This is a genomic window from Tamlana sp. I1 (genome assembly GCF_015355625.1).
Lineage (GTDB): Bacteria > Bacteroidota > Bacteroidia > Flavobacteriales > Flavobacteriaceae > Pseudotamlana.
Genome location: NZ_JACLAF010000008.1, coordinates 173,014 through 223,324, shown reverse-complemented (window position 1 = coordinate 223,324; position 50,311 = coordinate 173,014). Strand labels below are relative to the sequence as shown.

49 protein-coding genes and 1 tRNA gene are annotated in these 50,311 nt (G+C 34.2%); 21 read left to right on the top strand and 29 right to left on the bottom strand.

Annotation, left to right across the window (positions count from 1 at the left end):
- Positions 1-138 (top strand): transposase (locus tag H6X70_RS09275; protein ID WP_194767396.1); only part of this gene is annotated, 138 nt, incomplete at its 5' end.
- On the opposite strand, the gene H6X70_RS09270 is transcribed toward H6X70_RS09275, so the two are convergent.
- The 8 genes from H6X70_RS09270 to H6X70_RS09235 form a co-directional block, all read right to left on the bottom strand.
- A complete protein-coding gene (locus H6X70_RS09270; protein ID WP_194767395.1) occupies positions 125-373 on the bottom strand; it encodes a hypothetical protein in 249 nt (82 codons plus the stop codon). The two genes, H6X70_RS09275 and H6X70_RS09270, sit on opposite strands and share 14 nt — an antisense overlap.
- A 109-nt stretch (positions 374-482) precedes the next feature.
- A tRNA-Val gene (locus tag H6X70_RS09265) sits at positions 483-557 on the bottom strand.
- Between the two features lie 65 nt (positions 558-622).
- Positions 623-1,840: a bifunctional folylpolyglutamate synthase/dihydrofolate synthase gene (locus H6X70_RS09260; protein WP_194767394.1), complete on the bottom strand. Its 1,218-nt coding sequence runs from the start codon at positions 1,838-1,840 to the stop codon at positions 623-625.
- A gap of 1 nt (position 1,841) precedes the next feature.
- A complete protein-coding gene (locus H6X70_RS09255) occupies positions 1,842-2,726 on the bottom strand; it encodes an energy transducer TonB (RefSeq protein ID WP_194767393.1) in 885 nt (294 codons plus the stop codon).
- Positions 2,727-2,728: 2 nt separating this feature from the next.
- Positions 2,729-3,121 carry an ExbD/TolR family protein gene (locus tag H6X70_RS09250; protein WP_194767392.1) on the bottom strand — a complete coding sequence of 131 codons (393 nt, stop codon included), beginning with the start codon at positions 3,119-3,121 and terminating at the stop codon, positions 2,729-2,731.
- Position 3,122: 1 nt separating this feature from the next.
- Positions 3,123-3,824 (bottom strand): MotA/TolQ/ExbB proton channel family protein, encoded by a 702-nt coding sequence (locus H6X70_RS09245; protein ID WP_194767391.1) that lies wholly within the window; start codon positions 3,822-3,824, stop codon positions 3,123-3,125.
- Positions 3,825-3,927: 103 nt separating this feature from the next.
- Positions 3,928-5,322, bottom strand: a complete 1,395-nt coding sequence (gene nhaD / locus H6X70_RS09240; RefSeq protein ID WP_194767390.1) for a sodium:proton antiporter NhaD — start codon at positions 5,320-5,322, stop codon at positions 3,928-3,930.
- A gap of 410 nt (positions 5,323-5,732) precedes the next feature.
- Positions 5,733-6,797, bottom strand: coding sequence for an anhydro-N-acetylmuramic acid kinase (locus H6X70_RS09235; protein ID WP_194767389.1), 1,065 nt, complete (start codon positions 6,795-6,797; stop codon positions 5,733-5,735).
- Between the two features lie 95 nt (positions 6,798-6,892).
- Here H6X70_RS09235 and H6X70_RS09230 point away from each other — a divergent pair, with 95 nt between their 5' ends.
- From H6X70_RS09230 to H6X70_RS09200, 7 genes are all read left to right on the top strand, one after another.
- Positions 6,893-8,035, top strand: coding sequence for an acyl-CoA dehydrogenase (locus tag H6X70_RS09230; RefSeq protein WP_194767388.1), 1,143 nt, complete (start codon positions 6,893-6,895; stop codon positions 8,033-8,035).
- 128 nt (positions 8,036-8,163) lie between these two features.
- Complete coding sequence (locus tag H6X70_RS09225) at positions 8,164-8,499, top strand: arsenosugar biosynthesis-associated peroxidase-like protein (RefSeq protein ID WP_194767387.1); 336 nt, start codon at positions 8,164-8,166, stop codon at positions 8,497-8,499.
- A 42-nt stretch (positions 8,500-8,541) separates the two neighbouring features.
- Positions 8,542-9,597: an arsenosugar biosynthesis radical SAM (seleno)protein ArsS gene (gene arsS / locus H6X70_RS09220; protein WP_194767386.1), complete on the top strand. Its 1,056-nt coding sequence runs from the start codon at positions 8,542-8,544 to the stop codon at positions 9,595-9,597.
- Positions 9,598-9,627: 30 nt separating this feature from the next.
- Positions 9,628-10,122 carry a rhodanese-like domain-containing protein gene (locus H6X70_RS09215; protein ID WP_194767385.1) on the top strand — a complete coding sequence of 165 codons (495 nt, stop codon included), beginning with the start codon at positions 9,628-9,630 and terminating at the stop codon, positions 10,120-10,122.
- Positions 10,115-10,714 (top strand): TIGR04282 family arsenosugar biosynthesis glycosyltransferase, encoded by a 600-nt coding sequence (locus H6X70_RS09210; protein WP_194767384.1) that lies wholly within the window; start codon positions 10,115-10,117, stop codon positions 10,712-10,714. Before H6X70_RS09215 ends, H6X70_RS09210 begins: the two co-directional genes overlap by 8 nt.
- 161 nt (positions 10,715-10,875) lie before the next feature.
- Positions 10,876-13,803, top strand: coding sequence for a PEP/pyruvate-binding domain-containing protein (locus H6X70_RS09205; RefSeq protein WP_194767383.1), 2,928 nt, complete (start codon positions 10,876-10,878; stop codon positions 13,801-13,803).
- 4 nt (positions 13,804-13,807) lie between these two features.
- Positions 13,808-15,052 carry a serine hydrolase gene (locus H6X70_RS09200; protein WP_194767382.1) on the top strand — a complete coding sequence of 415 codons (1,245 nt, stop codon included), beginning with the start codon at positions 13,808-13,810 and terminating at the stop codon, positions 15,050-15,052.
- Here H6X70_RS09200 and H6X70_RS09195 read toward each other — a convergent pair.
- Together H6X70_RS09195 and H6X70_RS09190 are read right to left on the bottom strand one after the other, a co-directional pair.
- On the bottom strand, positions 15,036-17,858 hold the full coding sequence (locus H6X70_RS09195) for an Npt1/Npt2 family nucleotide transporter (protein ID WP_194767381.1): 2,823 nt from the start codon (positions 17,856-17,858) through the stop codon (positions 15,036-15,038). The two genes, H6X70_RS09200 and H6X70_RS09195, sit on opposite strands and share 17 nt — an antisense overlap.
- A 14-nt stretch (positions 17,859-17,872) precedes the next feature.
- Positions 17,873-18,742, bottom strand: coding sequence for a serine hydrolase (locus H6X70_RS09190; protein ID WP_194767380.1), 870 nt, complete (start codon positions 18,740-18,742; stop codon positions 17,873-17,875).
- Positions 18,743-18,975: 233 nt separating this feature from the next.
- Between H6X70_RS09190 and H6X70_RS09185 the strand changes: the two genes are divergently transcribed.
- The 6 genes from H6X70_RS09185 (at position 18,976) to H6X70_RS09160 (ending at position 25,091) form a co-directional block, all read left to right on the top strand.
- Positions 18,976-19,788: a purine-nucleoside phosphorylase gene (locus tag H6X70_RS09185; protein WP_194767379.1), complete on the top strand. Its 813-nt coding sequence runs from the start codon at positions 18,976-18,978 to the stop codon at positions 19,786-19,788.
- Between the two features lie 60 nt (positions 19,789-19,848).
- The gene (gene arsM / locus H6X70_RS09180; RefSeq protein WP_194767378.1) at positions 19,849-20,817 is read left to right on the top strand and encodes an arsenosugar biosynthesis arsenite methyltransferase ArsM; all 969 of its coding nucleotides are present in this window, start codon (positions 19,849-19,851) and stop codon (positions 20,815-20,817) included.
- Between the two features lie 304 nt (positions 20,818-21,121).
- Positions 21,122-22,033, top strand: a complete 912-nt coding sequence (locus tag H6X70_RS09175) for a sterol desaturase family protein (RefSeq protein WP_194767377.1) — start codon at positions 21,122-21,124, stop codon at positions 22,031-22,033.
- Entirely contained in the window at positions 22,033-22,764 is a 732-nt protein-coding gene (locus H6X70_RS09170; protein ID WP_194767376.1) for a DUF547 domain-containing protein, read from the top strand. The genes H6X70_RS09175 and H6X70_RS09170 overlap by 1 nt, the downstream gene beginning before the upstream one ends.
- 18 nt (positions 22,765-22,782) lie before the next feature.
- Entirely contained in the window at positions 22,783-23,502 is a 720-nt protein-coding gene (locus H6X70_RS09165; protein WP_194767375.1) for a TIGR04283 family arsenosugar biosynthesis glycosyltransferase, read from the top strand.
- 74 nt (positions 23,503-23,576) lie between these two features.
- Positions 23,577-25,091, top strand: a complete 1,515-nt coding sequence (locus H6X70_RS09160) for a carboxypeptidase-like regulatory domain-containing protein (RefSeq protein ID WP_194767374.1) — start codon at positions 23,577-23,579, stop codon at positions 25,089-25,091.
- 2 nt (positions 25,092-25,093) lie between these two features.
- Here the strand turns inward: H6X70_RS09160 and H6X70_RS09155 are convergent, their stop codons facing one another.
- A complete protein-coding gene (locus H6X70_RS09155) occupies positions 25,094-25,828 on the bottom strand; it encodes a metallophosphoesterase family protein (RefSeq protein WP_194767373.1) in 735 nt (244 codons plus the stop codon).
- A 430-nt stretch (positions 25,829-26,258) separates the two neighbouring features.
- Here H6X70_RS09155 and H6X70_RS09150 point away from each other — a divergent pair, with 430 nt between their 5' ends.
- From H6X70_RS09150 to H6X70_RS09130, 5 genes are all read left to right on the top strand, one after another.
- Complete coding sequence (locus H6X70_RS09150) at positions 26,259-27,566, top strand: NAD(P)/FAD-dependent oxidoreductase (protein WP_194767372.1); 1,308 nt, start codon at positions 26,259-26,261, stop codon at positions 27,564-27,566.
- 12 nt (positions 27,567-27,578) lie between these two features.
- The gene (locus H6X70_RS09145) at positions 27,579-29,180 is read left to right on the top strand and encodes a 4Fe-4S binding protein (protein WP_194767371.1); all 1,602 of its coding nucleotides are present in this window, start codon (positions 27,579-27,581) and stop codon (positions 29,178-29,180) included.
- 399 nt (positions 29,181-29,579) lie between these two features.
- Positions 29,580-30,272, top strand: a complete 693-nt coding sequence (locus H6X70_RS09140) for a glycosyltransferase family 2 protein (protein WP_194767370.1) — start codon at positions 29,580-29,582, stop codon at positions 30,270-30,272.
- Positions 30,269-31,762, top strand: a complete 1,494-nt coding sequence (locus H6X70_RS09135) for a cellulose synthase family protein (protein WP_194767369.1) — start codon at positions 30,269-30,271, stop codon at positions 31,760-31,762. The genes H6X70_RS09140 and H6X70_RS09135 overlap by 4 nt, the downstream gene beginning before the upstream one ends.
- Before the next feature lie 263 nt (positions 31,763-32,025).
- Positions 32,026-33,513 carry a mannosyltransferase gene (locus tag H6X70_RS09130; protein WP_194767368.1) on the top strand — a complete coding sequence of 496 codons (1,488 nt, stop codon included), beginning with the start codon at positions 32,026-32,028 and terminating at the stop codon, positions 33,511-33,513.
- A 23-nt stretch (positions 33,514-33,536) separates the two neighbouring features.
- Here the strand turns inward: H6X70_RS09130 and H6X70_RS09125 are convergent, their stop codons facing one another.
- Genes H6X70_RS09125 through H6X70_RS09095 form a run of 7 tightly spaced genes read right to left on the bottom strand, consistent with a single transcriptional unit; the run spans position 33,537 to position 39,758 of the window.
- The gene (locus H6X70_RS09125; protein WP_194767367.1) at positions 33,537-34,316 is read right to left on the bottom strand and encodes an RMD1 family protein; all 780 of its coding nucleotides are present in this window, start codon (positions 34,314-34,316) and stop codon (positions 33,537-33,539) included.
- Positions 34,317-34,335: 19 nt separating this feature from the next.
- Positions 34,336-34,557 (bottom strand): hypothetical protein, encoded by a 222-nt coding sequence (locus H6X70_RS09120; RefSeq protein ID WP_194767366.1) that lies wholly within the window; start codon positions 34,555-34,557, stop codon positions 34,336-34,338.
- A 14-nt stretch (positions 34,558-34,571) separates the two neighbouring features.
- Positions 34,572-34,895, bottom strand: coding sequence for a hypothetical protein (locus tag H6X70_RS09115; RefSeq protein WP_194767365.1), 324 nt, complete (start codon positions 34,893-34,895; stop codon positions 34,572-34,574).
- A gap of 44 nt (positions 34,896-34,939) precedes the next feature.
- Positions 34,940-36,466 carry a bifunctional GNAT family N-acetyltransferase/carbon-nitrogen hydrolase family protein gene (locus tag H6X70_RS09110; RefSeq protein ID WP_194767364.1) on the bottom strand — a complete coding sequence of 509 codons (1,527 nt, stop codon included), beginning with the start codon at positions 36,464-36,466 and terminating at the stop codon, positions 34,940-34,942.
- 2 nt (positions 36,467-36,468) lie between these two features.
- Positions 36,469-37,443, bottom strand: a complete 975-nt coding sequence (locus H6X70_RS09105; RefSeq protein WP_194767363.1) for a deoxyhypusine synthase family protein — start codon at positions 37,441-37,443, stop codon at positions 36,469-36,471.
- Positions 37,433-38,371, bottom strand: coding sequence for an agmatinase (gene speB, locus H6X70_RS09100; RefSeq protein ID WP_194767362.1), 939 nt, complete (start codon positions 38,369-38,371; stop codon positions 37,433-37,435). Before speB ends, H6X70_RS09105 begins: the two co-directional genes overlap by 11 nt.
- Positions 38,361-39,758 (bottom strand): arginine decarboxylase, encoded by a 1,398-nt coding sequence (locus H6X70_RS09095; protein ID WP_194767361.1) that lies wholly within the window; start codon positions 39,756-39,758, stop codon positions 38,361-38,363. The genes speB and H6X70_RS09095 overlap by 11 nt, the downstream gene beginning before the upstream one ends.
- A gap of 964 nt (positions 39,759-40,722) precedes the next feature.
- Between H6X70_RS09095 and H6X70_RS09090 the strand changes: the two genes are divergently transcribed.
- Positions 40,723-40,968: a DUF6364 family protein gene (locus H6X70_RS09090; protein WP_194767360.1), complete on the top strand. Its 246-nt coding sequence runs from the start codon at positions 40,723-40,725 to the stop codon at positions 40,966-40,968.
- The gene (locus tag H6X70_RS09085) at positions 40,965-41,378 is read left to right on the top strand and encodes a type II toxin-antitoxin system VapC family toxin (protein ID WP_194767359.1); all 414 of its coding nucleotides are present in this window, start codon (positions 40,965-40,967) and stop codon (positions 41,376-41,378) included. Before H6X70_RS09090 ends, H6X70_RS09085 begins: the two co-directional genes overlap by 4 nt.
- A 249-nt stretch (positions 41,379-41,627) precedes the next feature.
- Here the strand turns inward: H6X70_RS09085 and H6X70_RS09080 are convergent, their stop codons facing one another.
- The 11 genes from H6X70_RS09080 to H6X70_RS09035 all read right to left on the bottom strand — a co-directional run bounded on the left by H6X70_RS09080 (position 41,628) and on the right by H6X70_RS09035 (position 50,187).
- A complete protein-coding gene (locus tag H6X70_RS09080) occupies positions 41,628-42,290 on the bottom strand; it encodes a hypothetical protein (RefSeq protein ID WP_194767358.1) in 663 nt (220 codons plus the stop codon).
- Between the two features lie 280 nt (positions 42,291-42,570).
- Positions 42,571-43,230: a hypothetical protein gene (locus tag H6X70_RS09075; protein ID WP_194767357.1), complete on the bottom strand. Its 660-nt coding sequence runs from the start codon at positions 43,228-43,230 to the stop codon at positions 42,571-42,573.
- Positions 43,231-43,571: 341 nt separating this feature from the next.
- Positions 43,572-44,231, bottom strand: coding sequence for a DUF4304 domain-containing protein (locus H6X70_RS09070; RefSeq protein WP_194767356.1), 660 nt, complete (start codon positions 44,229-44,231; stop codon positions 43,572-43,574).
- 5 nt (positions 44,232-44,236) lie between these two features.
- Positions 44,237-44,368 carry a hypothetical protein gene (locus tag H6X70_RS16975; RefSeq protein WP_262893306.1) on the bottom strand — a complete coding sequence of 44 codons (132 nt, stop codon included), beginning with the start codon at positions 44,366-44,368 and terminating at the stop codon, positions 44,237-44,239.
- Positions 44,369-44,494: 126 nt separating this feature from the next.
- Positions 44,495-44,941, bottom strand: a complete 447-nt coding sequence (locus H6X70_RS09065) for a hypothetical protein (RefSeq protein ID WP_194767355.1) — start codon at positions 44,939-44,941, stop codon at positions 44,495-44,497.
- Entirely contained in the window at positions 44,942-45,313 is a 372-nt protein-coding gene (locus H6X70_RS09060; protein WP_194767354.1) for a hypothetical protein, read from the bottom strand.
- Positions 45,314-45,446: 133 nt separating this feature from the next.
- Complete coding sequence (locus H6X70_RS09055) at positions 45,447-45,605, bottom strand: hypothetical protein (protein WP_194767353.1); 159 nt, start codon at positions 45,603-45,605, stop codon at positions 45,447-45,449.
- 794 nt (positions 45,606-46,399) lie between these two features.
- The gene (locus tag H6X70_RS09050; protein WP_194767352.1) at positions 46,400-47,263 is read right to left on the bottom strand and encodes a pseudouridine synthase; all 864 of its coding nucleotides are present in this window, start codon (positions 47,261-47,263) and stop codon (positions 46,400-46,402) included.
- Between the two features lie 251 nt (positions 47,264-47,514).
- Positions 47,515-47,799 (bottom strand): hypothetical protein, encoded by a 285-nt coding sequence (locus H6X70_RS09045; protein ID WP_194767351.1) that lies wholly within the window; start codon positions 47,797-47,799, stop codon positions 47,515-47,517.
- A 500-nt stretch (positions 47,800-48,299) separates the two neighbouring features.
- On the bottom strand, positions 48,300-49,202 hold the full coding sequence (locus H6X70_RS09040; RefSeq protein WP_194767350.1) for a geranylgeranylglycerol-phosphate geranylgeranyltransferase: 903 nt from the start codon (positions 49,200-49,202) through the stop codon (positions 48,300-48,302).
- A gap of 55 nt (positions 49,203-49,257) precedes the next feature.
- Positions 49,258-50,187: a mevalonate kinase gene (locus tag H6X70_RS09035; protein WP_194767349.1), complete on the bottom strand. Its 930-nt coding sequence runs from the start codon at positions 50,185-50,187 to the stop codon at positions 49,258-49,260.
- Positions 50,188-50,311: the final 124 nt, after the last annotated feature.

The following is a 50,311-nucleotide window of genomic DNA, read 5'->3' as shown; positions in this document are numbered from 1 at the left end:
CTAAACTATTTTATTAATAGAAGTACAAATGCTTCTGCAGAATCCTTTAATGCCAAAATTAAAGCTTTTAGAACGCAGTTCAGAGGCGTGAGAAACGTAAAATTCTTCCTCTATAGATTAACTACTAATTTTGCTTAATTCTAAAATCCCACAACTTTTGCTCTTGATCCCTATCCAACCCCAAACAAACGTTAATATTTTTACTAACATATTCAAAAGTTAAATTTTGCGTATTGGTAATGCAGAAAAATGTAGAAGAATAAGGTAAGAATGCATCGAGCTCAATAATCTTCTCGATATGCTTCTCTAATGAAGGCTTATCGTAAGATTTAAAGATTTCTTTATATGTTTCCTGAATGCTACTGCTTATCATTTGTTGAGAGTTTTAAACAATGCTCTTGTAAACTACAATAAAAAAATGAAAAAGGAACATATTTAAAAGCAAAAAACCTGATGAATTATCATCAGGTTTTTAATTTCTGTGGGCGCGAAGGGATTCGAACCCCTGACCCCTTGGGTGTAAACCAAGTGCTCTGAACCAACTGAGCTACGCGCCCTTCTTGTAAGGAGCTGCAAATATAAACTAGTTTTTCACATTGCAAAAGCTTTTTTTAAAAAAATTTTAAATTATTTCTGCTACAACAAAAGTACTTCCGCCTATATAGATAAAATCAGTCGCGGTAGCATGATTTAAGGCCGATTTATATGCTTCATTTACAGAATTATAAGCCTCTCCTTTCAAACCAAACGCATTTAATGTCTGTTTTAAAATAATTTCATCCATGCCACGAGGAATATCTGGTTTGCAAAAATAATATTTTGCTTTTTTAGGTAATAAATGAACAATAGCCCCCAAATCTTTATCATTAACCACTCCGAAAACTAGATGTAGGTCGTCAAAACTTTCTTTAGCCAATTGCTTCATCACATCGGTTAATCCAGCTTCATTGTGTCCTGTGTCGCAAACTACCTTTGGATTATGTCCTAAAACTTGCCATCTACCTAATAACCCAGTATTTTTAACAACATGCGCTAAACCTGTTTTTAAATCTGTTTCAGAAATTACAAAGCCTTTTTCTCGAAGTTCATTCACAGCTTGAGTGACCGTTTTTATATTTTTTGATTGATAGCTGCCAATTAAATCAGAAGTATAAACTTCTTTGACTTGTTGATCGGCAAAAACAATTTTTGAATGATTCTTCTTGGCTAATTCGATAAAAACTGGCGTAGTTTCAGCCTGTGTTTCACCTATAACTACAGGTACATGAGGTTTTATAATACCACCTTTTTCAAAAGCAATAGCATCTAGAGTATTTCCTAAAAACTGTGTATGATCGAGACCTATGTTGGTAATAACCGAAACTTCGGGCGTAATAATATTTGTAGAATCTAATCTACCTCCCATGCCGACTTCAACAACGGCGATATCAACTTTTTGTTCTGAAAAATACTCAAAAGCCATACCAACAGTCATTTCAAAAAAAGACAAGGTATTAGCTTCAAAAAACGGTTTATTTTTAGCTATAAAATCAATTACAAAGGCTTTAGAAACTTCCTTCCCGTTAATTTTAATACGCTCTCTAAAATCCTTTAAATGCGGCGATGTATATAAGCCCACTTTATAGCCAGCTTCTTGTAAAATAGAAGCTAACATATGACTTGTAGAACCTTTTCCGTTTGTTCCTGCTACATGAATGGATTTAAAGTGATTTTCGGGAGAATTTAAATGCTTTGCTAATTTAACGGTGTTCGATAAATCTTTTTTGAAAGCTGTTGCACCTTGCTTTTGATACATAGGAAGTTGAGAAAACATCCAGTCTAGCGTATCGTTATAAGTCATTTTATTCACTTATTTGAAAATTGACACTCACAAAGCCTATTTGACGTGTAGGCGCTTTTGGATCTGCCTTCCATTTATGAGACATTGCAATTTTTTTTGCAGGTTCTAATAAACAGGGTGCTGTATTTGTGGTGCCTTTGTAACCTGGAGTAGCTTCAATAACATTTCCGTTTTGGTTCACAACAATCTGAACTACAACCATTCCAGACTCGTTGCAATCTTGTTTTACCATTTTAAAAGAAGCTTTGCCTCGCCCATTCAAGCCATAGCCTACACCGCCACTTCCAGAACCTTGTCCGCCAAAATAACTAGAAGCATAAGGATTACCATCTAACTGGCCTTTATCCCCTGCTTTGTTATCATTGCCTTCTCCTCCAGTTTCAGAACCTTCAGATTTTTTAACGCCACCAATTAAGGCATCCAGTTTTTTCTTCTTTTCGTCTTGCTCACGCTTTTCTTTAGCTTTTTTTTCGGCTTCAGCCTTAGCTTTAGCATCGGCAATAGCTTTCTCTTTGGCTTTAGCATCTGCTTCAGCCTTCGCCTTCGCTTCAGCTTCTTTTTGCTTTTTTATGGCAATGGCTTCCGAATTATCTTCAGTAAGCACCTCTTCTTTATTTTCTGATGGTTTTGCAGGAGCTGGCTCAGCTTCCGAGACATCGGGCTGCGGTGGTTCTTCAATTTCTTTCGGCTCTGATTTTATAGGTTTTAAAGGTTGAACATCACCTTTCCCTACATTAGAATCACCAAAATTTACAGCCACGCCATACTCTTCTGGTGGATCCATATACTTTGTACCAACCACAAATAAAAGCAGCAATATAATAACGGAAATTAATGCCGTTAGTTTTGCTGAATTCCGTTCGTGACTAGTTTCTAAGTATTTCATTTTTAATTAGGCTTAACCGCTAAAATAACCTTGAATTTATTTCTATTGGCAATATCCATGACCTTAACCACATTTTCTACGGGCACAGATTTTTCGGCACGTAAAACAATGGTTGGTTTTTCTTCGGTGGATAAAAGCGCTAATAATTCGTTTTCTAAAACGCTCTCTCCAACACGTTTTTGATCAATATAATACGTTAAGTCTTTTTTTATGCTAACTGCTATAGACTTCTTGTTTTCAGTTTTCCCACTGGCTTTTGGCAATAAAATATCGATGGCGTTTGTGGTTACTAAAGTAGAAGCAATCATAAAAAATATAAGAAGCAAGAAAACAATATCCGTCATAGACGACATATTGAATTCGGGTGTTACTTTATTTCTTCCTCTAAAGTTCATACTAAGTAGGTTCGTTTAAGTGATCTAAAAACTCTAAAGAGTGTGCTTCCATTTGATACACTACTTTATCGGTTTTTACTACCAAATGGTTGTAGGTTATGTAAGCCACAATACCTACTATTAAACCCGCTACAGTAGTTGTCATGGCCGTATATAAACCGCTCGCTAAAACATCCATTTGAATGCTTCCACCTGCGTTTGCTAATTCGAAAATAGCAAGAATCATCCCTACTACCGTTCCTAAGAAACCAATCATTGGCGCAGCTCCAGAAATAGTTGCCAACACACTTACATTTTTCTCTAATCCGTAGATTTCTAAACGCCCAGCGTTTTCAATCGCTGTATTTATATCGGCCAAAGGTTTTCCTATTCTAGAAACCCCTTTACCAATTAAACGAGACACAGGGGTATTAACTTGAGAACACAACAATTGCGCAGCTTCAATTTTACCTTGGCTCACATAATCTTTAATCTGATTCATAAAATTAGCATCGATTGTTGATGCTGCTTTTATAGCAAAAATGCGTTCAAAATAAATATAAATAGCACCTACTAAAAGTAAAAAAAGGACTAGAATAATAATTTGCCCTGCAGCGCCTCCGCTTGTAATTAATTCAATAATTGAAAGTGTCTTTTCAACCGATTCTCCTTCAGTAAGCACATCAACACCTTCTTGTGCATTTTGTATTAATAAATTCAACATATAGTATTGGGTTTATTGCAACTTAATAACGTTACTTTTTTTGTTAAAGTATGTTCTTACTCGCGAAAACCGTTTTTCGCGAGTAAGAACATTATTTTTTTAATTAAAACAAAGTTCTGGTTACCATAAAGGCAGCCGATCCTACTAAAAATCCAATGGCAGCTAACCAAGAAATCTTTTTTATGTACCAAAAGAAATCAATTTTCTCCATGCCCATCGCTACAACACCTGCTGCAGAACCAATAATTAACATACTTCCTCCTGTTCCTGCAGAAAAGGCTATAAAGTGCCAAAGTTCATTATCTAAAGGCTCATGAAACATTCCTAAACTGGCTGCTACTAACGGCACATTATCAATAATGGCAGAACTCACACCTAATAATAAAACCACCAAATCGGACACCCCTTCACCTGCGTGAATTTCAGTTCCTAACATAGGCATAACCTCTTGTAAAGTTCCTGCGAAACCAAATAAAATACCTAATGACTCTAATGCTGCTACAGCCATTAAAATCCCTAAAAAGAATAAAATACTTGGTAATTCAATTCTAGAAAGCGAATGATGTACTGGACTATGGTGGGCATGTGCATCACTTTCTGATTTATCTACTTTAGTCATGCTAAATCTGGCACTACTATAAATTTCAGCAAATATAGCTACAACGCCTAAAGACAACATCATACCCATATAAGGCGGTAAGTGCGTTACCATTTTAAAAACAGGCACAAAAACAATCGCTCCAAGGCCTAAATACAGCATCACAGTACTGTATTTAGATGTCGCTTTTTCTTCCTCTTCCTCTACGTCTAATTCACCTTTAAATACAGGCATAAAAGACGCTATTAAAGTAGGCACAGCCATACAAAGGAATGAAGGAAGAAATAAATAACCGAACAAATGTCCACTGGTTACTTTTTTCCCGATCCAAAGCATAGTGGTAGTTACATCACCAATTGGAGACCAAGCCCCACCAGCATTTGCTGCTATAATAATTAAACCTGCATAATAAAGACGAACATCGCGGTCTTTTACAATTTTTTGAAGAATTGAAATTAAAACAATTGTCGCTGTAAGGTTATCAATAATTGCAGATAAAATAAAGGCTAAGATGGCAAAAATCCATAATATTCTAACTTTACTTCTGGTTTTAATGAAGTCTTTAATGGTTGAAAACCCGTCGAAATAATCAATAATTTCAACAATGGTCATTGCACCGATAAGGAATACTAAAATTTCGGCTGTTTTACCTAAGTGGTGCAACAGGGTTTCCTCCATCATATGTTTCTTTTCTTCTAAAGAAAAACTTCCAAATGTATCGATTAAAGTGTGCGTAGAAGACTCGAACCAATTTGGAAACATATCTAGCCCTAAAGCTAAAAGTGCCCAACAACTAGCCATCATGACTAGGGCTGGTATTAATTTATCAATCTTTATACTGTGTTCTAATGTAATGGCTAAATAACCACTTACAAATATTAAAATAATCGCTGCTTCCATAAAATATGTTAGTTACTACTAGGTTTGTTTGTTTTAAGGCTGTTTAAAATACGGCAGCACTTATTTCCGTAATTCATGTTTTGGGCTTCAGTGGTTCAAACTATGTTTAAAATAAACTTTGAATAAAGATTGTATGCCAAATTCAACAATCTGACAAATATCCAACCTCAAATAAACTGAACAATAGTTTTTAATACTTCACATTAAAAACCAAGTCTGCTTTATCTATTTTAAACATGATTAATAATCGCTTTAAATCCCACCCTACAAACCAGCTCATAATTAGATTATTACACATCATTAAGACATTTTTTAACCTAAACAAAAGCTAATTCTTCTTTGATTTTAAGAAATTATCAACCGAACAAATATAAAAAACAAAACTCTTTATGCTTAATTTTTTAAGCTTTTTAGGGAAGAAAAATTTTACCTGAACTATGGTTTTTTGAAGCGCCCGTGACACTTTGTAAGCAATTCACTTCATTTCTTAATTTTAATACGCCTAAAAAACCAAAAATAAGGGCTTCTTTAAATTCCAAAACATGACTTGAAGGAATTACAATACTATGTTTTGAGTGCACTTTAAGGCGATTAATTAAATAGCTATTATAGGCGCCACCACCAGTGATTAAAACAGATGCGTGATTTTTAATTTTGAATTCTGAAGCAATTTGAATTGCAATATGCTCTACAAAAGTTCTAAGAATATCTGGCACTTGTAACTGATAGGCATCAATTAACGGAAAAACACATTCCCGAACCCACTCTAAACCAAGAGATTTTGGAAACGCGGCTTTATAAAAATCAAGATGATTCAAATCATTAAGAAGACTTTCGTTTAATTCGCCCTTCGAAGCTATTTGTCCGCCATCATCATAATCAAAACCAAATTTTTCAACATAATGATTCATAACAATATTTACAGGACAAATGTCGTAAGCAATTCGTTTGCCATCTATATCCATCGATATGTTTGCAAAACCACCAAGATTTAGGCAAAAATCGTATTCCGAAAATAACAATTGATCGCCAATAGGCACTAAAGGCGCACCCTGCCCTCCAAGTTCCACATCCTGAACTCGAAAATCGCAAACCACTTTTTGATTAATTAATGCTGCAATTTTTGGCAAATTCCCAATTTGAAGCGTTAATTTTTCGTCTGGCTGATGCAATGCTGTATGCCCATGCGAACAAACAGCATCAATGTGTTGTATTGCATTTTTTTCAATGAAGTTTTTAATCACTTCAGCAAGGTAATCGGTATAATCATCATCAATAGTTTTTAATTCGTCTATTGAACAAGACACTAAATGGCTCAGCTTTTTTTTCCAAGATTCTGGATACGTTACGGTTTCAGCTTTTAGAATTTCGAATTGCCAAACACCATCAAATCGAAAATGGGCTTGAATTAAATCGATTCCATCTAGGGATGTTCCAGACATCACTCCTATTACATTGTATTTTTCTTGCGCCATAACGCTGTAAAAATAGCAAACCGTATTAAATAATTTACATTAAAAAGCTATATTTGTTAGTAATTTTCATAGAAAAAACTAAATAATTACGAATTATGGATTTTAATCTTTCAGAAGAACACATCATGATTCGCGATGCAGCTCGCGATTTTGCTCAAACCGAATTACTTCCTGGCGTTATCGAACGTGATAATAATCAGCATTTTCCAGATACGTTAGTCAAAAAAATGGGCGAACTCGGATTTTTAGGTGTTATGGTAGATCCCAAATATGGTGGTAGCGGTATGGATGCGATTTCCTATGTACTTATAATGGAAGAGCTTTCTAAAATTGACGCTTCGGCATCGGTAATTGTTTCAGTGAATAATTCTTTGGTTTGCTACGGCCTTGAAACCTATGGTACTGAAGAACAAAAAGAAAACTATTTAACAAAATTAGCTACTGGCGAATTTCTTGGTGCCTTTTGTTTAAGCGAACCCGAAGCTGGCAGCGACGCAACATCGCAAAAAACAACTGCCATAGACAAGGGCGATTACTATTTACTAAACGGTACAAAAAACTGGATTACAAATGGCGGTCGTGCCGATGTGTATATCGTTATTGCACAAACAGACCGCGATAAAGGATCGCACGGCATTAATGCTTTTATTGTTGAAAAAGGCACCGAAGGTTTTCATATTGGCCCTAAAGAAGACAAATTGGGTATCCGCGGAAGCGACACCCACACCCTTCAATTTAACGATGTGAAAGTTCCGAAAAAAAACAGAATTGGCGTTAATGGTTCTGGATTTCGATTTGCTATGAAAACCCTTTCTGGCGGCCGAATTGGTATTGCCGCACAAGCTTTAGGCATTGCTTCAGGCGCTTACGAATTGGCATTAAAATATTCCAAACAACGTAAAACTTTTGGAACCGAAATTTGCAACCACCAAGCCATTGCTTTTAAATTGGCCGATATGGCCACCGATATTGAGGCTGCTAGACATTTGGTTATGAAAGCGGCCTGGGAAAAAGACCAAGGCGAAAACTACGATTTCTCTAGTGCGATGGCTAAATTATTTGCTTCAAAAGTCGCGATGGAACACACCGTTGAAGCAGTACAAATACACGGCGGAAACGGTTTTGTAAAAGAATATCATGTTGAACGATTAATGCGCGATGCCAAAATAACACAGATTTATGAAGGTACTTCCGAGATTCAAAAAATAATCATTTCCAGAAGTATTATTAGGGATTAACCTTTTTATACATCCTAAAAAACTAAACTACGGTTTCTATTTCCAACAAATAAAACCGTAGATTTTGTTATGTTGCTTTAGGGTTTCCGACTTAAAATTTTAGTTTTACATCTTGACAAAAACAGATTATGCAAAAAACATATTACGATCCAGCCGATTTAAAGAAATTTGGAAATATTAGCGAATGGAATAAAGAATTAGGCGATAAATTTTTTGAATACTACAGTAAAGTTTTCGAGGAAGGCGCTCTTACCGCTCGTGAAAAAGCCTTAATCGCTTTGGCTGTTTCTCACACTGAACAATGCCCGTATTGCATAGACGCTTACACCAAGGACACACTACAAAGAGGTGTTACTAAAGAAGAAATGATGGAAGCCATACATGTTGGTGCTGCCATTAAAAGTGGAGCTACTTTAGTTCATGGTGTACAAATGATGAATAAAGTGAATAAACTTGAGATGTAAATTACCAAGCACTTTTTCAACCCTTAAAACCTTCAAAAATTAATGGCTACAAAGTCCTTAAATAAACGCGAAAGCGAATTAGCAAAAAGCGAAAAACAACTTGAAATTTTAGCGAACGGCATTTTTAAAAATGGCGAATTACCAACTTTTAAAGCTAAAATTTCCGAAACGCATCAATTTCCGCTTAAAGCGAAAAAACTAGAGATTCTTCAAATTAATTTGGGCTATATGTGCAACCAAGTTTGCGAACATTGCCATGTAGATGCAGGTCCAGATCGCAAAGAAATTATGACCACCGAAACCATGCAGCAATGTTTGGAGGTTATAAAAAATACAGGCGCGCATACTTTAGATTTAACCGGAGGGGCTCCAGAAATGAACCCGAATTTCAGATGGTTTGTTGAAGAAGCATCAAAAGCTGGCATCAAAGATTTTATTGTACGCTCGAATTTAACCATTTTAAAGGCGAATAAAAAGTATAATGATTTGCCTGAATTTTTCAAAAAACACAAAGTTCATGTGGTGAGTTCCATGCCGCATTGGACTCGTGGAAAAACAGACAAACAACGCGGTGATGGTGTTTTCGATAAATCTATTGAAGCTTTAAAAGACCTCAACGCTATTGGCTATGGCATGCCAGAAAGCGACTTAAAACTCGATTTGGTTTACAATCCTTCGGGCGCTTTTTTACCTGGCGACCAAGCTTCTATGGAAAAAGACTTTAAAAAGGCATTAAAAGAGGATTTCAACATCAATTTTCATCATTTATTTGCGATTACGAATTTGCCGATTTCGCGTTTTTTAGACTATTTAATAGCTTCAGAAAACTACGAAGATTATATGTATGCTTTGGTTGAAGCTTACAACCCCAATGCGGTAAAAAATGTGATGTGCACCAATACGATTTCAGTAAGTTGGGACGGTTATTTATTCGATTGCGATTTTAATCAAATGCTAAAACTTCCTGTAAATAGCAAGGTTAAGCACATTTCAGAATACAACGAAGCGCTTTTGGAAGGTCGAAATATTTCAATTTCTCAGCATTGTTACGGCTGTACCGCGGGCGCTGGCAGCAGTTGTCAAGGTGTTGTTGCATAACATTCCTGCGAAGACAGGAATCTAAATACTATGAAAAACCTAATTTTAGCCATTCTATTTTTATTTTCAGGAGTAGTGTTTACACAAAATTCGATTGACAAACTTTTAATAAAACACAACAAAGAAAGCGTTCCTTATATTTCGACAGATTCATTATCGGCGATTCAAAACCATACCATTATTTTAGATGCACGCGAACAAAATGAATACAACATCAGTCATTTAAAAAATGTCATTTATGTAGGCTATAATTATTTCAATTTAGAAACTATTACCCCACTAATTCCTAAAAAAACTTCTGAAATTGTAGTTTACTGTTCATTAGGCATACGTTCTGAAGACGTCGCTGAAAATCTAAAAAAAGCAGGCTACCTAAATGTAAAAAATTTATACGGTGGCATTTTTGAGTGGAAAAACAACAATTTGCCCATTTATAATTTAAAAAACACAGAAACAGACAGCATTCATGCGTATTCAAAACCATGGAGCAAATGGCTAAAAAACGGCATAAAAATCTATGAATAAAGACCTCGTTATTGTATTTGTAAAAAACATAAAACCCGGACATGTAAAAACGCGGCTTGCAAAAACTATTGGAAACGATGCTGCAATTACCATTTATAAAGCCCTTTTAAACATTACCGAAACTGTTACCAAAAAACTTGAAAGCGATTTACTCATAGCATTTTCAGAACATATTGATGACAACATCTGGGCACACTCAAACAAAACTGTTCAACAGGGTGGGGATTTGGGCGAACGCATGAAGAATGCCTTTCAAAATGGGTTTAACAAGGGTTATGAACGCATTATTTTAATCGGTTCCGATTTGCCCAATTTAACGGCTAATCACATTAATTCCGGTTTAGAAAAACTTAAAAAAAACACCGCAGTTTTCGGTCCTGCAGAAGATGGCGGCTATTATCTAATTGGACTAAGCCAGATGCAACCTTATATTTTTGAAAACAAACCTTGGAGCGAAACCCATTTGCTTGAGCTTACCCTTACCGAACTGAACAAAAAACAAGTCCCTTTTGCAACGCTAGACACTTTAAACGACATTGACACGATTGAAGATTTAATACAATTTCCAGAACTATTTAAGCTTATTTCTTAATAATAACCCTGCTTTATTTCGTTAACTTTTCACCGTAAAAAAAATCTGTTAATGAAATCCTAAAAAATACTTACTTTTACAATAGATTAAAATTAATATATTTATTAAATTTTAGTCTATCATGCGTTATTGCTTAACCCTCTAAAATCCCCTAATTGGATATGAAATTACGAACCATTAAAAAATTAATCCAACAAACCCTCTTTCTAGGTTGCTTAATTGCTAGTCAACACGGTATTTCTCAAGAAACGGACTTACCTGTTGAAAAAATTAAATCACAAATTGAAGCCTACAAACAAGACGTTAGAGGTCCTTACCACAGAATTAAATGGTATTGCGACGATGGCACAATCCGCGAACCGAAAGATCCGTGTCCAAATTCCATTGGAGGTATACAACATGCCAGTCTTAAAACTGAAGTAGAACAGCTAGGAAAAGACCACCACATTTATTTTAGCAACATTTTGGCTCAAAATGAAAATGAAGCGTTCTGGGATCGCGAATGCAACCACAGCCGATTAAAACAATACCAACTTGTAAAATATTTACAAAGTATTGATAACGGTTGGATTTACAGACGTGGCCAGTTTTACCGCGGTGCCATGCAATCTGAAGACGAACAAAATTGGGGTATCAAATTCTACCAGTGGCTATTAAAAAACGATATTTTTATAAAGGGTCAATTCTTTTTACTGAAACAATCGTTAAATGATATTCCGCATTCTGGAGACACCAATTTAGCGCAGAAAATGCGAAGTGAATCGAAAGTTTTAGCTGATGAAATTTCATCATTTATGAAACTTAGAATTAAAATTCACGGCAATCCTGAAAGAAGAGATATCGCTTCTGTAAAAGATTATATTTCTAAACATAATTCAGGCTTAAGTGCTTCACAAAAGAAAGAATTTGAAACCTTATTAAACACCATGCAAGAGTACTACAAACCTCTTGACATTAAAGACATTAAAGGTTTAATAAGCAAAATTTCAAACCCGCATAAAACGAAATTAACAGAGTTACTAAACGCTTATAATGACGATTTATCTTCAAAAGATAAAATTGAAGCTTTAGCTCCTGTACTTATGTATATTAGAGAACATTTTGATGGGTTTAGCACAGCAAACGACAAATTATACAGCCTAGATATTTCGAATAAAATTGATAAAACGATATTCCAAAACTCTCAGGAATGGACTCCAAACACCCTAGACCAATTGCTAGAAAAAATTGATGTTCTTAGCAATGTCGCTGCTTCAACTGGTTTTATAGAACTTTGGGAATACGAAAGAGTAAAACCTGTTTTAACGCAATACAAAAACAAAAAGCAATTAACTATTGCCGAATTAAACGACATATTAACCACTTCTAGAAGTGTTGTAGAGTGGAGCTCGGGGATGGTAAAAGCCAATTATGGAGAAACAGTTGAAACGTACTCGCAATTCGCACCGCTTTCTTATGGTTTTATTGATGATAAAATTCGTTCGTCTGTAGCTTTAGATTTAGGAAACAGTGTAGCGCTTTTAGGGAAATATATTTCTGAAAAATCTTCAATTGAAAATGAAGTGGTAGGCGTTTCTAAACAAGCTACCATTCGCGGTTTAAATCCTGGATATGCTTTTGGTGAACTAGTTGTAGTTGAAGGTTCTATTGAAAATATAGACTTTTCAAAAGATAAAATTTACGTTTTCAACAGACCACCTTCTGGATTAAAGCCAGTAGCTGGAATTATGACAGTTTCTGAAGGAAATTTAGTATCGCACGTACAATTATTGGCGCGTAATTTAGGGGTTCCTAACGCAGCGCTTTCACAAGAAAACCTTGACGATTTAACCAAATACAACGGTAAAAAAGTATTTTACGCGGTGTCTTCTAAGGGTAATGTGATTTTGAAAACGGAGGACAAAATGACTTCAACAGAAAAAGCGCTTTTCAGCAAAAAAGAACGTAGCACCAATAAAATTACAGTTCCTGTTGATAAAATAAAGTTAGACCAAACCGACATTTTAAACATGCGTGAGGTGGATGCTTCCGATTCGGGAAAACTTTGTGGACCAAAAGCAGCTAACTTATCACAATTAAAACACATGTTTCCTGACCACGTTGTTGAAGGATTTGTAATTCCATTTGGAATTTTCAGAAAGCATCTTGACAACCCTATGAAGGGACAAAATATGACCTACTGGGAATATTTAAAACAAACCTATCAAGAATGTGAAAACATGAAAAAGGCTAATAAAACTGAAAATGAAGTAGAAGCCTATCAGTTTAGTCGTTTAAGTGTTTTAAGAACGGCCATCATTAACATGGATTTAAACCCTGATTTTATTGCCCAGTTACGTGAGCATTTCAAAAAAGCATTTAACAAACCTATTGGTGAAACCCCAGTGTTTTTAAGAAGTGATACCAATATGGAAGATTTAAAAGAGTTTACAGGAGCAGGCTTAAACTTAACCTTATTTAACGTGTTAACCGAAAAGAACATAATAAATGGTATTAAGGAAGTTTGGGCATCTCCATACATGGAAAGAAGTTTAAAATGGAGACAAAAATATTTACTAAACCCTGAATATGTTTTCCCATCAATATTAGTAATTCCTGGAGTTAACGTAAACTATTCTGGTGTGGTTGTAACTACAGGAATTAATGCAGGTGGCGAGGACGATTTAACCATTGCTTTTAGTAAAGGTGCTGGTGGCGCTGTTGATGGCCAATCGGCTGAAACAAGAATGGTATCTTCAAATGCCGACCTATTATTATCGCCATCAAGAGAGCCTAGCTATTTAAGTTTACCAAATACAGGAGGCACAAAGGTAGAATACACCACATTTGAAAAGCCTATTTTATCAGAAAAAAACTTGCAATCTATACGTGATATGGTAAAGCAGGTTCGTAAAAAAATGCCTGAACAAAGTGGCTCGGATTACAGAGGACCTTACGATATGGAAATGGGCTTTAAAAACGACAAACTTTGGTTGTTTCAAATACGTCCTTTTGTTCAAAACCAAAAAGCTTCCAGCTCGGAATACTTAAAATCGATTACACCTAAAATTAATTACAAACAGCACATTGATCTAAATTCAAAAATTTAAAACTATGCAAAAATTATTATTCCTTGGTATAGGACTCTCCCTTGGTATTTTAAGCCTATACCCTATAGACGGTTATAAAACCACAAAAATTGCCCGTTTACTTTATGTTGAAAAGGCAGTAAATAGCGATAAACCTTATAAACGAATTCCGGAAGGTGCGCTTTTAAGCATTAATGACATTAAACTAAACTTAGTGTCTTGTAATGGCGAAACTCCAGAAGCCCTTTTAAAAGAAGACCCTGAGTTTAATGACCAAATTAGAAAAGTAATTCCTCATGGAAACTATTCGTTAACAGCTTTAGACATCACAGACCCTAGCCACTTAAAGTATGCTGCTTACAACGAAGACAAAGGCTATCAGCCTGGAAGTGTTGGGAAATTAGTGGTATTAAATGCTTTTTTCTCTGAGTTAAAAAAACTTTATCCAGACTCATGGGATAAAAGAACCGACCTATTACGAAACAAAAGAGTGGCCTCTGGTATTTTTGGAACAGGCGACCACCATACCATTCCTGTTTATAATATTGAAACGGGCAAACAAGTAAAACGCAAAGTGGTTGCTAATGATGTTTTTTCTTTATATGAATGGCTAGACCACATGGTTTCTGTTAGTAATAATGGGGCTGCAACTGTAGTTTACCGCGAAGTAATGCTTATGAATCATTTTGGTAAAGATTACCCAAAACTTACTGATGAAGAAGCATTAAACTATTTTAAAGAAAATCGTCATGACACCCTAACTAACCGTGCTCACCGTGTTATTAATCAACCATTAAGAGATATTGGGATTAGTGAAGACGAATGGAAATTAGGTGGTATGTTTACGCATGCATCTGCAAAATACGTAGGTAGAAAAGGTGGCAGTAGTGCCACTCCAAAAGGACTAATGAAATTTTTAGTACTTCTAGAGCAAGGTAACATTCATGATAAGGAAAGCAGCTTAGAAATGAAACGTCTTATCTACCTTACCGACAGACGTATTCGTTATGCACAATCACCAAAACTAAATGATGCCGCCGTTTACTTTAAATCTGGAAGTTATTACAAATGCGACCGTAATAAAAACCCAAATTGTGGCGACTACCAAGGCAATGTTTTTAATTACATGAATTCTGTAATTATCGTAGAACACCCGAATGGTAAAAAATACATGGTTTGTTTAATGACTAATGTATTAAACAAAAACTCGGCTTGGGAGCATCTTGACCTTGCCAATAAAATTGACGATATTATTAATGTGAAAGCTTAATAGTTTCAATTATTTGATGAGCCTTATTACAAATAGCCGAATCTTTATGATGGGTTAATTGTTTTAAGGCTTTTAAATAAGCTTCCTTTTCTTCTAATAAAGAAACCACGTTTAAAGTTTCCTTCTTTATTTCAACATTTCCGTCTTTAAGCAACGTTATTAAGCACTTCGTAGAATTGTTTAAATCAATATCCGCATCGACTAAATCGTTTAGATCGCGTTCTTGAACAAAATGATTTTCAATTAAAGGCATTAAATCCGACTTTAGGCGAACGCTTAATATGTTGTCTAGAAATTCAATAGAATTCACCTTAACAGACTCCGATTCATCTTTCAATCCAAAATAAGCAATCTCCATATCATCTTCATTTAATACCAAAGACAGTACTTCAAAAATCACATTCATACTACAATCCAATTCTTGCTGTAGTAGATTAATTAACTGCTCTTTAGCAATATCTAAGGCTGTATTTTCTTTACCAGAATTTAAATCGGCTTGCACCAAGGTTTTCTTGAAAATTAAACGCTGAATATAAAATTCACATTCTTTAAGCACAGATTCAAATATTCTATCCTTATCCAGTTTAATACCTGCTTCATTAAAATGTAAATGCACCATGGCTTTTGCGGTTTCCAATCTAACAAAAGGGTCGCTAGATATTGCTAAACGCGTCAATACTTTTAAAGAATCTTTGGTACGCAAAGTAACCATAACCATGGGGAAATATTTTCTAACTTTAATATCAAAAGGGTCGTAAATATCATGTTCTAAGATGTATTTTGGCACAGCATTTCCAAAATCTTTTAAAGCTTCCAAAACATAGCCTCTTAATTCTTCGTGCTGTAAAAGATTTAGTAAGGTCCCTATAAATGGCGTATGTTTAGAAAACCCTGCAGCTTTGATAGCATATTTTAAAATAAAGGTATTATCACCCGATAAATAGCTTTCAATAAATTCAAAATACTTCGGATTTCTCGTATAACCTAAAGTCACTAAAAACTCGGCGATTTCTTCTTTTGGATGTTCAATAGCAGGTTTTTTAATTTCAGTAATACGTTTTTCAATACGGTTATAAAGCTCGTATTTCTTAGCTAAGTATTTGTTATCTACAGCCAATTCTGCAAGACATAACAAAGCGGAATCTGCGATATATTGCTTATGATGGTCTAAATATTTTTTGAAGAATTGTTTATCGTCTATACTTGTATGCAATAACATGTATTCCATGGCTTCGTAAACGATTTCTGGATCTGTATTTGTTTCGATAAGACGGCTTATCTTATCGGCTGCCGTACCATGTTTAAAGAAATAGATTTCTTTAATTGCAGCTGCTTTTACTTCATTTGAGGGATGGTCTAGAAGTTTAATAATATGTGGCTTATGCGCATCTATAATAGAATCACCTATGCTATCAAGTAGTGCTACAATTTCTTGCTCGGTACCTGTATTAAGAATTTTTATTACAGAAGCCTGTATTGCTTTTTTACTGCTTTTTAAACCATCAACTTCATGGCTACCAATGGCATTTAAAATATTAGATTTAAAAGTATCGAAATAAGCGCTTTTTAACTGATAAATTAAGATAATCCAAACAAACAAAAAGAACAAAATAATAACCGTGATGTAATGCGAATGCAAATCCAATTGCTTAACAACAAAAATTAGCATAAACCCTGCAATACCTGTGGCAATACTATCTACAACCACATCGATAAACGACTTGGCTTGTTTTTTATCTTCATAAGAAATAGGCATAATAGAAAGCTCAACCGATGCTTTATTTATAGATTGTTTAAAACTTCCATCGACACCTTTAAGTAAAATAAGCACCCATAATTCTGGAAAAACTAAAAATAAAAGACAACCTAAAGCAATACCTAAAGGAAGCAACAACAAGCTAGAAGTTACCCCTAGCCATGCCAAAAGGCGGTTGGTTAAAAACAACTGAATAACTAACGACACCACATTAAAGGTTGAAAACCAAAACCCGAAAAAAGAAGCTAACTCGTCAGGATCGGAGATTTTTATTTGAGCAAAATCGCTAAACTGATAATCGACAAGCTTAGCCATAATAACCGAAACCCCTACAGTTAAAGCGAGATAAGTTAAATGCTTCGATTTAAAAATTAGTTTTACAGCAGATATGTGTTTTTTGGGCTCTAGTTTTAAATCGCTGCCCGTAGCTAGATCTTTAGTATTGTGTAGCCTGTGATTCCATACCCAAATAATAATTGGGATACAGAACAAGATTAATGCTGCTGCCAAAAGAATTACATATATATTACCTAAAGTTTGCGAAATTAAGGTGGTTAAATACCCTCCTAGAATACCTCCAAAAATAGCACCAGAACCAATAAAACCAAATAATCGCTTGGCTTCTCTAGCATTGTAAACCATGTTGGCGATAATCCAAAATTGCGATGCGACCAGCACTCCGAAAATAGAAACGCTTAAATAATAAGCATAGAGTACAAAATCGCTAGTTAACTCATTTTTTAGAATATAAGCGAGCAAGACAAAACACAAGCTAAAAAACATAAGCGTTGCAATAGCTATCGTTTTAATACTAAAAAAACGCAAGGAACGGTCGTAAAAAAAGGAAGTTAAAACCGCTGTAATTGCGACAAGTAAATATGCATTGGGTAACTCATCTGCACCTAAATCCGATAAAAAAAGTGCATTTATGGTAGGTTTTACTAATAGCAAAACAGTAATTACAATGCAAATATACAACTGCATAAGAAAGGTGATTCTAAACTCACCATCTCGCATGTTAAAGGTTTTCTGAATAAGATTTTTTATCATGTAGTCTTTCTAATTTATTGAGAACATTTTAATGATTTAGACATTTTTAACACTTTCTCTACAGGCTTAACTAGGTTTCTAATAATTTGCTCCCCTTTACTGTCCTCAATTAAAGCGATAAGAATATAGCGTCTGCTAGGTCCCCAAACTAAAACCGAATCGGAATGGTAGTTTTTCCAAGAGCCAGATTTTCGATACAATTTAGCGTTTGGTGCAATATCTCGCAATGTATAAACAAATTTATGTCCTAATAAAGGGTCTTTTAAAATCTCAAGCATTTCTGCCGAACGCTTAAAATTTATTAATTTACCGAAGACCAATTGATAATAAAAATTAGAAGCTTGATAGGCTGTTGCTGCATGACTTAAGCCTTTTATAGGATCTGGATAACGTGCTCCTGCAGCCGCATAACGTTTACCAACCCATAATCCGCCACCTGTTCCAGCATTGTATAAAGAGGAGTTTGCGTTTCGTAATACTTTTTCAATTCTTTTATAGCCTACCAAATCTATCATACGCGTTGAAGCCGCATTATTCGATTTACTAATCATTAATTTTAAATCTTTCCTAAGCTCAGGCGTATCTTTAACATCACCTTTGTCAATAGCATCCATAACCGCATACAATACTGCTATCTTAGGCAGGCTTGCCGCATACATCATATTGTTTTCATTAATGCCAGCAAACTTAATGTCGTGTGTGCTTAAATCAACCAAACCAATAGCCATTTTTTTGTTAGCCATCAACGATTTCCATTTCTTATTCTTGGATAACTCTGCTTTTAAATTCCTTTCAAGAGCCTTACATTTGTTTGTGCTTAATTCTGTAACTTCAGCTTTATGAATAGGTAAAACATTTTGAGCTTCTACCATAGAAAAAATCATAAAAAACAGTATGGATAAAACAAATTTAAATTTTAGAGATCTCAAACCAATAAGGATTTAGTTAAACGATGGATGCAAATAACACCTTTGTATCTGCGTCTGTTACTAACAAATATAAAACAAATTATACCTCGAAAGGGATTGCGTAGCCACAAAACAAAATGATTTTTATTTTACATAAATTAACAAACCGTGGTATCGCAAAAACATAATACTTTTAAAACGATTACTTTATGATTAATCAAATAGAAAAAACTACCGAATATTTAATTGAAAAAGGCTTTGATAAACCTGAAATTGGCATCATTTTAGGCACCGGATTAGGCCAATTACTAAATGACATAGAAATTATTAAAGAAATAAGCTACAATCATATTCCCTATTTCCCAACTGCAACTGTAGAGTTTCACAAGGGAAAATTAATTTTCGGGATGTTAGAAGGCAAAAAAGTAGTAGTTATGCAAGGCCGTTTTCATTTGTATGAAGGTTACACACTTCAAGATGTAACTTATCCCGTGCGCATCATGGAAAAACTAGGCATTCATACATTATTGGTTTCTAATGCTTCTGGAGCTATTAATTTGAATTTCAAAAAAGGCGAACTCATGCTTATTGAAGATCATATTAATTTACAAGGTAGCTCGCCCCTAGCCTTTAACGGCGTTGAAAAAATGGGCGAACGTTTTGTTGATATGAGCGCCCCATATGATGCCGACATCAATACAAAATTTAAAGCCATAGCTAAGAAAAACAATATTACGCTACATGAAGGCGTATACGTTAGTGTTGTTGGGCCACAATTGGAAACCAGAGCCGAATATCGCATGCTTAAAATTATAGGTGCCGATGCTGTTGGCATGAGTACGGTTCCGGAAATTATTGTAGCCAACCACCTAAATTTAAAAGTGGCAGCCGTGTCAGTTTTAACAGATGAATGCGACCCAGATCACTTAGAACCTGTAAAAATTGAAGAAATTATTGCCATGGCCTATAAAGCCGAACCCGAAATGATTACTTTATTTAAAGAGCTAATAAAGAATCTTTAGGACCTAGTTGACTGTTGGACTTTGACTATTGACACTTTACAAAAAACCATTAACAAAAAAATGAGCTATTTAGATACCACACACAACGTTTATAAAGAAGCCGCATTAACACCAGATGTTGGTTTATGCTGCACCACAAATCCTATTTGGGAACTGCCAGGATTAAAAATCCCGAAAATTATGCAAGAAATGAATTACGGGTGTGGTTCTACAGTGCATGCTCGCGATTTAACAAACAATCCTAAAATGCTTTATGTAGGTGTTGGCGGTGGCATGGAATTACTACAATTCGCCTATTTTAATCGCCAAAAAAACGGAGTTATAGGTATTGATGTGGTTGATGAAATGCTAGAAGCTTCTAGAAAAAACTTTATAGAAGCAGAAGCACAAAACCCTTGGTTTAAAAGTGAGTTTGTAGATCTGAAAAAAGGTGATGCTATGAATTTACCTGTTGAAGATAATAGCATTGATGTGGCTGCGCAAAATTGTTTGTTTAATATTTTTAAGGCTGAAGATTTAAAACAAGCCATAGCCGAAATGTACCGCGTATTAAAACCACATGGTAAACTGGTAATGAGCGACCCTACTTGCGAACAACCTATGAACGACACTTTGCGTAACGACGAGCGCCTTCGTGCATTATGCTTAAGCGGAAGTTTGCCTATTGCCGAATACGTAAAAGCCCTTACCGATGCAGGTTTTGGCACCATTGAAATTCGCGCTAGAAAACCGTACCGAATTCTCGATCCTAAAAATTATCCAACGAAAGAATTAATTTATATCGAATCGATTGAAGTAGCCGCTATAAAAGACCCAATGCCAGCAGATGGCCCTTGTGTTTTCACAGGAAAAGCGGCTATTTACTACGGTGAAGCAAATTATTTTGATGATAAAAAAGGCCATGTTTTACTTAAAAATCAGCCTTTAGCGGTTTGCGATAAAACGGCTGCGGCTTTAGCAGACTTAAATAGAGATGATATTTTTATTAGTCCGTCGACTTTTCATTATGATGGTGGTGGGTGTTGTTAATTCCTGCGTAGACCCTTCAGGTTATAGAAACAGAAGTGTTCGGAACACAAAAATTTAATTAAAATAGATTAATTACATTTAGTTTGTTCTAGAAAACATTAATAAAACTAGCTCCTCCCTTCGTTTTGAAGGGAGGAAAATTTCGATTTCATCGAAATTAGGAGGGTTAAAAACTATAAAAAAATAAGAGTTTTCAACTTACGTCAATAGTGTTTCTATAACCTGAAGGGGCTAAAAACCAAGCAAAACCAATTAAGATAGAAACTAATCATTAAAAAAGATTCCCGCCTTCGCGGGAACTGGAATGGAAAAATACATTAACATCATAAAAAATGCTTATTCTGGCTACTGGAACTACCTAAAACACGAAGTGTTTTTCCCCAGCCAATGGGACAATTATTTTTATGGTTTAATTATAATTTCATTAATTGTTTGGGGACTTGAAATTTTATTTCCTTGGCGGAAAAACCAATCGGTTTTTAGGAAAGATTTTTGGTTGGATACGTTTTACATGTTCTTTAATTTCTTTCTATTGAACCTTATTATTTTAATCGCCTTATCAAATACAGCCGCCGAAATTTTTAACGACCTCCTTAAAACCGTAGGATTATCGTTATCAAATTTGCAATTATTCGATGCTAACCAATTACCAACTTGGTTAGGTTTATTAATATTCTTTCTGGTTTCAGATTTTATTCAATGGAACACTCACCGTTTACTGCATCGAGTGCCTTGGCTTTGGAATTTCCATAAAGTACACCACTCGGTTAAAGAAATGGGCTTTGCCGCACATTTACGCTACCATTGGATGGAACCCGTAGTTTACAAAGCATTACTTTATATTCCGCTTGCCATTATTGGGAATTACAACTCGGAGCAAGTGGCTTTCGTTTACTTTTTCAGCATTATTATTGGGCATTTAAATCATGCCAATTTAGGTTGGGATTATGGGGATTTAAAATACATTTTAAACAACCCAAAAATGCACATTTGGCACCATTCAAAAGCGCTTCCTAAGCATCTTAATTATGGAATGAATTACGGACTAACGCTTAGCATTTGGGATTATATTTTTAAAACCAATTACATTCCGCATAACGGAAAAGACATTGAACTAGGTTTTGAAGATGATGAAACCTTCCCCAAAGATTTTATCCATCAGGAATTATATACAGGTTGTTCTGAGAAGAAAAATTATAAAAACACTGTATCCTAATGAAGCCTCTAACCTTTCTTTTTATATTCTTCATAGCGCTTTCTTTCGGAAATGCTAAAAACACAGACACTATTCAGTCTACTAGCAAAACATTCAACCATGAACTATGGACCAAATTATTACAGGCTCATGTATCGGAAACAGGGCGTGTAGATTACGAAGGCTTTAAAGAAAACAGAAACCAATTATTAGATTACATTCAGCAATTAAGCGAAAATACACCAACCGAATCTTGGTCTAAACCTGCTATTTTAGCCTATTGGATTAATGCCTATAACGCCTTAACCATCGATTTAATTCTTCAGTATTATCCTGTAAAAAGTATAAAAGACATTCATAAACCATGGGATAAACGTTTATGGAAACTTGGTGAAAAACAATACAGCCTTAACGAGATTGAACATGATATTTTAAGAAACATGAACGAATCGAGAATCCATTTCTCTATTGTTTGCGCCTCTGTTTCTTGTCCGAAATTACAAAACAAAGCCTATACGCCAGAAGATTTAGAACGGCAATTAACACAAGTAGCCAAAGAATTTTTAAAAGATTCTTCAAAAAACGAGCTTTCAGAAAACAGCATCAAATTATCAAAAATATTCCGATGGTTTGCTGATGATTTTCAGAAAAATGGTACACTAATCGAATTCTTAAATCTTTATGCACCGATACATATTTCCGCGAAAGCGAAAAAAAGTTTTAAAGATTACAACTGGAATTTAAACAACTAAAACTGTTTATTAAATAGCATGAATACCCAAATCTCTATTATTATACCGGTTTTAAATGAGGAAGCGCATATAGGGGCGTTATTAGAGCATTTAGCAGCTAGTGCGCTACACAAAAACGCCTGCGAAATTATAGTGGTTGATGGTGGTAGCAACGACAAAACGAGGGAAGTTGTTAAAACCTTTTCCAGTTTTGAAAAAGCTAAAATTTCACTTCTTGAATCTGAAAAAGGCAGAGCCAAACAAATGAATTTTGGCGCTAAAAACGCATCAAACAGCATTTTATATTTTTTACACGCCGATTCTTTTCCACCCAATCATTTTGATGAATGTATTATTAATGAAGTAAAAAAAGGCCATAAAGCAGGCTGTTTTAGAATGCAATTCGACAGCAAACATTGGTGGTTGCAATTAGCCGGTTGGTTAACAAAATTTAATTGGAGAGCCTGCCGAGGTGGCGACCAAAGTTTGTTTATTAGCAAAGATTTGTTTGATGCGATTGGTGGTTTTGATGAAAATTACAAGATTTATGAAGACCACATTATGATAAACGCCCTCTACAAAAAAAATGAATTTGTGGTGATTCATAAAACGCTTAAAACCTCGGCAAGAATGTACCAAAAGCACGGGGTTTGGAAGCTTCAGTATTTTTATTGGAGCATTTACATAAAACGTTGGTTTGGCGCAAATGCTCAAGATTTACACGAGTATTATCAAAAATATGTAAATGTTAAAATGTAATAAATTAGCCTTAATAAAAAATTAAATGTTACAAATGTGCTTGATATTCGTTATACATTTATAAAAACATTTTCATGAAACACCTTTATATTCTATTTTTTATTGGTCCATTTTTTATACAAGCCCAAGAAGCGATACAAGCTAAAATATTAGATTCGGTTTCAAAAAACCCCATTCCTTACGCGACGATTTCTATAAACGAAAACTCTGGAGTTATTAGTAATGAAAACGGCGATTTTTTATTGTATTTAAACGACAAATCTTCAAAAACCGATTCCTTAAAAATTAGATCCCTTGGTTATGAAACGAAACAATATTTGATTAAAAATTTTAAGGATTCCATCATTCTTTTAAGGGAAAAATCTATAGAACTTGAAGAGGTTTTGGTGTCTAATAAAAATTATTCCGCTGAAGAAATTGTTGAAAAAATAAACGAAAATCTAGAACAAAATTACAACCACGATCCTATTAAAAGCAGGCTTTTTTATCGCGCTTCCTTTTTTAATCAACTCTTAAAAAATGAAGTTAAAATTAAAAAAACAACCATTCCGGAACTTAATCAACAATTTGTAGATAGCATTTTAACAGACATGCCTAAAAATGCCGATGATTACACTGAAATTTTAGCCGATATTTATGGTAAAGCAGGAGTTAAAAGCGACCAGAAATTAGACATTATTAAAGCCTCCCATTTATACGATAAAAGTAAAGAAGTGACTTTTGAAGCTTACGAAGAAAAGTTTAATAACATTATTAAAAAACATGTAAAACGCGACTCGTATTTTAAAATAAAATCTGGCTTTTTTGGAACCAAAGGCGATATGGACACCACCTTTTTTGATGGGGTAGACAAAGACGAAGTTACCAAAACAGACGCCATGCTAGAAGCAGAAAAGAAAAAAGAAAAAGAGCGTAAGGAAAACTTTTTAAAACATAGAAAATCTGCTATATCCAGCCTCCAACACGAAAGTTTTATTTTTGAAGACAGCGAATTTAATTTTCTTAGCAAATCCAACCGTTACGAATTTAAGCTAGAAGATTACAGCTTTTTAAACGACAATTTTGTTTACAAAATAAGTTTTAAACCCAAACGTAGCGAAGATTATAAAGGGATTATTTATGTAAGCATTGACGATTTTGCTATTGTTCGATTGGATTATGAAAACGTAAAACCACTAAAGAAATTTAGTTTATTCGGCATTTCATACAAGCATTATCTTAAAAAGGGCACCATCATTTACGCCAAAAATAATGAAGGTACATACGATTTAAAATACGCCGATAAAGAAAACGGTACTACTTTCGGGATTAAGCGTCCGTTAAAAATCATTGAAAAGAATAAAAACACAAAAGGCCGAAGAAAACAAAATGAGTTGTCTTCCGATGTGCATTTTGAAGTCGCAAATACTGAAAAAAGCGAGTTAATTATTTTTAAAAATGATGCTCTTACAACTGCAGAATTTGAAGCCTTTACCGAAAAACCAAAGGTAAAACCTGTGTACTTACCTGCCTACGATCCCGAATTCTGGAAAGGCTATAATGTTATTGAGCCTAACCAAGCGATTAAGGATTTTAAGAGTATAGAGTAAAGTTAACCTTTATTCCTACCTGTTTCATCGGGGTACAAATCTGGAAGATTATCACTTTGATAAACCACTTTGGTATCAACATTTATGGCAGACACCTTTCCTTTAAAAGCAGCGCCTGTATCGATATTCCAAACATTCATGGCATGCATAGGCACTTCTACCCCAAAATTTGTGGTTGGCGTATGCCCGATATAGACCTCCTTATATAATTTTAATCGCTTCGGAAAAATACTTTCATCTTCGCCAATATCGGTTTTCATGGTTAAAACCATTTCCCATAGGGTACGATCCAGATAAAAATATTCGGGGTTTACTTCAAACTCGACACCTTTTACCGATGTAAATCCAGCATGAAGAAACAATCGGTTTTCATCATCTAAATGATACAAAGGCATGTTTTCAAAGAAGTTTAAGTGAATCTGTTTCTCTTCATCTGAAAACACTTCGTAGCTTTCCATGGTTTCTTTACCGCCGTGCATGTACCAAACCGGATTCACCTCTCCAGAACGCAACCATGCTTCAGTCCATACATCATGATTTCCTTTAATGCAAACACATTCTATTTTTTGAGAAAGTTCAATTAACAATTGAACAACCTGAGCTGCTTCGCTCCATCCATCTACATAATCACCTACAAAAATAAGTTTATCTTCATCTTTAACCTCAACTTTGTTTAACACTTGCGTTAAGGCTCTTAATCCGCCGTGAATATCTCCAATAGCAATGGTACGCTTCATTTAAATCTGTTTTTGGCAAAACTAAAGGTTTCTATTTAAATTTCTAAATAGAAGGGTTAACTAAATGTTATTTATGTTTTTTGAAGATGGTTTGCTTAGAATTCATGAAATAATGGATGCATATACTGAGTAAACACCCCTATAATCCCCTCTAGGATATATTTCTATCCAAGAATGTTTAGAAAATGCCATATTATTTTATACAACTATTATTACTATTTCTTTACGTTGAATAACAGTGTGCGCCATCTCTTGTAAACTATCGAGATAAGAACATTTTATATCGAAAATACATCAAAAACAAATAGTCATAGTTCACCTAAAATCTACTTCCTTATAAAACCACATCAATTTAAATCTGTTCTAAATTAAAGAGTTCATATAAGTTATTACCTTTAACTTCGACCGAACAAAGCACAATCTAAACCACATGGAAGAACATATTGTAATTATAGGAAATGGTATTTCGGGCGTTACTGCTGCCCGTCATATTCGAAAATTATCCGATAAAAAAATCACAATAATTTCTGCTGAAACCGATTATTTTTTCTCAAGAACCGCACTCATGTATGTGTATATGGGGCACATGACTTTTGAACACACACAACCTTATGAAAATTGGTTTTGGAAGAAAAACAAAATCAACTTAAAAAAGGGCTATGTAAAACATGTTGAAACGAATAAAAAAACCTTAGTTTTTGAAAATGGCGAAACCCTAGTTTACGATAAACTCATTATAGCCACCGGCAGCAAGCCCAATAAATTTGGGTGGCCAGGACAAGATTTAGAAGGCGTTATGGGTTTGTATTCCAAGCAGGATTTAGAGTCTTTAGAACAACACGCACCAAACCATGAAGTTTGCAAACGTGCTGTTATTGTTGGTGGAGGTTTAATAGGTATAGAACTTGCCGAAATGCTAAATTCCCGAAATATCCCCGTTACCTTTTTAGTGCGTGAAACCAGTTTTTGGAATGGTATTTTGCCTGAGGGCGAAAGTGAAATGATTAACAGTCATATTAAAAATCATCATATTGATTTACGATTGAACACGAATTTAAAAGAAATTATTTCAGATGAAAACGGCAAGGTAAAATCGGTTATAATTGAAGAAACTGGCGAAGAAATTCCATGTCAAGTCGTAGGCCTTACAGCAGGCGTTTCACCCAATATCGATTTTATAAAAAATTCGAACATTGAAACCAACAAAGGCATTAAAGTGAATCGTTTTTTAGAAACCAATATTCCTGATATTTTTGCTATTGGAGATTGCGCAGAACAGCACGAAGCCATAGACCAACGCCCTCCCATTGAAGCGGTTTGGTACACAGGACGTATGATGGGAGAAACGCTAGCCCAAACCATTTGCGGTAATAAAACAGCCTACAAACCGGGACATTGGTTTAATTCGGCGAAATTTTTAGATATTGAATACCAAACTTACGGTTGGGTTCATGGCTTAAAAGGCAAACCTGATTACGAAAAGCATTTCCATTGGAAACATGAGGACGACACTAAATGCATCACTATTGCCTTTAACAAAAACACCAATGTTTTTTTAGGGATAAACACTTTCGGAATTCGTATGCGCCATGACACTTTTGATAAATGGCTTACTGAAAAACGCGATGTTGATTATGTTATAAATCATTTAACTGAAGCCAATTTCGACCCTGAATTTTATCGTCATTATGAAACCGAGATACTTGCCGCTTATAAAAACCAATTTCAAACCGTATAATTAAAATATAGCATGAACGACAAACAAAATTACAGTATGTCTTTAGCAAAACCTGAAGCGAACCAGTTGTCTGCCAAACAAAAAGCAGCAGTTTTTATTGGTGTTTTAGGGCTCTTTATTTTTGCGTTGGCAATATTTAATGTCGATTTCCCAAATAAAACTATGTTCTTAACTTTGTCGGTAGCACTCATTTCGGCAGGTGTTATACTGTTTGCAAACAGTTTGTATTTATCAAAATTAGAGGGCATAAAAAATGATGGCGTTTGGTTTAAATCCATAGCTTCTCGCGGTGTTTTGGCTTGGACTATCGGACTCTTTCTTACTGGCTTTTATATTGTTTTGTACTTCTTTCCGCGGTATTTGGGTTTAGGAAGCAAAGGCGCAGAAAACAACGGACTCATTGCACTTTTCGACCCATTAAGTTTTCTTTTAAGCGGAAGACCCGCAAGCCAATGGTTTGTTTACGGTACACTTTATACCCTTGCCATTTTAATTTTTGGCTATAAATTTATTTTGAAATACCGCCACAACCGTTACCAACAATTAAGGACTTTTTCTGTGATGTTTTTCCAATTGGGATTTGCTTTTTTAATCCCCGAATTTATGGCGCGATTAAACGAAAGTCCTGATTATAATTTACCATATTATGATATAAAAAGTATGTGGCCCCTAAATTATTATTTGTTTGATGGTTGGTCTATAAATGGTTTTCTCTCGTCAGGAACCTTGGGTTTCACACTTTTAATCTTTGGCATTCTATCCATATTTGTAATTTCACCATTTTTAACCTATAAATACGGTAAACGCTGGTACTGCTCTTGGGTTTGTGGCTGTGGCGCTTTAGCTGAAACCGCAGGAGATTCATTTAGACAGTTAAGTTCTAAAAAATTATCGGCTTGGAAACTAGAACGCTGGTTAGTACATACGGTTTTAGTTTTTTCTGTAATTATGACCGCCGCAGTTGTTTACACCTATTTGGGCAGCGATCCCAATAAATTCTGGTTAACACGAAACAGCTTTCTTTTAGGTGTTGGTGTTTTTCTAACCCTTATTTTCACTTTAGTATTTGTTTTTAAACGTCAAGAATTAGGCAAAGACGCCAAATACGGAGCTATTGGCTTTTTTGTAATTATTGCGGCTTTATTTGCTATGCATTACACAGGAACTAGCGATAAACTATTTTTAGTAAAATCGAGCAGCCTACGTTCTGCCTATGGTCTATACATTGGTTCTATATTTTCGGGGGTTGTTGGCACAGGCTTCTACCCTATTTTAGGAAATCGTGTGTGGTGCCGTTTTGGTTGCCCAATGGCCGCTGTTTTAGGATTTCAGCAACGTCTATTCTCTAAATTTCGAATTACAACCAACGGCGGGCAATGTATTTCCTGCGGAAATTGCTCTACCTACTGCGAAATGGGTATTGATGTTCGTGCTTATGCTCAAAAGGGAGAAAACATTGTACGTTCTAGCTGTGTGGGCTGCGGTATTTGCGCCGCTGTTTGCCCAAGAGGGGTTTTAAAACTAGAAAACGACAGCATGGAAGGACGTATCAATCCAAATGAAATTCTTTTAGGAAACGATGTGGACTTAATGGATTTAGTGAATAAGAAATAGTCCTTTTGGAAAGACTTAGAAGACCAGCATTCTTTATTTTGTATAGCACTAAATTAGTTAAACGCCTAAAAAACACCCCTATAATCCCCTCCAGGGGATAATTATTACCATTAATACTTTTAGAAATAATTAAAATAGGCTGCAATAAATAATGTACTAATTATGAAGCTTCTTGGCTAGAAATTTCTCATTGAGGGATTATAAGTCTGTCCGTAAAGTTTGATTAGTTACGGAGTAACAAGTCACCGATATAAAATCCGCTTAAAACACGCTTTTAAAAAAACATAAACCTGAAAATTAAAAAGCAAACAGAGCTTCAAAAACATAAAATACGCTGAAAACTAAAAGAATAAACTACCTTTGCAGTGAATTTAACCAAAAACGAACCCAAAACTTACAATGGCTATAATAAAAGTCATTATTCCTGCATATAACGAAGCCGATTCCATTGGCCTTGTTATTCATGCCATTCCAAATGTGGTTAACGAAGTTATCGTAGTTAGCAACAATTCTACAGACGATACTGAAATCAACGCAAAAAAAGCTGGTGCAACGGTTTTAACCGAACCCAATAAAGGCTACGGATTTGCCTGTTTAAAAGGCATGCAACACATTGCAAACCAAAGCCAAAAACCAGATATTGTCGTTTTTCTTGATGGCGATTACAGCGATTACCCCGAAGAATTAACTAAAATCGTAGCGCCTATTATAAAAGATGATATCGATTTTGTGGTTGGTGCTCGTGTAAAAGAACTTCGCGAAGAAGGTTCGATGACCATGCCTCAAATTTTTGGAAATTGGCTGGCAACCTCACTAATGACGCTGTTTTTCAAATCGACATTCACAGACCTTGGTCCCTTTAGAGCCATAAAATACGCCAAATTACTAGCGCTTAATATGGAAGATAAAACTTATGGCTGGACGGTAGAAATGCAACTTAAAGCCTTAAAAAGCGGATTTTCATACAAAGAAATTCCTGTAAAATATCGCAATAGAATTGGCGTTTCAAAAGTGTCTGGTACAATAAAAGGTGCTATATTTGCAGGCGCAAAAATTCTGGGTTGGATTTTTAAATACAGCATAAAAAAATGATTCTAGAAACCACAATAATAGTTATTTACAGTATTTCGCTTTTGCTTATTTTCATGTATGCTTTAGCGCAACTTAACTTACTTTTTAATTATTTATCTTCAAAAAAGAAGGATGATGTTTCGCCGCAATTGGATTTATCAAATCCAGACGAAGTCCCTTTTATAACCATACAGCTTCCTGTGTACAACGAAATGTATGTTATGGAACGCTTATTGGATAATATTGTTGAACTTGAATACCCTAAAAACAAACTTGAAATTCAGGTTTTAGACGATTCAACCGATGAGACTGTAGAAACCACAAAAGCACAAATTGAAAAACTTCAAGCTTCTACGGGAATCGACATTATTCACATTACAAGAACCGACCGTAAAGGCTTTAAAGCAGGCGCTTTAAAAGCAGGTTTAGAAATTGCAAAAGGGGAAATTATCGCTATTTTCGACTCCGATTTCTTACCTCAAAAAGACTGGTTAAAACGCACCGTTCCGTTTTTTAAAGACGAAGCCATTGGCGTGGTGCAAACCCGTTGGGGCCATATTAATAGAAATTATTCCATTCTTACTAAAATTCAAGCCTTTGCGCTTGATGCCCATTTTACTTTAGAGCAAGTAGGAAGAAACAGCAAAGGCCATTTTATCAATTTTAATGGTACTGCAGGCTTATGGCGCAAAACCTGTATTATGGATGCAGGAAACTGGGAAGGCGACACCCTTACCGAAGATTTAGATTTAAGCTACCGTGCCCAATTAAAAAACTGGAAATTCAAATATTTAGAAGATGTTGAAACTCCTGCCGAACTTCCTATCGTTATTAGTGCTGCACGTTCACAGCAATTTCGTTGGAATAAAGGTGGTGCAGAAAATTTCAGAAAAATGCTTGGTCCTGTTGTTAAAAACGCTAACATATCACCAAAAACAAAAGTACACGGCTTACTGCATTTACTTAACAGTACCATGTTTTTAAACGTGCTTATAGTGGGTATTTTAAGTATTCCAATGCTGTATATAAAAAACGAATACGCGCATTTAAGACCCTACTTTTACATCATGAGTTTCTTCGTGATGAGCACCGTGATCTTTTTTATCTGCTATTGGTTTATGTATAAAAACATTTACGGCAGCGGATTTAAAAACTTCATGCGATATATTGGTATGTTTTTTGTGTTTTTCTCAATAGCCATGGGCTTTTCACTACACAACTCTATTGCGGTTTTAGAAGGACATTTGGGCAAAAAATCTGAATTTGTACGCACACCAAAATTCAATTTAAGCAAATACAAAGACAATTTTAAGAACAATAAATACATGAAGAAAAACCTATCTATAAATGTTATTTTTGAAGGTTTATTAATGCTGTATTTTGGCTTCGGAATGTATAGCGCATTTGTTGTTGGAAATCAAGGTGGCGATTTCGGATTATTCCCTTTCCATCTTATGCTTTTCACTGGTTTTGGCTATGTGTTTTTTAAATCGTTAGCATCTAAAGTTTAATATTTTGGGCGTTACCCGTCCTTCAACTGTGTTTAGGATTTTGGGTCGCGCTTTCCACTATATCTTTTTAAAAGTCTTGGTTACAAATACATCATCCAGGCAAACTGAACGTTTTTAGTTTTCCAGCCATCTTTTTTAACAGCCTCTTTTAAAAAGGATGCCGCTTCAATCGCTAACGCAGTTTTTCGGTCCAATACGAATAATCAACTTGATTTCAAATCAACCCCTCTAATTACGCATGATAAATAATATTATATTTACACATGCTTTTAAACCCCGCCCTTTTTAAACAGAACAAAACCGCTTTACTATTAATGGTTTCTTGTCTGTTATTTTATTGGGTCTTTGCTTATAATTTGGTACGAACCGATTATATAAAACTGATTTCGCTCTATTCAGCACTATTCTTTTTCTTTTATAAATTGGTTCAAATTTTAAAAACCAATATAAAAGCTTTAAGCTATTTAGCCTTTGGTTTTCGAGCGGTTTTCATTTTAGCCATTCCCAATTTATCACAAGATTTTTACCGTTTTATTTGGGACGGGCGCATTATTTTAGAAGGTTTTAACCCCTATTTAAACACAGTAGAATCATTTATTAGTCAGAATCAATTTCCTGTCGCTCAAGCCCAAGAACTTCGTGCAGGCATGGGAACCTTAAACGCCAGTCACTTCACCAATTATCCTTCAATAAACCAGTTATGTTTTGCTATTGCAGCACTTTTTGCAAGTAAAAGTATTTTAGGTTCGGTTCTAGTGATGCGCTTACTTATTATTGCTGCGGATTTTGGTACCCTCCACTTCGGAAAAAAACTTCTTCAGCAATTAAAACTCCCTGAATACCACATTTTTTGGTATGTTTTAAATCCGTTTATCATTATCGAACTTACTGGAAATTTACATTTTGAAGGGGTTATGATTTTCTTCCTGATTTGGAGTTTGTACTTATTAAATCAAGGCAAATGGCAATGGGCAGCCGTGGTTTTTGCCTTGTCGATTTCGGTAAAACTGATGCCTTTAATTTTTCTGCCTTTGTTTTTTCAGTGGTTTGTGAAACGAAATGAAATGTCGAAAGAAAATGATAATGTGATACTGAAACAAGTTCAGCATGACCTATCGTATAACAATGAGATTGCCACGTCGCACACGCCTCGTAATGACAAATTAAAAGGGCTATCAAAATTAGTTGGGTTTTATACCATTATTGGTATTTGTACACTTGTATTGTTTGCACCTTTTTATAGTTCGGAATTTGTAAACAATTACTCGAAAACCGTGGCATTATGGTTTCAGAACTTTGAATTTAATGCTAGTATTTACTATATCGCTAGAGCAATTGGCTATTCCTTTCGGGGGTATAATGAAATTGCTGTTATAGGAAAAGGCATTGCCATTACCGTGTTTTTATTTGTGTTGATGCTGAGCTTTTTCAGAAAAAACAAAAGTACCGTTCAGCTCATAACGGCCATGTTAATGGTGTTATCTTTTTACTATTTTACAGCAACCACCGTGCATCCGTGGTATGTGGCAACACTTTTAATTTTGTCTGTTTTTACGAAATATAAATTCCCCCTGGTTTGGAGTTTTATGATTATTCTGAGTTATTTAGCCTATTTAAACCCAAACCAGGCCAATAAGTCTGAGAATTTGTGGATTATTGCTTTGGAGTACACCGTGGTTTACGGCGTTTTTATTTGGGAAGTTTTCATAAAAAAAGCTTCCAAAAAAGGAAGCCCAATACAAGTTTTATAAACGTTTTTTAAAATCTTTTCAAACTAAGAAAACAGCTTTACAATAAACATATCAATCACTTCAATAACAATAAGAATGATAATAATCCATTCTAAACGACTGCTTTCTTTATGATCCATGATGTCTTTAAAAAGCTCTAAATTCTCTTTAATAATTTCAATGCGATCATGAATTAAACGGTAGCGGTCTTTTAAATCGAAGGTGCGTTTTAGGTCTTGATTTAGTCGATTTAACTGTTCGTTTTCCCAAGTTATTTCAGGGGAATCGAAAATGTATAAATTTTCAGAAATCTTGTTTTTTATGTTTAAAACCCTTCCAATAAAACGCTTCAACTTATTCCCAGAAATATCCAACTTCCCCTTTTGTTCTAAAAACGAAGTGTGTTTATGGGTTTCAACTAATAATTCCTCAGTAATTTCAGAAAAACGACTTAAAGCAACCGACTGGGAAGTATTCAGCATAACCAAACGAATCATTTCTTCGTCAATTTCGGGTAAAATCACATGATCAAACTGCACTTTTAGGGTGTTTGGTTTGATGATGATTTCAACAGTTTCGGAAAGTTGTTCGGAAAAATAATGATCGCAAACGGGCTTAATTCTACTTAAAGCTGTTTCAATTTCGATGGCCGTCATGTTAAAAAAACTAACCATGCCATACTGAAAAATGTAAATGAATTTTTGATCTGAGCATTTATAATAAAGCTCATCGCTATCTTGAAACAAGAGCTGCCACGGCAACTCTTGTTTACTAGTTTTTATGTTGATAGCACTAGCCACTTGATAAGCAACTACGGAGTACATTCTATATTATAACCTAAGGTTAAAGGGATTTTAAACTCTCTACACGATAAATAACATCGTCACCATCTTCATCTTCAACAAAAGTGATTCTGAAATCTTTATCGATAAGGGTTTTATCGTTTTTTAAATCGAATTGTTTCAATACACGAGGGTGCACTTCTTCAAATGCAAGCTCCTCTCCATTTTCAAACCAAAACGTGTAGTAACCGTTTTTGTAAGATTTAAAAGCGGCAGTTCTCATAGTAATAAAGTAAATTAATCGTTATCGTCGTCTTCGTCTTCTGCAAGATCTGGTTCTTGCACAGCATCTGGATCATTGCTATCAAAATCTTCGTAATCATCCTCATCATAATTCTCCATAGTTAAAGCTAATTTGGTACTAACTTTTACTAAATATTTAGTATCATGAGTCGTTACCTCTACCGCCTCGATGATTTCATTATGCTGATTTCTAAAAGAAATAATTTGATCGTCATCATAACCATCAGGATATTTTTCAACTAAAAGAGATAGAATCTCAGGCGTTAATTTTTTGAAATCTACGATAACCCGTTTTAAATTATCATTTCTATTTTTCATTTTTTTAGGGTAAATTGTTACAAGTTAAATATACTTATTTATGATTATTTTACACGAATTACATCGTAAAAATCTTTTCGTCTATCCTTTAAATTTTTAACTGCTCCAAAGGAATGCAGTTCTCTTAATAAACTTAAATCGACATCGGCAACTAAAATCATTTCTGTATTGGTCGTGGCTTCCGCCTTAATACCGTTACTAGGAAATGAAAAATCGCAAGGTGTAAATACGGCCGATTGCGCATATTGAATATCCATATTATTCACATTTGGTAAATTACCAACGCTTCCCGAAATCGCCACATAACATTCGTTTTCAATGGCGCGAGCTTGCGCGCATAAACGCACACGAGAATAGCCATTTTGGGTATCGGTTAAAAAGGGGATAAATAAAATATCCATGCCTTCGTCGGCTAACAAACGTGACAATTCTGGAAATTCCGAATCGTAACAAATTAAGATGCCAATTTTACCACAATCGGTTTCAAAAGTTTGCAGTTTGTTACCACGTTGCATCCCCCAAACTTTAGCTTCGTCTGGCGTTACATGTATTTTCTCGTAACGTTCTACACTACCATCTCGTCTGCACAAATACCCCACATTATATAACTTATCGTCTACCAATTCGGGCATAGACCCTGAAATGATATTGATGTTATAAGAAATGGACAACTGTTTAAGCTGATTTACAATGGTTTCGGTAAATTTGGCCAGCTCTCTAATGGCATCGGGTTCATGCATATGGTTAAACGCAGCCATTAAAGGCGCATTAAAAAACTCGGGAAGCACGGCAAAATCCGATCGATAAGCAGCAACGCTATCAATAAAATATTCCACTTGCTCCATTAAGTCTTCCAATCCTTTATACGGACGCATTTGCCACTGGATTAAACCTAATCGCACAACGGTTTTAACAGTACTCGCTTTCTTGTTAGGTTTGGTATATGAAATATTATCCCATTCCATTAAAACAGCGTACTCGTTCGATGCCGTATCGCCTTCTAAATAGTTTTTTAAAACACGAACCGGATGAAAATCGTTAGAAATTTGAAAATTTAAAACAGGATCATGAATTTCTTTACGTTTTACTTTTTCAATATATTCTTTAGGTGTTAAATCTTTATGCTTATGGTAATTTGGCATTCTACCACCAAAAACAATACTTTTTAAGTTTAAATTTTCACAAACTTCCTTTCTATAATCATACAAACGGCGTCCTAAGCGTAAACCTCTGTATTCCGGCTTTATAAAAACGTCGATGCCGTATAAAACATCGCCGTCGGCATTATGATTTTTAAAGGATTCGCCACCAATAATATCTTCATAAGTATGCTCGTCATCAATACTATCGTAATCTACGATTAACGATAATGCGCAGCCGGCAATATCACCATCAATTTTAATAACCACCTGTCCCTCTGGGAACATGGTGGTTAAATCTTGTATGTGATGTTTTTTCCAATATGAATTAAGCACACCAGCATACGACTCTAAAGTCGCTGCTTTTAATTCCTCAAAGTCATCAACAGTTAGGTACTTAAGTTCTATATTTTCAATTTTTTTTGAGTCCATCGCTATTGCCCTAAAAGGTAGGCGAAAATTAACGGTGCAACGATAGTCGCATCACTTTCTATGATGAATTTTGGTGTGTTAATATCCAATTTTCCCCATGTGATTTTTTCGTTTGGCACCGCTCCAGAATACGACCCGTAACTGGTTGTAGAATCGCTTATTTGGCAAAAATAGCTCCAGAATGGTGTATCGGTGCGCTCCATATCTTGATATAGCATTGGCACTACACAAATTGGGAAATCGCCAGCAATACCACCGCCAATTTGGAAGAAACCAATACCATTTTCAGAATTATCGGTGTACCAATCGGCTAAAAAGGTCATGTATTCAATTCCAGATTTCATGGTGCTTGCTTTCAACTCGCCTTTTAAAACGTAGCTTGCAAAAATATTCCCCATAGTACTGTCTTCCCATCCTGGGCAAACAATTGGCAAGTTTTTTTCCGCGGCAGCGTACATCCAAGAATCTTTTAAATCGATTTCGTAGTATTGTTCTAAAACGCCAGACAATAACATTTTGTACATGAATTCATGTGGTAAATAGCGTTCGCCTTTCGCTTCAGCTTCTTTCCAAATTTCAACAATATGACTTTGCAAACGTCTAAACGCTTCATGTTCTGGGATACAGGTATCGGTTACACGATTTAGGCCTTTTTCTAACAAATCCCACTCTTCTTGAGGGGTTAAATCGCGGTAGTTTGGCACACGTTTATAGTGTGAGTGTGCTACCAAATTCATGATATCCTCTTCAAGGTTTGCCCCTGTACAAGAAATAATTTGCACTTTATCTTGACGAATCATTTCGGCAAAACTTTTACCTAATTCGGCGGTACTCATCGCACCCGCAAGCGACACTAACATTTTAGCTCCAGATTCTAACTGTGCCTCGTAACCCTTTGCAGCGTCTACTAAGGCAGCAGCATTAAAATGTAAATAATGTTTTTCTATAAATTGCGAAATTGGTCCTTTAGTACTCATCGTCTTCAGTAAATTTTGATGCGTTATTTTTTTGTTTTGAATTATCGAAGGCATTATCGTAATCGTCATCTATGGCTTCGTCCATAAATTTATAACTTAACATTTTATAATACAATTTTGCTGCTAGGAAATCTGATGACTTCTCCTTTTTATTCGGACACAGTTCAACAATATCAAAGCCTACTACATTTTTCTCGGCAAACACTTGTTTTAAGAAATCTAAAGTTTCGTACCACAGTAAACCGCCTGGTTCTGGGGTGCCTGTGCTTGGCATAATCGATGGGTCGAAGGCATCTAAATCGAAGGTGATAAATACATTATCGGTCATTTGATCGATAGCCGAATCCATCCACGTATCATCAACAGCCATTTCATGAGCGAAATAGGTTTTCTCTTCATCCATAACGGTTTTTTCCATCACGTCCATCGAACGGATTCCCACCTGAATTAAATTCGTGGTTTGGCTCGCTTCGTAAACCGCACAAGCATGATTGCAAGTTGTGCCATCGTATTCCTTACGTAAATCGGCATGGGCATCAATATGCAACACCGTTAAACTTGGGTACATCTCGTTAAAAGCACGAATGGTACCAATAGAAATTGAGTGCTCGCCACCAAAAATGGTAACAAATTTATTTTTCTTAATGTATTTTTTAGTTGCTTGATGTACCGCTTCAACCATGGCTTCTGGCGAGCTGTTTTCGGTTACCGCATTTGCTAAAAACACACCTTGCTGATACACTTCTGTACCCGTTTCAATGTCGTAAAGCTCCATGTTTTCCGAAGCATTTAAAAACGCATCAGGGCCTTTATCGGCACCTTTTTGCCAAGTACTTGTACCATCATAAGGCACGGGAATTAAAACGATTTTTGCGGTTTCTAATTTCCCAAATTCTTCTGGAATTCCAGCGTAGGTCTTATTGCTCATAACCTAAAATTTTAAGTAAGTCTTCACTTTTTTGTTGTTCACTAAATAATGTTGTTGTTAAATTTCCATCGGCATCTTTGTTAATTAAAACATGCTTTGGCGACGGAATTAAGCAGTGCTGCAAACCACCAAAACCACCAATGGTTTCCTGGTAAGCGCCTGTATTAAAAAAGCCAATATATAAGGGTTTATCTTTATTGTATTTTGGCATATAAATCGCGTTCATGTGCTGCTCGCTATTGTAATAATCGTCACTATCGCAGGTTAAACCACCTAATAACACACGCTCGTAACTTTCTTGCCAGCGGTTTAATGGCAGTAAAATAAAACGTTTATTTATAGCCCAAGTATCTGGCAATGTGGTGATAAACGATGAGTTTATCATATTCCATTTCTCACGATCGTTTTGTTGTTTTTGGTAAAGCACTTCGTAAATCGCGCCGCCACTTTCGCCAACGGTAAAACTTCCAAATTCGGTAAAAATATTTGGCACTTCTACCCCTTCAGCATCACAGGTTAATTTAATTTGATTTACAATTTCATCAACCATATATTCATAATCAAAATCGAAACCTAAAGACGCCTTTATCGGGAAACCACCTCCAATATTCAAACTATTTAAAGTCGGACAAATCTTTTTCAGGCTTGTGTATACCTTCAAACATTTGTGTAATTCGTTCCAATAATACGCGTTATCTCGAATGCCTGTATTAATAAAAAAGTGTAGCATTTTAAGCTCAACTTTATCATTATTAGCGATTTGATTTTTGTAAAAAGGCACAATATTCTTATAACCAATACCTAATCTAGAGGTATAAAACTCGAACTTAGGCTCCTCTTCCGAAGCAATTCGAATCCCCACATTAAATTTGCCTGTAATCTCTTGCGAAAGCAAATCAATTTCCTCGTAATTATCAATAATCGGAATCGCATTTTTGTGGCCGTTATTAATTAATCGTGCAATATTTGTAATGTATTGTGCGCGCTTAAAACCGTTGCTAATTACAAAGGTTTCATCGGTAATTTTACCTTCGGCTTTAAGGTTTTCAATAATATCAATATCAAACGCCGAAGAGGTTTCAATATGAATATCATTCTTCAAAGCCTCGTCTAAAACATGCTTAAAATGCGAGCTTTTTGTACAATAGCAATAATTGTATTTGCCTTTGTAATCGTACTTTTCAATCGCATTAGCAAACCAACTTTTCGCCTTATTAATATTGTTAGAAATTTGCGGTAAGTAGGTGAATTTTAAAGGTGCGCCGTACTGTTTTGTAAGTTGCATGAGGTCAATATCATGAAAATGCAATTCGCCTTTATCAACTTTAAATTCCTCTTGCGGGAAATCAAAAGTTTGATTAATTAAATCAATATATTTAGTATTCAATGTACTGTTTTTAAAAAAGTTAAAGATGTAAATAGTAGATTAACTACGTGTTAAGATAATAAAAAATAAATGGAATCAAACTTGAATTTCGCGTTCGGTAGTGGGCACAAAGCCGTATTTATGCTGGATCGCATATATGGGTGATACGGAAGTTAGCTTTAAAATTCGGTCGCTTAATCGGTAAGCTGCTTTTGAATATGACTTCCTAATTTTCAAAAGCCCGAACATAGAAACAGTGTTCAATTTGTTCAGCTAAATAGAGTGCAAATGAAAAACAAAAAATTGAATTACAAACTTTTTTTTAGTTTTTTTTTGAAAACTTTATGAATGCCTTTTTCAAAGCTATATTTTGGGGGTTACCCAAGGGTCGGGCTATTCGTTGCAATCTTTTTTTGTTATGCCTCTAGGTTTTCGTATGTAAACTAAACCCTAGTTAACACAATGGTCTTTTAATTTATTCAGCAAAAAAAGGATTTCCACTGCTATCCCTAACCCGGAGATTGGAGTTTGGTTTTTGGTTTTTGGTTTTTCCAAAAGACCCTTCAGGTTTCAAAACCTGAAGGGTCTGAATCCTTTTATTTACAATCTTGAAAATCAACAAAAATTTCATCACCACGATGTTCGAGCGAAGCCTAGAACCGCTAAATTTTAAATATAATCTCCTTCTCGACGCCTCTCCTTAAGCCATAAACGACATGCTAAAAGAAGCTTTCTGAGGGTGCCTTGGATCGGGATTCTAAAGCATGATACGGCATTAAAGACAAAAATAGTACCAGTATTTTCTGTTTTTTTTTGCCAAAAACCGTATTGTACGACTATTCTTTGTTAATCCTTTCTTTTTAATCTATCCTTAAATTTTAATTGGTAGTTTTGAGACAAACTGACGTTAGCCACACACAAAAAATTCTGTAACAAAATCAACTTTACGTAATAATTTATTAAATTTGTACGTAAAACAATTATTATGGATAAAAAATTGACATTGAGCTTAGACCAAGCAATTATTGAAAGTGCAAAAAAATATGCCAAATCAAATAACATTAGCTTATCTAAACTTATCGAATCTTATTTAACTACGCTCACTAAACGGACAAAGAACTCAACAGAAATAACACCTCTTGTTGAAAGTTTAAGTGGAGTAATTACACTTGATGAAGATTTTGATGTAAAAGATGCTTATACTGATTACCTAATCGAGAAATACAAATGAGCAGATTATTGATTGACACCAACATCGTAATAGATTTACTTTCAAAAAGAGATAAATTCTATGATGAGGCTGCCGATTTATTTTCTCGTGCGGACAAAAAAGAACTAGAACTCACCATTTCATCCTTAACCTTTGCAAATACAAATTATATTCTTTCAAAACTCAAATCAGCAAAAGAAGCTAGAGAAATATTAAGAAAATTTAAAGTGCTTGTTGAGTTATTAAGTTTAGATGATAAGATTACAGAATTAGCCTTGAGTGATGATAATTTTCCAGATTTTGAAGACAGATTACAATATTACTCTGCTTTTGAAAATCAAATAGACATAATAATCACACGAAATAAAAGAGACTTTAAAAACTCAAAAATTCCTGTTTTGACTGCAAAAGAATTTTTAGCCCGAAAATAATGGCGTTGCGACCTTTACTCGGACATAAAATTAAAGACCGTTTGTTACAAAACAAATATCTTAGAAATATGAAAAAACAATTTTACAGCCCCAAATTAAAGAAGCAAGCAGTTCAATTAACCTACCTGCGAGAGATCTAATAGCGCGGACTTATACCTTAAATCCCCGCTATTATGTCACAAAACAAGTTTGATGCGACACTGAAATAAATTCAGGGTGACGAGACAGAACCTGATTGCTAGGGAATTTCTAATGATCTAAATTATATTTTGGTTGTATTGTGGGTAAAACAAGTTTTAGTTTTTCATAGAAGGGGATCCAATTTTCATAACCTGGTTTTTCAAATATTAAATCCACTAATGCTTTTTTAGATTCATAATTAGAATCATTACATAATTTAGAGATAATTAAAACTCTAAAATATGCATCTAAAGTACCAGCTAATATGTCTTGCCAAGAACTTCCTTTAGCTTCCAATTCATCCATTCTTTTAAGAATATTTGGCAAATACATATAGGTGTCTAAAAAAGTTTGTCCCTCACCGTTTATGTAGGTGTTTATCAACTCTATACCTTGTTCAATTTCTTCGGGTGTGTTTGCGTCAAAACCATGAATACATTTGGTTTCCCATTGGTATACAGTATTCAAATGATCTTTCTTTTTTTCCTTAAAAACTTCAGGAAATTTATTTAATGCTAAAATATAGTCTTCAACTTCGTAGTGTGTAATACCGTAACTAGAAAAAGTTATATCTCCAAGTTTAAAAAAGTTAAACCCTAAATCTATAGCTATATCATTTTTATAGTAAATATAACATGGGTTTCCGCCTGTTTTAAATAATTTAAACCCTTTAGGTTTTAATACTGGAGTTAAACTATCAAATAGTTGCTTACGTTTTTCTGCTATTTTCATAGGTTAAAATCTTTGTGTGATATGGTGATTTATCTGGGTGTTTTTTTCTTATTTCTAAAAAATATGTTTATGAAAGCGTGCCAATTAAGGTTCATTCCATAGGAAAATTAGTAAAAAAATAAAACTTAGCAAAAGAATGCTAACGACAACCACCGGTGTCGTTGTTATTTGTGTCATTTTCTTCGCTTTAAAAGCTTTTATCGTTACATCGTTAATACGCAATTCGGTAATATCATTGTTATTGTTATACAGCGTATTAATCTTTACTATTTGGTTAACATCAAAGTTTATTTTTTGTTCTGTTATGTTTTTTTATAGGCAACACCGTTTGTAGTTTTTCGCCAAGAGCATTATAATAGCGTGTCGTGTACAAATTGTTTTTTGTTTTAACACATAAACTAACCTGTTCTTCTTCCTTAATTACAGGAAACCTAAGTTTACCTACGCCTTTTGATGTAACAAAAGTGTTTTTTGTTGTTAATACCTCGATAGCTATTGGAATTTCCGTACTTGTATGCTGATTTTCTAATGAAGCATTAAAATATGGATTTAACAGAGCGTATATAAAATAAATACAAGCGGCAATAAAAATAAATAAGGTAGATTTTAAGGCTATTTCTTTATTGTTTAGGTCCTTTAGGTCGTTTTCTTTTTTGAAAATTTTAGGGGTACCATCATCATTAATTTTAAAACTAGTTTCAGATAGTATTTCTCCTTTTAATTGAGGGTGTTCGTTATTAAAGAAGTTTAGTTCGAGTGTTTTATTCGTAGTTTTTCTTTTACCAAATAGTCCTTTTTTTAGTACCGAAAAATCTAAAGTTTTATATTTATTAACGGACCAATAAAATTTATTAAAACCTCTAGTTAATATTATGGTTTCGAAAGTTTTGTTAGCCTCGTTAAAAAAACGATATACACCTAATTCTAATTTAGTTTTCATAAAACGTTAGGGTTTGTTTGTTCAAAAACATGTGCTTTTTTTTATTGTCTTGTAAAAATATCTAACCAATACACAGTTGAGAAGGTTATAAAATAAGCTACTGTTTGGGTATGGGATTTATATTTTCTACTCATTTGTTATGCTTAGCCTTATTACTTTTGTCCTCCCTTAACTGCTAGGGCAAGCATTTTTATTGTGCTGGAAAACAAACTAAAAGCAGGTTTTTAATAGTATTATTTTAATTTTTTACACCTATCTTTTTTCTCATGTTATTCCTTCCTACTCCTAACGTCACGAGCGGGACGCTCGCGCTTGCGGGGAGATATTAAAACTAAAAGAGCTTATGCAGGGTGATTTTCAAATTTTCCAGAGTTGGATTCTAAATATTGAATTAGATTATTCACTTCTTTTTTATCCCATTCGCTAAAATGGTCTATTCTCTTTTGATAATTTTTACTAAGACTATTGTAATTTGGGTTTGAAACTAACTTTGCAATTACCAATGCACACATAATATCTAATTTCAGACGTTTACTGTTTTTTATATAATCCCCTAAGTTAAACAATTGGTCAAAATCAAATAGACTATTTATTTTCTTAAACTCTGGAAGAATATTATCTGTAAAGTGTTCAACTATTTCGTCAACAGCTTTTTTAGCTTCTTTCAATGTGTAAATATCGTAATCCTTACAAAGATAATTTCCTTGTTCCCAAAGTATTACTTGTGTTAGGTATATTTGATCACCTATTTTTGTTTTATTAACTTTTTGTTCATCTTCTCCTAAAGCTCTTTGAAGTATTTTATTGACTATTATATAACCTGTAAAAGCACTAAATGATGTTCGGTAAGAATTATCGTAATTCAAACTATTAAACGTTAAAGAATAAGTTCTATCACCCTCAGTTAGCACATAATTATCTCTTATTTTCTTAAATCCTAATGGACTTAATTTTTCTTTAAATGCATTACTTAGAAATGTTTTAAGCTCTTTTGCTGTCATATTTATTAAAATGCCTTTTTGTAAATACCATATCCATCTGTTGCAAAATCATTGACATAAAAGTCTACAGAGTTTTCAATATTTATATTTTGAGGTAATTCATCCACTCGTAAGAAACTTTTTCGCTCTATTGCCAACTGGCTTTATTTGGGTAATAGTTTCATTTTTCAAAGCTAAACTTGTACTTTCTACATATTGCAATCTAATTCTCGCTTTCATTTTCTTTGACTGCATTAGTAGATACTAGCACTAGCATAGGATTTCTAATTATCCCAATACATGTCAGCTGACAAATAAGCCACAATCAATAACATTATAAACAATAACATTAACGGAATTACTCTCATAATTGTCGGCTTAAAAAGCCATGTGTTTTTTATTTCATTATTTTTTGAATATACATATATATCAATGTTATCATCTTTTTTTAATTTATTGAATTTAGATTTAGGAGAAAAAACTAAATCATCATTAACAATTTTATACTCTTTGTTATTAAATCTAAATTTATATGATATTTTTATAGACCTATATTTGCCGCCTTGTAATATTGAAACATAATATCTTGTAAAAGTTTCTTTTATTATTATATCATTAGTAACTTGTCCAATAATTCTTTTTGAATACCATTTTACACGTATTAATAGCCTAATTTCCTTAGTTATTGGTATTAAAAACAATAATGCTAATATTAATAGTATAGGGTTCATTTATATATTTTCATTTATGTCATTATCTGGCAATAGTGGGTTAGGCAACGGTTTATCTACATTGTAGTATACTCGCATAGGGGTTACTTGTTCGCCCTTATTATAAAAAACACCTCTTATAGCATCACCATCAAGTAAAATTTCTCCTTTAAATCTTACAATGACTTTACCGTCAATATTAGTCTCAGTCATGATAATTGTATTTTTATCTATCTGGTATTCTTTAACTGTAGGATCATTACCACTTTCTATACTTCTATTTAAGGTTTGTTTTACTGTTTCCTTATTATCTAAAGGTTCAAACTTATTAGATTTATTATCGCTCTTAACTATATATTCGTCTGTCTCTTTTGAGTATGAATGATATGTCAAAGTAACTGTTTTATTATATATATATGTATATATCCGTAACTCTACTACCAGACTGTATATCATTATATATTACGTGAGGTATTACCGTTTTACATCTAAATCTTTTATTTATTATATTCATGCTATTCTTTATTTACTTATCATATTTCCAATGAGTTTTCCAATCCAAACCGATATTATCTAAATCCACACTATTTAAATCTAATACTGAGCCATCTTTAAATTTTACTTGGTTAACATCATTTTCCCTTAAATACTTTATTTCTTTAGCAAAACCAAACGGCTCAATCAACTTTGTAGCGTCATTTTTTATAATACTATTTCGATTACTATCTCACGAGCGGGACGCTCGCGCTAGCGGACTTTACCTATAGGAAGTCTTATTTGTTTTCGTTATAAATTTTTATTGCTTTTTTTATATACAGTAGAGCTATAAAAAAAATGTTATTACTAATACAAACCTCCAATTGCGCTGTTCAATTATTGATACCATGTAGGCTAAACCAGAAGATTTAGACGAACTTAGCTCACTATAAGGTCTACCTCCTATCATTGCTGAAAACCACTTAAAGGCTATAGCTAAAGCGAGAGCTATCGAAATTACAGAATAGACTAAATAGTCATACCAATTCATTTTATAATTTGACTTACTCATAGTGCATTTTTTTATATGTTTAGTATGTTTTTAGATTTTCTAAGGAAAACAAATACCCCTGCTAGCGCTAGTATCTACTAGTGCCTTCAGCCCAAAAAAACCTAGCTTATCCATCTCTAAAACGGCATCATCATCTTGAAAGTTTCTTGCCTTCCTACTCACAGCGTTCTAAAATACTAAAAAACGATACTGTTGTAGCATAATTTTTCTTGTTGTTACTTTTCTTTTTTGGTGTTAGAAGATATTTCTGGTGATTAGGGTGTTCGAAAAGTATTCTTAATTCTTTTATGAGTTTCAACCGATTATTACATCATGTTTGATGCGACCCTGAAATAAATTCAGGGTAACGAGACAGAACCGGCTTAAAATAAAATCAGCACGCTAAACATCAAAGTTTAGCGTGCTGATTACAAAATTTTATATCTTAAATACTAAAGCATTTTAAGCATATTAAGCTCCTGCTCTGTTAAATGTTTCCAGCTACCACGCGGAATATCTTTTTTAGTAAGTGGTCCAATAGCCACACAGTCTAAATTGATAATATCGTATTTAAAATAATCGAAAATAGTACGAATAATGGTGTTTCCTGTATTTTTAATTTTTAAACCTATTTCTTTTTTAGCCGCGCCATCTATATAACTAATTTCTTCAACCTCAATAAGTTTTCCTTCAAACTTAAATCCTGCTTGAATCTTTTTTAAATCTTCAAGTTTTAAGTTTTTATCTAACTCTACATGAAATAAACGGGCTACACCATGTTTAGAATTTGTAAATTTTGCAGCAATGGCATCATCATTAGTAAAAAACAATAAGCCTTTAGAGTTTCTTCCTAAGCGACCAACTGGCTTTATTCTAGATGTTGTTGCATTAGCTACCAAATCCATAACCGTACGTCCTTTCCCTTCGCTAGTCGTGGTTGCAAAGCCTTTTGGTTTATTTAGTAAAACGTATGCTTTTTTTTCTGGGTTAATTCTTGCACCGTCGTAACGTACCTCATCCCCAGGCTTTACTTTATAACCCATTTCAACAATCACTTTTCCGTTTACGGAAACTAATCCTGTTGCGATATGCACATCGGCTTCACGGCGTGAACACATGCCCGAATTCGCCACATATTTATTTAACCTAATTTCATCAGGATTTCCCGTTTTTTTAGGTGCTGATGGTGTTTTTTTTGGTGTTGCACTAGCTTTTTTTATAGGCGCATTTCCTCTTGCATGACTTTCTGAACGTGTGTTTCCATGACCGCGTCCCGATGGCTTTCCTTTTCCTTTACTCCCTTGATGTCTGTTCATGACTTAATATTTTTTTGCAAAGATATACTTAAAATTACGACTTCTTATTTAAGAAAGCTGTTTTGTGCATTAATTACGCTGTATTGCAAATACACTTACCTTTGTTTTACATCTTGCCTGCTGTACTAAAAATAAAATCTGCGAGTATAAACGAAACAAAAGGGAAAACAAACTTTATAAAATCACCCAATAATTTCACTTATTATCGCAGAATAAAACAAATCATTTTTTCAAAATGCGTTCTACTTCTATTATTTGAACATTGAAAATAAATTTGAAAAACCCTCTTTAAAGGACTCTGATGCTGAAGAAAAAGATTTTTTCACATCTTCCCATTCGTCTTCTGTGGCATCTTCAAGCTGATCATACTTTGCTTGAAGTTTATCTTTTTTTGTTTTTAAAACAGCCAGCTCTTCATCATATTTTTTACTAATTTCATCTTTTAGCTTATCGCTTTTACTTTCTATTTCATCGATTTTTGAAACAATTTCGTCAATGCTTTCCTTTGCTTTTGCTTTAAATTCCTGTTTGTCCATTTTCTTAATTTCTATATATTACGCCTACTCTATCACGGATTTTCGGCTTTCTCCATATTTTAAAGAATCTATAATTTTAAAATATTTTTACAAGCTAAGTTGAATTTAGGACTGTAACTCAATCAAATACAAATATTACTAGATATTTAACATTGAACACTTTACCACATAAATATAAGATTAATCTTATTTCATTACGTCAATTAATTGTGTTTTTTTTTAGATGAAAATATCATCAAACAGTTAACTGAAACAAACTCACCGTAGCATTTATATAATGGGCAGGCAGTTCGGAATTATTATGAAGCCTTGATAATCCTAAAAAATCAAAGTTGCATGTTTTATAATAATTAATGACAACCAGATTCCGACCTCTAAAATTTGGATCTGTAGAAATTCTATGAATGTAAATAGCAGGAAACCTTTTCTAAATCTTCAAGCTGGCTATTTTGAATTTTCATGACTAAATATTTCAGATTTACTTTGTTTTCAATCCGCTTTTAAATTCTATTTAAAATCACATTAACATCAATTAGTAAAATACTAAAAACGCCTGCGAGAATGATAAATTTAAGAATATTATGAAGAATTAAATAATGAATTTTAGCGTTCGATTTCCATAGTAATATTAAAAACACCCCTAATAAAAAAATACTGAGATAAAAGAAAATATCCATATGCCCAACTTGGAATTTAAACAATAAAAGATAAGTTGGAACTAACGTTAAAATGGCTAAAACCGTAAGCATTACTTTTGAAACTTTTTCGCCGTAAGCCACTGGAATGGTTACATAGTTTTGAGCGATATCACCTTTAATGTTTTCTAAATCTTTGGTTAATTCGCGCATAGAAATCATTAAAAACAAAAACACCGCGTGTACAAAAATTACGGTTTCAAAGTTTTTATAATACAAGAAAATCGCGAAAAACGGCGTAATAGTTAGCACCGCCGAGGTTAAATTCCCAATAAAAGGCAGTTTTTTTAATTTATGTGAATACAACCAAATTCCAAAAATATAAGCCGAAAAGAATACAACTGCGTGAAACGACACATAGCTCGCCATAACTACCGCCATAAAATTAAGCACAAAATAGAAAGACAATTTTGTAGTTTGGCTCACCAATTTATCCAACCTAGATTTTATAGGCCGATTGATCAAATCTTTCTCCGAATCGTAAAAATTATTAATAATATAGCCCCCTGCAATAGTGGCCGAAGACGCCAAAACCAACATAAACAAATTAAGATCTGAAACCACTTCTTTTAAAGGCTTGTCATGGGCCAAAATGTAAATAGAAGTTAAATACTGTGCTATAATTACGATTAAAATATTATAGCCCCGAACCACGGAAAACATACTGAAAAACTTAAGTAGGATGTGTTTCTGTTTTCGGTTTAACATAAAAATATTTTTTGATGAAACCCGTAAATAGTAGCACTCGGGATAACAGCCAAATTTAGAAATTATAAACCACTTCCAATGTGTAATCTGCTAAAGCTTCTTGCGCTTTTTCTATGTCTTCGGTAAAACCAAGAATATAACCACCACCGCCAGAACCACAAAGTTTTAGGTAGTAATTATTTGTTTCGATGCCTTTTTTCCAAAGTTCATGAAATTGCTGAGGAATCATAGGTTTAAAATGACTCAAAACAATTTTTGAAAGCTGTTTGGTGTTTTTAAACAACGATTTGATGTTGCCTTTTAAAAAATCGTCCACACAAGCATCGGTATGTTTTATAAACTGTGTTTTAAGCATGTTACGAAAACCTTCTTGCTTCATGCTTTCCATAAACAAATTCACCATTGGCGCAGTTTCGCCAACAATACCACTGTCTATTAAAAATACAGCGCCTTTACCCTCACTTTGTTGTGCAGGAATGCCTGTAGCTTCAATATTATCTTTGGAATTAATAAGAATTGGAATGCTTAAATAGCTATTTAAAGGATCTAATCCAGAGGATTTTCCGTGGAAAAAAGATTCCATCGCAGCAAAAACCGTTTTTAGTTTTAATAACTTTTCTCTGGTTAAATTTTCAAGAACGGTTATTTTATCAAAAGCGTATTGATCGTAAATCGCAGCCACTAAAGCCCCGCTACTTCCTACACCATAACCTTGCGGAATAGACGAATCGAAATACATCCCAGAATTAACATCCGCTAACAAAAGTGCACTATCAAAACGTACTAAATCGCTATCTATAGTTTGAAGATATTCGGCAAAACGTTTTAAACTAGCATTAGATTTTATTGCGGTTTCTGAAGGATTTTCAGATTTTTTTAATGCACCGTTATAAAAATTATAAGGAATGGATAAGCCTTTAGAATCTTTAATGATGCCGTACTCTCCGAAAAGTAAAATTTTAGAATAAAATAAAGGTCCTTTCATATATGCTTCAATTGACAAATGACAATTAATAATTGACAATTATTTTTCTTTTGAAGTTTTAATCATTCTAGCTAAAACATTCAAAATCAAATTCAGGAGCAAAGATACTCAGAAATATTTAAAT

What these genes read in the sequence shown, in the direction of transcription:
- H6X70_RS09270 (WP_194767395.1), bottom strand. Translation starts at nt 373, where the DNA reads ATGATAAGCAGTAGCATTCAGGAAACATATAAAGAAATCTTTAAATCT.
- H6X70_RS09260 (WP_194767394.1), bottom strand. Translation starts at nt 1,840, where the DNA reads ATGACTTATAACGATACGCTAGACTGGATGTTTTCTCAACTTCCTATG.
- H6X70_RS09255 (WP_194767393.1), bottom strand. Translation starts at nt 2,726, where the DNA reads ATGAAATACTTAGAAACTAGTCACGAACGGAATTCAGCAAAACTAACG.
- H6X70_RS09250 (WP_194767392.1), bottom strand. Translation starts at nt 3,121, where the DNA reads ATGAACTTTAGAGGAAGAAATAAAGTAACACCCGAATTCAATATGTCG.
- H6X70_RS09245 (WP_194767391.1), bottom strand. Translation starts at nt 3,824, where the DNA reads ATGTTGAATTTATTAATACAAAATGCACAAGAAGGTGTTGATGTGCTT.
- nhaD (WP_194767390.1), bottom strand. Translation starts at nt 5,322, where the DNA reads ATGGAAGCAGCGATTATTTTAATATTTGTAAGTGGTTATTTAGCCATT.
- H6X70_RS09235 (WP_194767389.1), bottom strand. Translation starts at nt 6,797, where the DNA reads ATGGCGCAAGAAAAATACAATGTAATAGGAGTGATGTCTGGAACATCC.
- H6X70_RS09230 (WP_194767388.1), top strand. Translation starts at nt 6,893, where the DNA reads ATGGATTTTAATCTTTCAGAAGAACACATCATGATTCGCGATGCAGCT.
- H6X70_RS09225 (WP_194767387.1), top strand. Translation starts at nt 8,164, where the DNA reads ATGCAAAAAACATATTACGATCCAGCCGATTTAAAGAAATTTGGAAAT.
- arsS (WP_194767386.1), top strand. Translation starts at nt 8,542, where the DNA reads ATGGCTACAAAGTCCTTAAATAAACGCGAAAGCGAATTAGCAAAAAGC.
- H6X70_RS09215 (WP_194767385.1), top strand. Translation starts at nt 9,628, where the DNA reads ATGAAAAACCTAATTTTAGCCATTCTATTTTTATTTTCAGGAGTAGTG.
- H6X70_RS09210 (WP_194767384.1), top strand. Translation starts at nt 10,115, where the DNA reads ATGAATAAAGACCTCGTTATTGTATTTGTAAAAAACATAAAACCCGGA.
- H6X70_RS09205 (WP_194767383.1), top strand. Translation starts at nt 10,876, where the DNA reads ATGAAATTACGAACCATTAAAAAATTAATCCAACAAACCCTCTTTCTA.
- H6X70_RS09200 (WP_194767382.1), top strand. Translation starts at nt 13,808, where the DNA reads ATGCAAAAATTATTATTCCTTGGTATAGGACTCTCCCTTGGTATTTTA.
- H6X70_RS09195 (WP_194767381.1), bottom strand. Translation starts at nt 17,858, where the DNA reads ATGATAAAAAATCTTATTCAGAAAACCTTTAACATGCGAGATGGTGAG.
- H6X70_RS09190 (WP_194767380.1), bottom strand. Translation starts at nt 18,742, where the DNA reads ATGATTTTTTCTATGGTAGAAGCTCAAAATGTTTTACCTATTCATAAA.
- H6X70_RS09185 (WP_194767379.1), top strand. Translation starts at nt 18,976, where the DNA reads ATGATTAATCAAATAGAAAAAACTACCGAATATTTAATTGAAAAAGGC.
- arsM (WP_194767378.1), top strand. Translation starts at nt 19,849, where the DNA reads ATGAGCTATTTAGATACCACACACAACGTTTATAAAGAAGCCGCATTA.
- H6X70_RS09175 (WP_194767377.1), top strand. Translation starts at nt 21,122, where the DNA reads ATGGAAAAATACATTAACATCATAAAAAATGCTTATTCTGGCTACTGG.
- H6X70_RS09170 (WP_194767376.1), top strand. Translation starts at nt 22,033, where the DNA reads ATGAAGCCTCTAACCTTTCTTTTTATATTCTTCATAGCGCTTTCTTTC.
- H6X70_RS09165 (WP_194767375.1), top strand. Translation starts at nt 22,783, where the DNA reads ATGAATACCCAAATCTCTATTATTATACCGGTTTTAAATGAGGAAGCG.
- H6X70_RS09160 (WP_194767374.1), top strand. Translation starts at nt 23,577, where the DNA reads ATGAAACACCTTTATATTCTATTTTTTATTGGTCCATTTTTTATACAA.
- H6X70_RS09155 (WP_194767373.1), bottom strand. Translation starts at nt 25,828, where the DNA reads ATGAAGCGTACCATTGCTATTGGAGATATTCACGGCGGATTAAGAGCC.
- H6X70_RS09150 (WP_194767372.1), top strand. Translation starts at nt 26,259, where the DNA reads ATGGAAGAACATATTGTAATTATAGGAAATGGTATTTCGGGCGTTACT.
- H6X70_RS09145 (WP_194767371.1), top strand. Translation starts at nt 27,579, where the DNA reads ATGAACGACAAACAAAATTACAGTATGTCTTTAGCAAAACCTGAAGCG.
- H6X70_RS09140 (WP_194767370.1), top strand. Translation starts at nt 29,580, where the DNA reads ATGGCTATAATAAAAGTCATTATTCCTGCATATAACGAAGCCGATTCC.
- H6X70_RS09135 (WP_194767369.1), top strand. Translation starts at nt 30,269, where the DNA reads ATGATTCTAGAAACCACAATAATAGTTATTTACAGTATTTCGCTTTTG.
- H6X70_RS09130 (WP_194767368.1), top strand. Translation starts at nt 32,026, where the DNA reads ATGCTTTTAAACCCCGCCCTTTTTAAACAGAACAAAACCGCTTTACTA.
- H6X70_RS09125 (WP_194767367.1), bottom strand. Translation starts at nt 34,316, where the DNA reads ATGTACTCCGTAGTTGCTTATCAAGTGGCTAGTGCTATCAACATAAAA.
- H6X70_RS09120 (WP_194767366.1), bottom strand. Translation starts at nt 34,557, where the DNA reads ATGAGAACTGCCGCTTTTAAATCTTACAAAAACGGTTACTACACGTTT.
- H6X70_RS09115 (WP_194767365.1), bottom strand. Translation starts at nt 34,895, where the DNA reads ATGAAAAATAGAAATGATAATTTAAAACGGGTTATCGTAGATTTCAAA.
- H6X70_RS09110 (WP_194767364.1), bottom strand. Translation starts at nt 36,466, where the DNA reads ATGGACTCAAAAAAAATTGAAAATATAGAACTTAAGTACCTAACTGTT.
- H6X70_RS09105 (WP_194767363.1), bottom strand. Translation starts at nt 37,443, where the DNA reads ATGAGTACTAAAGGACCAATTTCGCAATTTATAGAAAAACATTATTTA.
- speB (WP_194767362.1), bottom strand. Translation starts at nt 38,371, where the DNA reads ATGAGCAATAAGACCTACGCTGGAATTCCAGAAGAATTTGGGAAATTA.
- H6X70_RS09090 (WP_194767360.1), top strand. Translation starts at nt 40,723, where the DNA reads ATGGATAAAAAATTGACATTGAGCTTAGACCAAGCAATTATTGAAAGT.
- H6X70_RS09085 (WP_194767359.1), top strand. Translation starts at nt 40,965, where the DNA reads ATGAGCAGATTATTGATTGACACCAACATCGTAATAGATTTACTTTCA.
- H6X70_RS09080 (WP_194767358.1), bottom strand. Translation starts at nt 42,290, where the DNA reads ATGAAAATAGCAGAAAAACGTAAGCAACTATTTGATAGTTTAACTCCA.
- H6X70_RS09075 (WP_194767357.1), bottom strand. Translation starts at nt 43,230, where the DNA reads ATGAAAACTAAATTAGAATTAGGTGTATATCGTTTTTTTAACGAGGCT.
- H6X70_RS09070 (WP_194767356.1), bottom strand. Translation starts at nt 44,231, where the DNA reads ATGACAGCAAAAGAGCTTAAAACATTTCTAAGTAATGCATTTAAAGAA.
- H6X70_RS09065 (WP_194767355.1), bottom strand. Translation starts at nt 44,941, where the DNA reads ATGAACCCTATACTATTAATATTAGCATTATTGTTTTTAATACCAATA.
- H6X70_RS09050 (WP_194767352.1), bottom strand. Translation starts at nt 47,263, where the DNA reads ATGAACAGACATCAAGGGAGTAAAGGAAAAGGAAAGCCATCGGGACGC.
- H6X70_RS09045 (WP_194767351.1), bottom strand. Translation starts at nt 47,799, where the DNA reads ATGGACAAACAGGAATTTAAAGCAAAAGCAAAGGAAAGCATTGACGAA.
- H6X70_RS09040 (WP_194767350.1), bottom strand. Translation starts at nt 49,202, where the DNA reads ATGTTAAACCGAAAACAGAAACACATCCTACTTAAGTTTTTCAGTATG.
- H6X70_RS09035 (WP_194767349.1), bottom strand. Translation starts at nt 50,187, where the DNA reads ATGAAAGGACCTTTATTTTATTCTAAAATTTTACTTTTCGGAGAGTAC.